The sequence below is a fragment of the Aquipseudomonas alcaligenes NBRC 14159 genome (genome assembly GCF_000467105.1).
Taxonomy (GTDB): Bacteria; Pseudomonadota; Gammaproteobacteria; order Pseudomonadales; family Pseudomonadaceae; genus Aquipseudomonas; species Aquipseudomonas alcaligenes.
Genome location: NZ_BATI01000002.1, coordinates 1 through 54,629 on the forward strand (window position 1 = coordinate 1; position 54,629 = coordinate 54,629).

The 54,629-nt window shown below is 67.0% G+C and carries 59 protein-coding genes (1 of these 59 running past the window's edge); 27 read left to right on the forward strand and 32 right to left on the reverse strand.

Annotated elements, in window-relative coordinates; translation table 11 throughout:
- On the reverse strand, positions 1-233 hold a 233-nt coding region (locus tag PA6_RS00310; protein WP_021698852.1), incomplete at its 3' end, for a phasin family protein.
- Between the two features lie 97 nt (positions 234-330).
- Entirely contained in the window at positions 331-609 is a 279-nt protein-coding gene (locus PA6_RS00315; protein ID WP_021698853.1) for a polyhydroxyalkanoic acid system family protein, read from the reverse strand.
- 114 nt (positions 610-723) lie between these two features.
- Here PA6_RS00315 and ubiE point away from each other — a divergent pair, with 114 nt between their 5' ends.
- The 10 genes from ubiE (at position 724) to PA6_RS00365 (ending at position 7,145) form a co-directional block, all read left to right on the forward strand.
- Positions 724-1,494, forward strand: coding sequence for a bifunctional demethylmenaquinone methyltransferase/2-methoxy-6-polyprenyl-1,4-benzoquinol methylase UbiE (gene ubiE / locus PA6_RS00320; RefSeq protein WP_021698854.1), 771 nt, complete (start codon positions 724-726; stop codon positions 1,492-1,494).
- Positions 1,494-2,108: a ubiquinone biosynthesis accessory factor UbiJ gene (locus tag PA6_RS00325; protein ID WP_021698855.1), complete on the forward strand. Its 615-nt coding sequence runs from the start codon at positions 1,494-1,496 to the stop codon at positions 2,106-2,108. Before ubiE ends, PA6_RS00325 begins: the two co-directional genes overlap by 1 nt.
- Positions 2,105-3,694, forward strand: a complete 1,590-nt coding sequence (gene ubiB, locus PA6_RS00330; RefSeq protein WP_021698856.1) for a ubiquinone biosynthesis regulatory protein kinase UbiB — start codon at positions 2,105-2,107, stop codon at positions 3,692-3,694. Before PA6_RS00325 ends, ubiB begins: the two co-directional genes overlap by 4 nt.
- 106 nt (positions 3,695-3,800) lie before the next feature.
- On the forward strand, positions 3,801-4,199 hold the full coding sequence (hisI, locus tag PA6_RS00335) for a phosphoribosyl-AMP cyclohydrolase (RefSeq protein WP_021698857.1): 399 nt from the start codon (positions 3,801-3,803) through the stop codon (positions 4,197-4,199).
- A complete protein-coding gene (locus tag PA6_RS00340) occupies positions 4,192-4,524 on the forward strand; it encodes a phosphoribosyl-ATP diphosphatase (RefSeq protein WP_021698858.1) in 333 nt (110 codons plus the stop codon). Before hisI ends, PA6_RS00340 begins: the two co-directional genes overlap by 8 nt.
- A gap of 23 nt (positions 4,525-4,547) precedes the next feature.
- Complete coding sequence (locus tag PA6_RS00345; protein ID WP_021698859.1) at positions 4,548-4,820, forward strand: twin-arginine translocase TatA/TatE family subunit; 273 nt, start codon at positions 4,548-4,550, stop codon at positions 4,818-4,820.
- Between the two features lie 9 nt (positions 4,821-4,829).
- The gene (gene tatB / locus PA6_RS00350; RefSeq protein ID WP_021698860.1) at positions 4,830-5,177 is read left to right on the forward strand and encodes a Sec-independent protein translocase protein TatB; all 348 of its coding nucleotides are present in this window, start codon (positions 4,830-4,832) and stop codon (positions 5,175-5,177) included.
- Positions 5,174-5,953, forward strand: coding sequence for a twin-arginine translocase subunit TatC (tatC, locus tag PA6_RS00355; RefSeq protein ID WP_021698861.1), 780 nt, complete (start codon positions 5,174-5,176; stop codon positions 5,951-5,953). Before tatB ends, tatC begins: the two co-directional genes overlap by 4 nt.
- Positions 5,950-6,657: a 16S rRNA (uracil(1498)-N(3))-methyltransferase gene (locus PA6_RS00360; protein WP_021698862.1), complete on the forward strand. Its 708-nt coding sequence runs from the start codon at positions 5,950-5,952 to the stop codon at positions 6,655-6,657. Before tatC ends, PA6_RS00360 begins: the two co-directional genes overlap by 4 nt.
- 65 nt (positions 6,658-6,722) lie before the next feature.
- Positions 6,723-7,145: a UPF0158 family protein gene (locus PA6_RS00365; RefSeq protein ID WP_021698863.1), complete on the forward strand. Its 423-nt coding sequence runs from the start codon at positions 6,723-6,725 to the stop codon at positions 7,143-7,145.
- Between the two features lie 12 nt (positions 7,146-7,157).
- On the opposite strand, the gene dtd is transcribed toward PA6_RS00365, so the two are convergent.
- The gene (dtd, locus tag PA6_RS00370; protein ID WP_021698864.1) at positions 7,158-7,595 is read right to left on the reverse strand and encodes a D-aminoacyl-tRNA deacylase; all 438 of its coding nucleotides are present in this window, start codon (positions 7,593-7,595) and stop codon (positions 7,158-7,160) included.
- Positions 7,592-8,563: a prolyl aminopeptidase gene (gene pip, locus PA6_RS00375; RefSeq protein ID WP_021698865.1), complete on the reverse strand. Its 972-nt coding sequence runs from the start codon at positions 8,561-8,563 to the stop codon at positions 7,592-7,594. Before pip ends, dtd begins: the two co-directional genes overlap by 4 nt.
- Positions 8,564-8,655: 92 nt before the next feature.
- Between pip and PA6_RS00380 the strand changes: the two genes are divergently transcribed.
- A complete protein-coding gene (locus PA6_RS00380; RefSeq protein WP_021698866.1) occupies positions 8,656-9,087 on the forward strand; it encodes a hypothetical protein in 432 nt (143 codons plus the stop codon).
- A 66-nt stretch (positions 9,088-9,153) separates the two neighbouring features.
- Here PA6_RS00380 and PA6_RS00385 read toward each other — a convergent pair whose 3' ends face one another.
- The gene (locus PA6_RS00385; RefSeq protein WP_021698867.1) at positions 9,154-9,708 is read right to left on the reverse strand and encodes a methyltransferase family protein; all 555 of its coding nucleotides are present in this window, start codon (positions 9,706-9,708) and stop codon (positions 9,154-9,156) included.
- 81 nt (positions 9,709-9,789) lie between these two features.
- Here PA6_RS00385 and PA6_RS00390 point away from each other — a divergent pair, with 81 nt between their 5' ends.
- From PA6_RS00390 to PA6_RS00420, 7 genes are read left to right on the forward strand one after another with little or no spacing between them, the layout of a single operon-like run.
- Complete coding sequence (locus PA6_RS00390; protein WP_021698868.1) at positions 9,790-10,197, forward strand: hotdog family protein; 408 nt, start codon at positions 9,790-9,792, stop codon at positions 10,195-10,197.
- Positions 10,190-11,074, forward strand: coding sequence for an ABC transporter ATP-binding protein (locus tag PA6_RS00395; protein WP_021698869.1), 885 nt, complete (start codon positions 10,190-10,192; stop codon positions 11,072-11,074). The genes PA6_RS00390 and PA6_RS00395 overlap by 8 nt, the downstream gene beginning before the upstream one ends.
- Entirely contained in the window at positions 11,071-12,255 is a 1,185-nt protein-coding gene (locus PA6_RS00400) for an ABC transporter permease (RefSeq protein WP_021698870.1), read from the forward strand. Before PA6_RS00395 ends, PA6_RS00400 begins: the two co-directional genes overlap by 4 nt.
- Positions 12,240-12,503 (forward strand): acyl carrier protein, encoded by a 264-nt coding sequence (locus PA6_RS00405; RefSeq protein WP_021698871.1) that lies wholly within the window; start codon positions 12,240-12,242, stop codon positions 12,501-12,503. Before PA6_RS00400 ends, PA6_RS00405 begins: the two co-directional genes overlap by 16 nt.
- Positions 12,500-13,609, forward strand: coding sequence for a beta-ketoacyl synthase N-terminal-like domain-containing protein (locus PA6_RS00410; RefSeq protein ID WP_021698872.1), 1,110 nt, complete (start codon positions 12,500-12,502; stop codon positions 13,607-13,609). The genes PA6_RS00405 and PA6_RS00410 overlap by 4 nt, the downstream gene beginning before the upstream one ends.
- Positions 13,606-14,163, forward strand: coding sequence for a hypothetical protein (locus PA6_RS00415; protein ID WP_021698873.1), 558 nt, complete (start codon positions 13,606-13,608; stop codon positions 14,161-14,163). Before PA6_RS00410 ends, PA6_RS00415 begins: the two co-directional genes overlap by 4 nt.
- A 43-nt stretch (positions 14,164-14,206) precedes the next feature.
- A complete protein-coding gene (locus PA6_RS00420) occupies positions 14,207-14,692 on the forward strand; it encodes a hypothetical protein (protein WP_021698874.1) in 486 nt (161 codons plus the stop codon).
- A gap of 95 nt (positions 14,693-14,787) precedes the next feature.
- On the opposite strand, the gene PA6_RS00425 is transcribed toward PA6_RS00420, so the two are convergent.
- From PA6_RS00425 to PA6_RS00440, 4 genes are read right to left on the reverse strand one after another with little or no spacing between them, the layout of a single operon-like run.
- Positions 14,788-15,801 carry a BtrH N-terminal domain-containing protein gene (locus tag PA6_RS00425; protein WP_021698875.1) on the reverse strand — a complete coding sequence of 338 codons (1,014 nt, stop codon included), beginning with the start codon at positions 15,799-15,801 and terminating at the stop codon, positions 14,788-14,790.
- Entirely contained in the window at positions 15,798-16,205 is a 408-nt protein-coding gene (locus tag PA6_RS00430; protein ID WP_021698876.1) for a hypothetical protein, read from the reverse strand. Before PA6_RS00430 ends, PA6_RS00425 begins: the two co-directional genes overlap by 4 nt.
- Complete coding sequence (locus PA6_RS00435) at positions 16,195-17,352, reverse strand: beta-ketoacyl-ACP synthase III (protein ID WP_021698877.1); 1,158 nt, start codon at positions 17,350-17,352, stop codon at positions 16,195-16,197. The genes PA6_RS00430 and PA6_RS00435 overlap by 11 nt, the downstream gene beginning before the upstream one ends.
- 19 nt (positions 17,353-17,371) lie before the next feature.
- On the reverse strand, positions 17,372-18,289 hold the full coding sequence (locus PA6_RS00440) for a hypothetical protein (protein WP_021698878.1): 918 nt from the start codon (positions 18,287-18,289) through the stop codon (positions 17,372-17,374).
- Between the two features lie 32 nt (positions 18,290-18,321).
- On the opposite strand from PA6_RS00440, the gene PA6_RS00445 reads away from it, so the two are divergent.
- Positions 18,322-18,759 (forward strand): DUF2141 domain-containing protein, encoded by a 438-nt coding sequence (locus tag PA6_RS00445; RefSeq protein ID WP_021698879.1) that lies wholly within the window; start codon positions 18,322-18,324, stop codon positions 18,757-18,759.
- Here the strand turns inward: PA6_RS00445 and PA6_RS00450 are convergent.
- From PA6_RS00450 to bioB, 17 genes are all read right to left on the reverse strand, one after another.
- Positions 18,756-19,310: a lipocalin family protein gene (locus tag PA6_RS00450; protein WP_043216105.1), complete on the reverse strand. Its 555-nt coding sequence runs from the start codon at positions 19,308-19,310 to the stop codon at positions 18,756-18,758. The two genes, PA6_RS00445 and PA6_RS00450, sit on opposite strands and share 4 nt — an antisense overlap.
- Entirely contained in the window at positions 19,310-19,564 is a 255-nt protein-coding gene (bamE, locus tag PA6_RS00455) for an outer membrane protein assembly factor BamE domain-containing protein (RefSeq protein ID WP_021698881.1), read from the reverse strand. Before bamE ends, PA6_RS00450 begins: the two co-directional genes overlap by 1 nt.
- A 72-nt stretch (positions 19,565-19,636) precedes the next feature.
- Positions 19,637-20,236 carry a DUF924 family protein gene (locus PA6_RS00460; RefSeq protein WP_021698882.1) on the reverse strand — a complete coding sequence of 200 codons (600 nt, stop codon included), beginning with the start codon at positions 20,234-20,236 and terminating at the stop codon, positions 19,637-19,639.
- A 3-nt stretch (positions 20,237-20,239) separates the two neighbouring features.
- The gene (locus PA6_RS00465) at positions 20,240-21,247 is read right to left on the reverse strand and encodes a class 1 fructose-bisphosphatase (protein ID WP_021698883.1); all 1,008 of its coding nucleotides are present in this window, start codon (positions 21,245-21,247) and stop codon (positions 20,240-20,242) included.
- Positions 21,248-21,368: 121 nt separating this feature from the next.
- Positions 21,369-23,189: an esterase EstP gene (estP, locus tag PA6_RS00470; RefSeq protein WP_021698884.1), complete on the reverse strand. Its 1,821-nt coding sequence runs from the start codon at positions 23,187-23,189 to the stop codon at positions 21,369-21,371.
- 93 nt (positions 23,190-23,282) lie between these two features.
- The gene (locus PA6_RS00475; RefSeq protein ID WP_021698885.1) at positions 23,283-24,626 is read right to left on the reverse strand and encodes a DUF3999 domain-containing protein; all 1,344 of its coding nucleotides are present in this window, start codon (positions 24,624-24,626) and stop codon (positions 23,283-23,285) included.
- Positions 24,623-28,213: a DUF2339 domain-containing protein gene (locus PA6_RS00480; RefSeq protein WP_021698886.1), complete on the reverse strand. Its 3,591-nt coding sequence runs from the start codon at positions 28,211-28,213 to the stop codon at positions 24,623-24,625. Before PA6_RS00480 ends, PA6_RS00475 begins: the two co-directional genes overlap by 4 nt.
- A 202-nt stretch (positions 28,214-28,415) precedes the next feature.
- Positions 28,416-30,194: an acyl-CoA dehydrogenase C-terminal domain-containing protein gene (locus PA6_RS00485; protein ID WP_021698887.1), complete on the reverse strand. Its 1,779-nt coding sequence runs from the start codon at positions 30,192-30,194 to the stop codon at positions 28,416-28,418.
- A gap of 124 nt (positions 30,195-30,318) precedes the next feature.
- Entirely contained in the window at positions 30,319-31,611 is a 1,293-nt protein-coding gene (locus PA6_RS00490; protein ID WP_043216107.1) for a GGDEF domain-containing protein, read from the reverse strand.
- 156 nt (positions 31,612-31,767) lie between these two features.
- Entirely contained in the window at positions 31,768-33,573 is a 1,806-nt protein-coding gene (locus tag PA6_RS00495; RefSeq protein ID WP_021698889.1) for a phenylacyl-CoA dehydrogenase, read from the reverse strand.
- Positions 33,574-33,741: 168 nt separating this feature from the next.
- Positions 33,742-34,500 (reverse strand): putative metalloprotease CJM1_0395 family protein, encoded by a 759-nt coding sequence (locus tag PA6_RS00500; protein ID WP_021698890.1) that lies wholly within the window; start codon positions 34,498-34,500, stop codon positions 33,742-33,744.
- Between the two features lie 56 nt (positions 34,501-34,556).
- Positions 34,557-34,853 carry a hypothetical protein gene (locus PA6_RS00505; RefSeq protein WP_021698891.1) on the reverse strand — a complete coding sequence of 99 codons (297 nt, stop codon included), beginning with the start codon at positions 34,851-34,853 and terminating at the stop codon, positions 34,557-34,559.
- Between the two features lie 95 nt (positions 34,854-34,948).
- Positions 34,949-35,626, reverse strand: coding sequence for a dethiobiotin synthase (gene bioD / locus PA6_RS00510; RefSeq protein ID WP_021698892.1), 678 nt, complete (start codon positions 35,624-35,626; stop codon positions 34,949-34,951).
- Positions 35,627-35,662: 36 nt separating this feature from the next.
- Complete coding sequence (gene bioC, locus PA6_RS00515; protein ID WP_021698893.1) at positions 35,663-36,451, reverse strand: malonyl-ACP O-methyltransferase BioC; 789 nt, start codon at positions 36,449-36,451, stop codon at positions 35,663-35,665.
- On the reverse strand, positions 36,444-37,175 hold the full coding sequence (locus tag PA6_RS00520) for an alpha/beta fold hydrolase (protein ID WP_021698894.1): 732 nt from the start codon (positions 37,173-37,175) through the stop codon (positions 36,444-36,446). The genes bioC and PA6_RS00520 overlap by 8 nt, the downstream gene beginning before the upstream one ends.
- Positions 37,168-38,337: an 8-amino-7-oxononanoate synthase gene (bioF, locus tag PA6_RS00525; RefSeq protein ID WP_021698895.1), complete on the reverse strand. Its 1,170-nt coding sequence runs from the start codon at positions 38,335-38,337 to the stop codon at positions 37,168-37,170. Before bioF ends, PA6_RS00520 begins: the two co-directional genes overlap by 8 nt.
- 131 nt (positions 38,338-38,468) lie before the next feature.
- Positions 38,469-39,527, reverse strand: a complete 1,059-nt coding sequence (gene bioB, locus PA6_RS00530) for a biotin synthase BioB (RefSeq protein ID WP_021698896.1) — start codon at positions 39,525-39,527, stop codon at positions 38,469-38,471.
- 59 nt (positions 39,528-39,586) lie between these two features.
- Here bioB and PA6_RS00535 point away from each other — a divergent pair, with 59 nt between their 5' ends.
- From PA6_RS00535 to rarD, 4 genes are all read left to right on the forward strand, one after another.
- The gene (locus tag PA6_RS00535) at positions 39,587-40,321 is read left to right on the forward strand and encodes a ComF family protein (RefSeq protein WP_021698897.1); all 735 of its coding nucleotides are present in this window, start codon (positions 39,587-39,589) and stop codon (positions 40,319-40,321) included.
- Between the two features lie 34 nt (positions 40,322-40,355).
- Complete coding sequence (locus tag PA6_RS00540) at positions 40,356-41,330, forward strand: serine/threonine protein kinase (RefSeq protein WP_021698898.1); 975 nt, start codon at positions 40,356-40,358, stop codon at positions 41,328-41,330.
- Positions 41,331-41,352: 22 nt separating this feature from the next.
- Positions 41,353-42,318 (forward strand): lysozyme inhibitor LprI family protein, encoded by a 966-nt coding sequence (locus PA6_RS00545; protein ID WP_021698899.1) that lies wholly within the window; start codon positions 41,353-41,355, stop codon positions 42,316-42,318.
- Positions 42,319-42,447: 129 nt separating this feature from the next.
- Positions 42,448-43,344, forward strand: a complete 897-nt coding sequence (rarD, locus tag PA6_RS00550) for an EamA family transporter RarD (RefSeq protein ID WP_021698900.1) — start codon at positions 42,448-42,450, stop codon at positions 43,342-43,344.
- A gap of 700 nt (positions 43,345-44,044) precedes the next feature.
- On the opposite strand, the gene PA6_RS00555 is transcribed toward rarD, so the two are convergent.
- A complete protein-coding gene (locus tag PA6_RS00555) occupies positions 44,045-44,563 on the reverse strand; it encodes a glycine cleavage system protein R (protein ID WP_021698901.1) in 519 nt (172 codons plus the stop codon).
- 14 nt (positions 44,564-44,577) lie between these two features.
- Positions 44,578-45,027, reverse strand: coding sequence for a GNAT family N-acetyltransferase (locus PA6_RS00560; RefSeq protein WP_021698902.1), 450 nt, complete (start codon positions 45,025-45,027; stop codon positions 44,578-44,580).
- A gap of 204 nt (positions 45,028-45,231) precedes the next feature.
- Here PA6_RS00560 and PA6_RS00565 point away from each other — a divergent pair, with 204 nt between their 5' ends.
- Entirely contained in the window at positions 45,232-47,409 is a 2,178-nt protein-coding gene (locus tag PA6_RS00565) for a malate synthase G (protein ID WP_021698903.1), read from the forward strand.
- Between the two features lie 42 nt (positions 47,410-47,451).
- Here PA6_RS00565 and PA6_RS00570 read toward each other — a convergent pair whose 3' ends face one another.
- The 3 genes from PA6_RS00570 to PA6_RS00580 form a co-directional block, all read right to left on the reverse strand.
- Positions 47,452-47,922, reverse strand: coding sequence for an OsmC family protein (locus PA6_RS00570; RefSeq protein WP_021698904.1), 471 nt, complete (start codon positions 47,920-47,922; stop codon positions 47,452-47,454).
- A 99-nt stretch (positions 47,923-48,021) separates the two neighbouring features.
- Positions 48,022-48,732: a substrate-binding periplasmic protein gene (locus tag PA6_RS22355; protein WP_052520091.1), complete on the reverse strand. Its 711-nt coding sequence runs from the start codon at positions 48,730-48,732 to the stop codon at positions 48,022-48,024.
- Entirely contained in the window at positions 48,719-50,398 is a 1,680-nt protein-coding gene (locus PA6_RS00580; protein ID WP_021698906.1) for an ABC transporter substrate-binding protein, read from the reverse strand. The genes PA6_RS22355 and PA6_RS00580 overlap by 14 nt, the downstream gene beginning before the upstream one ends.
- A 236-nt stretch (positions 50,399-50,634) precedes the next feature.
- On the opposite strand from PA6_RS00580, the gene PA6_RS24710 reads away from it, so the two are divergent.
- Genes PA6_RS24710 through PA6_RS00595 form a run of 3 tightly spaced genes read left to right on the forward strand, consistent with a single transcriptional unit; the run spans position 50,635 to position 53,852 of the window.
- Positions 50,635-52,257 carry a methyl-accepting chemotaxis protein gene (locus tag PA6_RS24710; protein ID WP_021698907.1) on the forward strand — a complete coding sequence of 541 codons (1,623 nt, stop codon included), beginning with the start codon at positions 50,635-50,637 and terminating at the stop codon, positions 52,255-52,257.
- A gap of 21 nt (positions 52,258-52,278) precedes the next feature.
- Positions 52,279-53,436 (forward strand): hypothetical protein, encoded by a 1,158-nt coding sequence (locus tag PA6_RS00590; protein ID WP_021698908.1) that lies wholly within the window; start codon positions 52,279-52,281, stop codon positions 53,434-53,436.
- A gap of 11 nt (positions 53,437-53,447) precedes the next feature.
- Positions 53,448-53,852 carry a hypothetical protein gene (locus PA6_RS00595; protein ID WP_021698909.1) on the forward strand — a complete coding sequence of 135 codons (405 nt, stop codon included), beginning with the start codon at positions 53,448-53,450 and terminating at the stop codon, positions 53,850-53,852.
- Between the two features lie 52 nt (positions 53,853-53,904).
- Here PA6_RS00595 and PA6_RS00600 read toward each other — a convergent pair whose 3' ends face one another.
- Positions 53,905-54,629, reverse strand: partial view of an NAD(P)H-dependent flavin oxidoreductase gene (locus PA6_RS00600; RefSeq protein WP_021698910.1) — the 3' portion only. It continues 319 nt past the right edge of the window; only the last 725 of its 1,044 coding nucleotides appear in the window; its start codon lies beyond the right edge, outside the window — the gene reads right to left on this strand; its stop codon occupies positions 53,905-53,907.

Here is a 54,629-nt window from a genome sequence, read left to right on the forward strand (position 1 = left end):
TTGGCGGCATCGACCTGCTCGCTCACCAGCTTCTTGCCCTGCTTCTCCACGCCTTCGCCGGCCTTGACCAGCTCCTTGAAGTACTCGGCGCCTTCGGCACCGGCCTTGGCGTAGGCGCCCAGACCGGCCAGCCAGACCTTGCGGGCATAGGCTTTGACGTCGGTCAGAACGGTGAGTTTGTCTTCGACTTTCTCGACTGCGACTTTCTTCTTGGCGGCAACTTTAGTGGCCATGATGCACCTCGCGTTCAAAGTGATGGACTGGTGGTCCTTTGCCAGGACTTGAACGCAAGGTAGAGGGAAAAATTAGAAATCACATACTAGGGGCGATTCAGGCCTGCAGGTGCTTGTCCAGCGTCTGCTCGATCTCGCGCTTGATCGTGCCGCCCAGCGCGGAGAGCAGCAGGCCCAGCTTGAGCTCGACCCGCACGCTGTCGTCACCGACGGCAATGGTGCCGTCCGCACCGCTGCGCTTGAACTCCAGGGTGTCGCCGCTCCAGCGGTACTTCACGTCGTACTCGCTGGCCAGGCGCTGGGCCAGCGCCTCGGCCTTCTCGCGGGCGACGGCGAGGCCGAGGGAATGGGAACGTTCGACGGTGATACGGGACATGCGCGACTCCTGCTGCGACCTGGTGTCACGCGACTATAACAGCTCCACCCGGCGCCAAGACAAAGGCCGGCAGGGGGTTTAGAATGGCCGCCACTTCGATTCAGGTGACGCGACATGAACGACCCGCGCAAGGCCCCAGAGCAGGAAAAGACCACCCACTTCGGCTTCCAGGATGTCCCGGAAAGCCAGAAGGCGGACAAGGTCGCCGAAGTCTTCCACTCGGTGGCGGCCAAGTACGACCTGATGAACGACGTGCTCTCCGGCGGCCTGCACCGCCTGTGGAAGCGCTTCACCATCGAGCTGTCCGGCGTGCGTCCAGGCAACCGCGTGCTGGACATCGCCGGCGGCACTGGTGACCTCACCCGCAAGTTCTCCAGCCTGGTCGGCCCGAGCGGCGAAGTGGTGCTCGCCGACATCAACGACTCCATGCTCAAGGTCGGTCGCGACCGCCTGCTGGACAAGGGTGTGGCCGGCAACGTGCAGTTCGTCCAGGCCGATGCAGAGGCGCTGCCCTTCCCGGACAACCACTTCGATGTGGTCACCATCGCCTTCGGCCTGCGCAACGTGACGCGCAAGGAGAACGCCCTGCGCTCCATGCTGCGCGTGCTCAAGCCGGGCGGCCGCCTGCTGGTGCTGGAGTTCTCCAAACCGGGCAACCCGCTGCTGGCCAAGGCCTATGACACCTACTCGTTCAGCTTCATGCCGCTGGCCGGCAAGCTGATCACCAACGACGCCGACAGCTACCGCTACCTGGCCGAGTCGATCCGCATGCACCCGGACCAGGAAACGCTCAAGGCGATGATGGTCGAGGCCGGCTTCGAGCGCGTCACCTACCACAACATGACCGGCGGCATCGTCGCCCTGCACCGCGGCATCAAGCCCTGATGCTGACCCAGGCGCTGCTGGCGGGCGTTGAGCTTGGCCTCAACCGCGTGCTGCAAATGGACAGCACCGCGCTGCCGCGCCTGGCCCGGCTGGAAGGCAAGCTGATCGAGGTCGACTGCCAGAGCCCCGTGCTCAAGCTGTTCATCCTCCCCGGTGCCGAGGGCCTGCAACTGGCCAGCCACTGGGAAGGTGCCGACTGCGTGCTCAGCGCGCCCGCCAGCAGCCTGCTCAAGCTGGCCCTGGCCAAGGACAAGACCGCCGTCCTGCACCGCCCGGAAGTCAGCCTGAGCGGCGACAGCGCCGTGCTGCTGGAACTGGCCGGCATCCTCCAGGACCTGGAGCTGGACTGGGAATACGAACTGTCGCGCTGGCTCGGCCCGGTCGGCAGCCAGCTGCTCGCCGGCCACCTGCGCAGCCGCGTGAACTGGGCCGGCGAGAGCCTCGACAGTCTGCGCCAGACCCTGGCCGACTACCTGGCCGAGGAGTCGCGCAGCCTGGTCGGCGAGCGCGAAGCCCAGGCCCGCTTCGATGAACTGGACGACCTCAAGCTGGCCCTCGATCGCCTCGACGCGCGCATCGACCGCCTCGCCCGGAATCTGCACAAGAACTCATGAGCCTGCTCGCCACCCGCCGCCTGCTGCGCATCCTGCGCGTGGTCATCCGCTACCGCCTGGACGACCTGCTGCTGACCCTGCCACTGCCCACCTGGATGCGCGCCCTGCGCTTCGCCCTGCCGTGGCGCTGGCTGCCGAGGGGGAAACTGGAGTTGAGCCGCGGCGAGGCGCTGCGCCTGGCCCTGGAAGACCTCGGCCCGATCTTCATCAAGTTCGGCCAGCTGCTGTCCACCCGCCGTGACCTGTTGCCGCCGGACGTCGCCGACGAGCTGGCGCGCCTGCAGGACCAGGTACCGCCGTTCGACCCCGAGCATGCCGTGGCGCGCATCGAGGAGCAGCTGGGCGCCAAGGTCGGCGATATTTTCGCCCGCTTCGACGTGCAGCCGCTGGCCTCGGCCTCCATCGCCCAGGTACATGCCGCGCAGCTAAAGAGCGGCGAGGACGTGGTGGTCAAGGTGATCCGCCCCAACCTGCGACCGATCATCCGCTCCGACCTGGCCTGGCTGTTCCTCGCCGCGCGCATCGCCGAGAAGGCCTCGGCCGACGCGCGCCGCCTGCGCCCGGTGGAAGTGGTGTCGGACTACGAGAAGACCATCTTCGACGAGCTCGACCTGATGCGCGAGGCGGCCAACGCCAGCCAGCTGCGGCGCAACTTCGCCGACTCGCCGCTGCTTTACGTGCCGCAGGTGTACTGGGACTTGTGCCGGCCCAAGGTACTGGTGATGGAACGCATCTACGGCGTGCCGGTGACCGACCTGGAGACCCTGGCGGACCAGCGCACCAACATGAAACTGCTGGCCGAGCGCGGCGTGGAGATCTTCTTCACCCAGGTGTTCCGCGACAGCTTCTTCCACGCCGACATGCACCCCGGCAACATCTTCGTCGCCACCCGCACGCCCTGGAGCCCGCAGTACATCGCCATCGACTGCGGCATCGTCGGCAGCCTCACCCCCGAGGACCAGGATTACCTGGCGCGTAACCTGATCGCCTTCTTCAAGCGCGACTACCGCAAGGTGGCGCAGCTGCACATCGACTCCGGCTGGGTGCCGGCGGAAACCAAGGTCAACGAATTCGAGGCAGCCATCCGCACCGTGTGCGAACCGATCTTCGAGAAGCCGCTGAAGGACATCTCCTTCGGCCAGCTGCTGCTGCGCCTGTTCCAGACCGCGCGGCGCTTCAACATGGAAGTGCAGCCGCAGCTGGTGCTGCTGCAGAAGACCCTGCTCAATATCGAAGGCCTGGGTCGCCAGCTCTATCCGGACCTGGACCTGTGGAGCACCGCCCAGCCCTTCCTCGAGCGCTGGATGCGCGAACGCATCAGCCCGCTGCACCTGCTGCGCAACCTGCAGCAGCAGGCCGAGCAGGTGCCGCATCTGTCGCAGATGGCCCGCGACACCCTGGAGCGCCTCAACCTGCCGCGTCCCGCGGCGCCCGTCGAGGCGGCGCAGGGCTCTGCCTGGCCGCTGCGCCTGCTCGGCGCGGCGCTGGTCGCCGGCGGGGTCAGCCAGGGCCTGGTGCTGGCACCGGCGGCATGGGCCGCCTGGCTCAGCCTGGGCGCCGGGCTGGCGCTGATCCTGCGCCGATAGCCAGTCACGCCCCCGGCTGGCACACTTGGACTTTCGGCACCTTCGCGGTGCAGCAACGGCGTAGCACCTGCGCCATGACAGTGCCCGGCAACGGGCGGATTGAGACATGACCGACTGGCTCGACGAAATTCACTGGAACGAGGATGGCCTGGTGCCGGCTATCGCCCAGGACCACAAGACCGGGCGCGTGCTGATGATGGCCTGGATGAACCGTGAGGCCCTGGCCCTCACCGCGGCCGAGCAGCGTGCCATCTACTGGTCACGTTCGCGTGGCAAGCTGTGGCGCAAGGGCGAGGAGTCCGGTCATGTGCAGAAGCTCCATGAGCTGCGCCTGGACTGCGACGCCGACGTGATCATCCTGCTGGTCGAGCAACTCGGCGGCATCGCCTGCCACACCGGGCGCGAAAGTTGCTTTTACCGGGTCTGGGAAAATGGCGCGTGGCACACCGTCGATCCGGTACTGAAAGACCCGCACGCCATCTACCAGGGACACAAGCATGAGTGACACCCTCACCCGCCTGGCCGAGGTGCTGGAGGCGCGCAAAGGCGCGGCGCCGGACAGCTCCTACGTGGCCAGCCTGTACCACAAGGGCCTGAACAAGATTCTGGAGAAGGTCGGCGAAGAGTCGGTCGAAACCATTCTTGCGGCCAAGGACGCAGCCATCAACGGCGATTGCAGCGACCTGATCTACGAAACCGCGGACCTCTGGTTCCACAGCCTGGTCATGCTCGCCGCCCTCGGCCAGCATCCGCAGGCCGTGCTGGACGAGCTGGACCGCCGTTTCGGACTTTCCGGGCACGACGAGAAAGCGGCGCGCTCCACTTCCTGAGTTCATTTTCGAGGACTGTTTGCATGGGCATTTTCGACTGGAAACACTGGCTGGTCATCCTCATCGTGGTAGTGCTGGTGTTCGGCACCAAGCGCCTGAAGAACCTCGGTTCCGACCTGGGCGAAACCATCAAGGGCTTCCGCAAGGCGATGAACAGCGACGAGGACAAACCGGCCGAAGCGCAGCCGCAGGCACCGGTGCAGCCGGCAGCCACCGCCAGTGCAGACGTGCCGCACAAGCCGCAGACCATCGACGCCCAGGCCCAGCGGGTCGAAGAACCGGCACGCAAGGACTGACCCCAGGCCATGTTCGATATCGGCTTCTCCGAGCTGCTGCTGGTCGGACTGGTGGCGCTGGTCGTGTTCGGCCCCGAGCGCCTGCCCGGCGCGGCACGCACGGCCGGTCTGTGGATAGGCCGCCTGAAACGCAGCTTCAGCGCGATCAAGGCCGAGGTCGAGCGTGAGATGGGCGCCGACGAAATCCGCCGCCAGCTGCATAACGAGCAGATCCTGCAGATGGAGCGCGAGTTGCAGCAGTCGATCCAGCCGGCGGCCACGCCGCCTGCCGACACCCCGGCAGCGCCGCCGCCTGCGCCCGAAGCCGGCCCGACCACTCCGCCCCCGGCCACCCCGGAACCGCACCGCCAGCCATGACCGAACCGAACGCCGAAATGCCCCTGGTGGCGCACCTGACCGAGCTGCGCACGCGCCTGCTGCGCTGCGTGATCGCGATCTTCATCGTGTTCGCCTGCCTGTTCTACTTCGCCCAGGACATCTACACCTTTGTCTCGGCGCCGCTGCGGGCCTACCTGCCGGAAGGCGCGACGATGATCGCCACCGGCGTCGCATCGCCTTTCCTCACCCCGTTCAAGCTGACGGCCTGGTGCTCGCTGTTCCTCGCCGTGCCGATCATCCTGTACCAGGTGTGGGGCTTCATAGCCCCAGGGCTGTACAAGCACGAGAAGCGCATCGCCCTGCCGCTGCTGGTCTCCAGCATCTTCCTGTTCTACGGCGGCATGGCCTTCGCCTACTTCCTGGTGTTCCCGCTGATCTTCCACTTCTTCGCCAGCGTGACCCCGGAAGGGGTGGCGATGATGACGGACATCAACGAATACCTGGACTTCGTCCTCACCCTGTTCTTCGCCTTCGGCGTGGCCTTCGAGATCCCAGTGGCGACCTTCCTGGTGCTGTGGGTCGGCATCGTCGATATCGAGACGCTGAAGAAGAGCCGCCCCTACGTGATAGTCGGCTGCTTCGTGGTCGGCATGATCCTCACCCCGCCCGATATCTTCTCGCAGACCCTGCTGGCGGTGCCGATGTGGATGCTGTTCGAGGTCGGTCTGCTGTTCGGCGGCCTGGTGCGCAAGCGCGGCGAGCCTGAGGCGGACGACGAGCAACCCGACGACCAGCCCCCCGCACCGCTGTCATGAATCTGCTGCTGCTGGAAGACGCCGACTTCGTCGCGGCGGATCGCGCCGTGCTCAGCGGCCGCAGGCTCAAGCACCTGCATGAGGTGCATGGCGCCGAGAGTGGCGACTCCCTGCGTGTCGGCCGCCTCGGCGGCCTGATGGGACGCGGCACCCTGCTGGCCCTGGATGAGCAGCACGCCGAACTGCGCGTCGAACTGGACCAACCGCCGCCGGCCAAGCTGCCCCTGACCCTGCTGCTGGCCCTGCCCAGACCGAAGATGCTCAAGCGCGTGCTGCAGACCGTGGCCGCCATGGGCGTGCCGCGCCTGGTGCTGCTCAACAGCTACCGGGTGGAAAAGAGCTTCTGGCAGACCCCCTTCCTCGAACCCGAGGCCATCCGCGAGCAGCTGCTGCTCGGCCTGGAACAGGCCCGCGACACCGTGCTGCCCGAGGTGAGCATCGAGAAGCGCTTCAAGCCCTTCGTCGAGGATCGCCTGCCCGCCATCAGTGCCGGCACCCTGGGCCTGGTCGGCCACCCGGGCGACTACCCCGCCTGCCCGCGCGCCGTGAGCGAGCCGGTTACCCTGGCCATCGGCCCGGAAGGCGGCTGGATTCCCTACGAGGTGGACAAGCTGCAAGAGGCCGGCCTGGCGCCGGTGCAGCTGGGCGAGCGCATCCTGCGCGTGGAGACGGCCGTACCGGCATTACTGGCCCGGCTGTTCTGAACGTCGTTGTCGTGCAACACGCGCGGGCTTAGGCTGGCGCATCGCCCGCGCTTCCGGAGCCCGCCATGCGCCCGCTGACCATCGACCTGGACGAACTGGCCTGCGCCCTCAACACCGAAGGCCTGGATCACTACCTGGACCTGTTCAGCGGCAAGCTGCTGCTGATTCCCGAGGAAGATGCCGATCCCGAACTGGAAGCCCTGTTGCGCGAGGAGCCGGAGCGCTTCCTGCTGGTCGAGCCACTGCAGGCCGAGGACAACCTAGCGCTGATGCGCGAATTCCTCGCCGAGGTGATCCACCCGCACGCCTATGGCGAACTGCAGCAGGCACTGGAGAGCCGGCGCCCGGTGCGCACCTTCAATCACGTCCTGATGCACTACCCGGCATTGCTACAGGCCTGGCAGACCTTCGAGGCCGAGCGCCTGCGCGAACTGGCGCAGGACTGGCTGGAACAGAACGAGCTGCAGCCTGCCCAGTCGCGGCACTGAGCAGGGAGCGGCTCAGATTTCCAGGAGAAAGGTCACCGGTCCATCATTGATCAGGTGTACCTGCATGTCGGCACCGAAACGTCCGGTGGCCACCTGCGGGTGCTGCTCGCGGGCCAGCTCGACCAGACGCTCGAACAGGGCCAGGCCCTGCGCCGGTGGCGCCGCGGTGGAGAAGCTCGGGCGCAGGCCGCTTCGGGTATCGGCGGCGAGGGTGAACTGCGAGACCAGCAGCAGGCCGCCGTTCACGTCCTGCAGTGACAGATTCATCTTGCCAGCTGCATCGCTGAAAACACGGTAGGCGAGCAGGCGCTGCAGACCCTTGGCCAGCGTCTGCGCATCATCCTGCGGCTCGATGCCAACCAGCGCCAGCAGGCCCTGGTCGATGGCGCCGACCACCTCGCCCGCGACCTCGACGCGGGCGGCGCGCACCCGCTGGATCAGCAGCTTCATGCCTCTTCCGGCGGCAGGTCGAGCAGGCGCCGCGCCATCTGGTCGGCGGCACGTACCAGGGCGTCGGTGATGCCCGGCTCGGCGGCGGCGTGACCGGCGTCGCGGATAATCTGCAGCTCGCTGTTGGGCCAGGCCTGGTGCAGCGCCCAGGCGTTGTCCAGCGGGCAGATTACGTCGTAGCGGCCATGCACGATCACACCCGGCAGGTGGGCAATCTTCGGCATGTCGCGCAGCAATTGGTCGTCAGCCAGGAAAGCGTTGTTGACGAAGTAGTGGCACTCGATGCGGGCGATCGACAGGGCGCGGTGCGGCTCGCTGAAACGGTCGACCACCTGCGAGTTGGGGCGCAGCGTGGCGGTACGCCCCTCCCAAGTCGACCAGGCCTTGGCCGCGTGCATCTGGGCGATCTGGTCCGGACCGGTCAGGCGCTTGTAGAAGGCCTGAACCAGGTCGCCGCGCTCCTCGGCCGGGATGGGTGCCAGGTAGTCTTCCCAGTAGTCGGGGAACAGTCGGCTGGCGCCTTCCTGATAGAACCAGCTGATTTCCTGCGGGCGGCACAGGAAGATGCCGCGCAGGATCAGGCCATGCACGCGCTCGGGATGGGCCTGGGCGTAGGCCAGCGCCAGGGTCGAACCCCAGGAGCCGCCGAACAGCAGCCACTTGTCTATCCCCAGGTGTTCGCGAATGCGCTCCAGGTCGGCCACCAGGGCCTGGGTAGTGTTGTTCTCCAGGCTGGCGTGCGGGGTGGAGCGGCCACAGCCACGCTGGTCGAAGGTGACGATGCGGTACAGGTTGGGGTCGAAGTAGCGGCGGCTGGCGGCATCGCAGCCGGCGCCGGGGCCGCCGTGGATGAACACCACCGGCAGGCCGTCCGGAGAGCCGCTCTCGTCCACATACAGAACGTGCGGTTCCTCCACCGCCAGCTCGTGGCGGGCGTAGGGTTTGATCTCCGGATACAAAGTCAGCATGGCGCACTCCCGAGTCTGTGCGTAAGGTCCCTGAGGCCGTCTGCCGACGGCCAGCCGTGCCGGGCATCATAACCATGAAAAGGACCTTGAACATGACTCCAGCGCGATTAATCCCCGCTTTTCTGCTGGCCTGCGCCCTGCTCAGCGGCTGCACTCCCAGCGATCCGCAAGCTGCCCTGGAAGCCGCCGTGCAGCAGCTGCAGGACAACATCGAAGCCAAGGACAACAGCGCGGTGCTCGAGCAGCTGCATCCGCAGTTCAGCGCCCAGCAACAGTACGACCGCACCTGGGCACAGCGCACCATGGCCCTGATGTTCCTGCGCCACAAGCAGGTACGGGTGATGGCCATCGGCACCCGCAGCGAGATCGATCCAACCTACAGCAACAAGGGCCATACCCGCGCCGAAGTGGCCCTGACCGGCGCCGAGGGCCTGATCCCGGACAGCGCCCGCCACTACAGCGTCAGGCTGGAATGGTGGCTGGAAGATGGCGAATGGAGACTGGCGCGGCTGAACTGGGAGTAGCCGCAGGGTGGGTGAAACCCGCGCCTCCATATAGGGCCAACGCGGGTTTCACCCGCCCTACGGCTGTTAGAACAGCCAGGGAATAAACATCCGGCTGCGCCCCATATACGCACGGTAATCCTCGCCAAAGTAGGCCAGGCACTCAGCCTCATCGCGCCGCGCCGCCAGGTACAGCAGCGCGCTGGCCAGCAGCGCCAGCACCAGGGTGCCGAGGTGCAGGTCCTTGCAGGCGATACCCCAGGTCAGCAGCAGCAACGAGCAGAACAGCGGGTGACGGATGAAGCGGTAGATGCCGCCGGTGACCAGCTGCGAAGTGCGCTCGAAGGCATAGAGCTCGTCGTCCTGCCGCTGCTCGCCGGGCTTGCCGTCGCGACGCAGCTGGTAGATGCCAAGCAGCAGCACGCCCAGCGAGGTGAACAGCAGCAGCCAGGAGATCTTCTGGTGCAGGGCGTAGCGGTCTTCGAACCAGACCGGCGCATTGAGCACCAGCAGGCCGAGCATCGCTTCCCAGGCGAAGAAGCGATAGAAACCGTGGGAACGGGTGTTCTTCAAAGCCCGCCAGGAAATCCCCAGCAGCGCCAACGAACCCAGCGCGAAGGCCGTCGCCTGTATCCACAGCATCCCGTCACTCCTTGCGTTGTACTCATCGACCTCGGGCGCCCTGCTGGTACACTGCCGGCAAGACAATAACGACTGCCTGCAATGGACCGCACCCAACTGCACAGCCTGCTGCCGCACCAGGGCCAAGCCCTGTGGCTGGACGCCCTGCTCGGCCACGATGCCGAGCGCATCGAAGGCCTGTCCGCCTGGCACCATCTGCAGGCCCTCGGCCACGACGCCTCGCCCTGTCTGCTGTTCGAGGCGGCCGCCCAGCTGTGCGCCGCGCATGGTGCCCTATATGGCGAGGATAACGCCATCGACATGGCCCTGGTGGGCAAGCTGTCGCAGCTGCAGCTGCACCATGAACCACAGCGCCGCGAGGGCGCGCTGCACGTCAGCGCCACCCAGGAGGCGCTAAGCCCGGCCGGCGCCCTCTACGCCTTCAGCATCCACGCCGAGCAGCGCCTGTTGCTGGACGGCAAGCTCCTGCTGGTGTTGGTCCGTGCTTGAGCTAACCAATATCACCCACCGCTATCCCGGCGCCGAAACCCCGGCCCTGCAGGGCATCGACCTGCAGCTGCAGGCCGGCCAGTGCCTGGGCCTGCTCGGCAGCAACGGCGCCGGCAAGACCACCCTGCTCTCGCTGCTGGCCGGCGTGCTGCCGCTGCAGCAGGGCGAGATTCGCTGGGACGGCGAGCGCAGCCTCGGCCTGGTGCCGCAGCAGCTGGCCTTCTACGCCGAGCTGAAGGTGCGCGAGAACCTCGAACTGTTCGCCGATCTCTACCGCCTGCGCGGCGCCGAGCGCGCCCGCCGCCTGGAGCTGTGCATCGCCAGCACCAGCCTGGAGAGCAAGCTGCAGCGCCGTGCCGGGCGTCTGTCCGGGGGTGAGCAGCGCCGCCTGAATTTCGCCATCGGCCTGCTGCAACCGGCGCGCCTGTACCTGTTCGACGAGGCCACGGTCGGCGTCGATGCCAGCAGCCGCCAGCGCCTGCTCGGCGCCGTGGAGCAGCTGACCGCCGAGGGCCACGCGGTGATCTACACCAGCCACTACCTCGACGAAGTCGAGCGCGTGGCACAGCGCATCCTGCTGCTGCACCAGGGCCATGTGCGCCTGGACCTGGACAGCCGCCAGCTGCTCGGCGACGACCACGGCCTGTTACTGGAATGGCAGAGTGAGGAGCCCGCCGGCCTGCGAGAGCTGCTGGGCAAGCTGCACCTGAACGCCGAGGCGCTGCCGGGCGGCCTGCGCATCGCCAGCCTGGACGGTCCGCAGCTGCTGGAGATCACCCGTTTTCTCGCCGAACGCCCCGAGCTGCCGCACCTGCTGCGCTTCGGCCGGCCTTCGCTGGAGCAGCTCTACCTGCGCCTCAACGGAGGCCGCCTATGAGGCTGCGGGCGCTGGTGCGCAAGGAATTCCTGCTGATGCTGCGCGACCCGCATGCGCTGGCCGTGCTGTTCATCATGCCGACCCTGTTCCTGGTGCTGATGGCCGGCGCCATGTCCAACTACCTGCAGGACAAGCCGCCGACCCTGCACCTGGTGCTGCAGGCCTCGCCGAATGGCGCCTACGAACAGGTGTTCCGCGCCGCCCTGGCCGCCCAGTTGCCAGGCAGCGAGTTGCTGGCGCAGGGCGACGCCCGCAGCGCCAGGATCAGCCTGCCTGCCGACTTCAGCGAAACCCTGCTGGACGATGAGCAGCAGGGCCTGGCCCTGAGCTTCCCGCCGCAACTGGACAAGCTGTCACGCCAGCACCTGCGCGGCGCCATGCGCATCGCCCTGGCGCAGACCCGCCTGCTCGCCTACCTGGAGGACAGCGGCGAGCTGGACGCCAGCCTGCCGCTGGCCGAGCGCCTGGCCCTGGTGCAGCAACGCACCCAGAGCAAGGTCGAGGAACAGGAGCTGCTGGCCAGCGGCGACCTCAGCGGGCGGGCCAACGCCAGCCAGTTGAGCGTGCCGGCCTGGCTGATCTTCGGCATGTTCTTCGTCGCCCTGCCGATGGCCGGCGGCTTCCAGCGCGAGCAGCAGAGCGGCGCGTTGCTGCGCTTCCGCGCTCTCGACCTCAACCTGGGCACCCTGGCCCTGAGCAAGCTGCTGCCCTACTTCGCCATCAACCTGGTGCAGTTCGCCCTGCTGCTGACCATCGGCGTGCACGGCCTGCCACTGCTCGGCCTGCAGGGCCTGGCGCTGCCCGGCAGCCCGACCGGCTATATGCTGCTGGCGATCAGCCTGAGCCTCGCCACCTGCGGCCTCGGCCTGCTGCTGGCGGCCCTGGCGCGCAGTGCCGAGCAGGCGTTGTTGCTCGGCGGCGGGATCAATATCATCCTCGCCGCCCTGGGCGGCATCATGGTGCCGAAGAGCGTGATGCCGGCGGCCATGGGCCAGCTGGCGGAGGTCTCGCCAATGAGCTGGGCACTGGACGCCTTCCTCACCCTGCTGGTGGGCGAGGGCTCCGCCGCCGACATTGCCCCCTACTGTTTCCGCCTGCTGCTGATGGCCGCCCTGCTGGGCGGTGGTGGCGGGCTTCTGTTCCGCCGACGAGTACAGCAAACGCAATGGACCAACCACTAGAACAACAACTCAAGCAACTGCTGATTCGCGAGTGCGACAAGGAAGACGACATCGACTGGCAGAGCATCGCCGACGATGAGCCGCTGTTCGGCGCCAAGAGCCGCGTGCAGATGGACAGCCTGGACGCCCTGCAGGTGTCGCTGGCACTGCAGCAGCACTACGGCGTGCGCATCGAGGGCGCCAAGGATGGCCGCAAGATCCTCGCCAGCATCGCCGATATCGCCGCCTTTATCCGCAGCCAGCAATGATCCCCGTCTACCTGCAGCGCGGCGCCCTGCACAGCACCCTGGGCGCAGACCTGAGCGACGCGGCGAGCAACCTGCTGGCCGACCGCCGGCCGCAGCCGACGCCCTTCCAGCTGCACGAACTGCAGCAGCCGCGCCCCTACTTCGCCGTCGCCACTGACGAGGCGCTGGACGCGCGCCTGGATCGCCTGCTCGGCGAAACCTTGGGTGATACGCCGACTGGCGACTGCCTGCTGATCGTCACCAGCACCGCGCTGGATATCACCGAACTGGAAACGCGAGTGGCCGACGAGGGCGGCTTCCGCTTCGAGCATTCCACGCCGCTGGACCTGATGGCCGAGCGACTGCGCCAGCGCCACGGCTTTGCCGATGCCTTCACCCTCAACACCGCCTGCACCAGCGCCGCCAATGGCCTGCTGTACGGTGCGCGCCTGCTCGCCAGCGGCGGATACAAACAGGTGCTGGTGCTGGCCTTCGAAACGCCCAGCGCCATCGCCCAGCAGGGCTTCGGCGCCCTCGACCTGACCAGCCCCAGCGGCGCCTACCGGCCCTTCCATCCGGAGCGCGACGGCCTGGTGCTGGGCGAGTGCTACTGCGCCACCCTGCTCGGCCTCGAGCCCGGCCCGGCGCCACTGGCGAAGCTGCTCGGCGGCTTCAGCGCCTGCGACACCAGTAGCCTGACCACCACCCGCGAGGACGGCAGCCATATCGACTGGGTGATGCGCCGCGCGCTGCAGGTCGCCGGAGTCGGGGCCGAGCAGATCGGTCTGGCCAAGCTGCACGGCACCGCCACCGGCGCCAATGACCAGGCGGAAAGCGCCGGCATGCGCCTGCTCTACCCCGAGGCGCTGCCGCCGCTGGCCGTGCTCAAGCCCTGGCTCGGCCATACCCTGGGCGCCTGCGGCCTGAGCGAGACGCTGCTGTTGCTCGCCGCCCTGCGCCAAGGCGCGCTGCCGGCGCTGGACTATGCCGGCGAGGCGCTACTGCCGCTGCCCAGCGAGCCGACGGCCATTGCGCCCGACGCCCTGCTGCTGGCCAATTTCTTCGGCTTCGGCGGCAACAACGCCAGCCTGGTACTGCAGGGCTGCGTTGCAGGAGAACAGCCATGAAGGTTATCGCCGCCAGCGAGATCCACGGCAGCGCCGAGCTCGACGACAAGGCGCTGAAGGCCGCACTCGGCCAGTACCTGGCCAGCCCGCCACGGCGCATCGACCGCCTGATCTTCCAGGCCCTGCTCGGCGCCGCCCTGTTCAAGGACCATGTGCGCAGCGACTGCGGCCTGTACCTGGCCTCGCGCCACCCGGCGCGGCCGACCATGGGCGCACTGCTCGACGCCGTGTGCGTGCAGCAGCGCCAGCCCAAGCCCTTCGAGTTCGTCAACAGCGTGAGCAATGCCGCCGGTTTCCATGTCGCCCAGCAGCTGGGGCTGGAAGGGCCGAACCTATTCGTCGGCGCCGGGCCACGGGTGTGGCCGCAGCTGCAGCGGCTGGCCGCCCTGGACCTGGCCGATGGGCTGGTCAGTCAGGCGCTGCTGGTAGTGGTCGAGGACCTAGGCGATTTCCGCGTGCAGGCAGTGCTGCTGGAGCGCGGTGCAGAGGCCACGGCTGCGGTGAACTTCACCGCTCTGACAGTAGGGACTGAGGTACAGCAACTTACCCTGTAGCACCGATCTCGATCAGAAATGCATCAATGGCAGGAGCCAATCAATGAAGAAAACTCTACTGATCATGCTTCTAGGCACTCTGCTACTCGGCTGCCATCGCTTCTTGGACTACTCCGCTAACCCAACAAACTTCAATTCTCCTGCCGGGGCTATTGAGCTTCTTGAGCGAATATTTCACGAGGACTACGGCAAGCAGAAAGTCGAATCGGTCGCCGTTTACCCGAAATACATCCTCCTGGGTGACGGAATAGTCTCAAGCAGCAGCGGTACCGCTGTTGCTGCCCCAATTGGCAGCGGTGCAATTGCATCGGGAACTACGACAACAGTTACCCAGCATGCAGGACAGCGGCTTTACTTCAGCTCGCTTGGGAAAAGCACCATCCATCAGCGACGTCTACGCTCGGGCCGCTATGTAGTGATCGTGAGAGCGCATGATGGAGCCGAACTCAGGAAGGTCAGCATGCGCACTCTGACCGATGCAGAACGCTTTGTAGACGCCATCGAATATCTAAAGCAAAACGCGCAATAGAGCTGTAGGGCGGGTTAGCCGCATCGCGGCTTAACCCGCCAAGCGTTATTTCGTCCGGCCCCCATGGCGGGTTACGGCCTGCGGCCTAACCCGCCCTACGCCTTGCGCTTGCTCCAGGCGCCCAGCTCCTTCATCAGCGCCCGCTCCTGGCCGGCGATACCGCGCAGCATCTCGGCGATGGGGCGGAAATCCGGCGCCTCGCCCTTGCTGCGGCTGGCGCGCACGCAGGCCGAGGCGAACTGGCGCCAGTCGTCGCCGATGGCGGTCAGACGTGCAGAGGCCTCGCCCAGCTCGGCCGCGCCGATCTTCTCGCCGGCCTCCTGCAGGAAGCTGGCGTACATGAAGCGGAAGCCGGCGCCGCCGGTGCCGATTTCTTCCTGCATGCGCACGATGTGGGTCAGGTACAGGCGGTTGTACTTGGCCTGCGTCGGATCAAGCAGTTCGACCTGTTTGGCCAGGTGCTGGATGCCACGGATGCCGATCCACGGCAGCGGCATGCCGTCGAGGATGCGCGTGGTGCCGAGCACGGCCTGGCGGACCAGCTTCCCCCAGTCCTGCTCCCGGGGCACGTCGTCGAGCCAGTACATCAGGCCCTTGGCCGCCAGCGCGCCCTTGGCGAAACGCGCCTTCTGCAGGTCGGCGGCGGCGCAGCGCACCGGCTCTTCGAACACCGGGTCGCTGATCAGGTACTCGTCGCCGTCGCGGCCGTAGGCCAGCAGGTTGTGCGCGTTGAAGTGGAAGCGCATCTCCGGCGGGAAGTACGGCAGCCAGAACACCGAGCTCTGCAGGCCGGCCAGGCGGCCCTGGTCGAGCAACGCATCCAGCTCGCGGCGGCCCTGCTCGGGGTTGCCGAAGGTACGGCTGTTGAGGCGCGCGCCGAGGCGCTTGCTCAGGGTCTTGATCAGGTGTTTGGGCGGCATGCGGTAGGCAATCAGCGGCATGCCGCTGAGCTTGACGATCGGCAGATAGGCGAAGGCCAGGCCCGAGGCCAGGCCGAAGGCCATCGGCTCGCTCATCGGCAGGCCGGCGTGACTCAGCAGGCTGGCCATCACCCCGCTCTCGCAGTGGGCGCTCTGGCGGTGCTGGAAGTGCGGTTCGAAGCTGCTCATGCCGGGGCCTTCTGGTAGCAGATCAGTTGTTCCACCGGCAGGCCGAAGGCTTCGGCGTAACGGGCGAGGATGGATGCGCTCAGGCGCCGGTAGATGGCCGGGCGAAAGTGCCGGCGGATGCGCCACTGGAACAGCCCGGTGATCTGCGCCAGCGCCGGTTCGTCCAGGCGGTAGCGGTACATCAGGCACTTCAGCGGCGACAGCTCGCCGCGCTGCCAGGCCGCCTCGGCCTCGGCTTCCTGGGCCTCCAGTTCGGCCACGGCCAGCTGGGTGGCGTAGGCCTCGGTGTCCCAGCCGTCGCTCTGCGCGCGCTGGTAGTGGCCCTCGGCGTCCACGGCGTAGACCAGCTTGCTGTGGCCGCCGTAGGTGGAGCTGTGATCCTGGGGAACCTCGTCAAGCTTCATCGCCGACCACCGTCAGATGCATGAATGCGCTGGAGAAGCGCCCGCTCTCGGGCACGTAGCAGAGCAGGCGCTCGCCACGGCGCAGGCGGCCGCCGTTGAACAGTTCCTCGAGGATGATGAAGATCGAGGCGGCACCGGTATTGCCCTTGCTGGTCAGGTTGGTGAACCAGCGCTCTTGGGGGATCGGCAGGTCGGCCTCGGCCAGGCCCTCGGCCAGGCGCTCGCGGAAGAACTCGGAGGAGTAGTGCGGCAGGAAGTGGTCGATGTCCGCCGCGCGCAGCGCGCGCTTGTGCAGGATGCGCCTGAGCGCCTCGACCACGGTGACACGGACGATGTTGTCGTTGAGCAGTTTGACGTCCTGCTTGATCGCCATCACCGAGCGGCGGTTGCGCTCGTCGGCGTCGAAACGACTCCAGCCGGTCAGGCCACCCTCCTCCATCTCGGCGCCGGCGTACATGCACGGCGGCATCTGGTCGGCGAAGGAGAGGATGTCGATCCAGTCGATGCGCAGGCTCAGCCCGCCGGCATTGGGGCGGTCCTGCAGCCACACGGCGCCAGCGCCGTCGGAGAGCATCCAGCGCAGGAAGTCCTTCTCGAAGGCGATCTCCGGATGGCTCTCCAGCTCCTCGCTGCGGCGCTCGTACTCGGCGTCGAAGTTGCGTGCCTGCATCAGCGTGGAGGCCACCTCCGAGCCGCAGGCCACGGCGTTGCGGCTCTCGCCGCTGGCCACGCTGAGGTAGGCGTACTTCAGCGCAGTAACGCCGCACAGGCAGATGCCGGCGGTGGTCACCACCTCGCTCGGCGGGTTGCCCAGCTCGCCATGCACCATCACCGCGTGGCCGGGCATGGTCTGGTCCGGCGAGGAGGTGCTGGCCACCAGGCAGTCCAGCTCGCCCAGGTCGAAGCCGGGGCCCGCAAGGCCACGGATGGCAGCGGCGCTGATTTGCGCGTTGTTCATCGCCGGCTCGCCGCTGAGCGGATCGATCACGTAGTGGCGGCTCTGGATGCCGTTGCGCTTGAGCACCAGGCGCCGCGCCCGCGACGGCTGGCCGCCGACCAGGCCGAGGCGCTCCTCCATCTGTTCGTTGTCGACCGGGTCGAACGGCAGGTAGGCGCTGATGCGATTGATGAAGACAGGGTTGGCCACGTTGAATCCTCGGGTCACTTCACTCGCCGGACGGACCGGCGAAGTAGGCCTTTTCACGCAGAGTCCGATCCCTGGACAGCGGAGCCAGCAGTTTCTTGAGCAGGGCGCCAAGCGGCACCACGGTGATGATCAAGCAGATCAGAAAGACGATATAGACCACCAGGCCGGCACCGCGGCGACGACTCTGCTGCGGGCCGAGGGCGGAGAGCAGACGGCTCCACAGCTGGAAGCTGCGGTTGCCGACCTTCTCGCTGCCGATCAGCTTCTCGTCGACGCGCACGGCGCCCAGGCCCTTGAGCATCGGCTCGCTGACCGGCAGCGCGTCGCGGGTCAGGCGCTGCGCCATGGCCTCGCCAAAGCGGCTGGCGGCGGCAATCTCGCGCTCTTCGATGCCGGCGCGCGGCACCCAGGCATAGGGCTTCTGCCGGCCGGTGAACATCCACAACGGCGTGGCCAGGAAGCTGGCGGCGGTGCCGCAGGCATCGGTCAGGGCGATGTTGTCGACCAGCCGCGCGCCCAGCTCGGTGAGCTTGGCTTTGACCTTCTCCTGGGCCATCAGCCACATATTGCGGCAGCCGATCAGGGTCACCACCGGGGTGTCCTTGAACAGCCTGGCCGCTTCCGGCGAGGCGAGGAAGCTGGTCACCGGCAGCGATGGCGAAAGGAACCACACCTGGTAGGCGAGGATGATCAGGTCGTAGCGCTTGTCCGCATCCACCTGCAGCGGCAGCAGCGGCTGCGGACGCATCAGCACCGTCTCGGGGAAGATGCGGAAGAAGCCGAGGAACGGCCAGGGAAAGGGAAACGGCTGGGCCGGCTGCAGCGGCAGGTAGTCGACCTGCACGCCGGAGGCTTTTTCCAGGGGAGCGCATACCGACCGGACCAGACGGTCCAGCTGGCCGGTTTGGGAAAAATGAACCACTAAAACCTGACGCATCCCTTGGCAAATCCCTGCAGAATGGCCGGATTATGCCACAGCGATTTCTTCAAACCGTAACCTGGCCATGCCTGGCAACGCTGCTGTTCGTCAGCTCGCCGGCGTGCGCGGGGGATATTCTGGTCAGGGTCGAGGGCATACAGGCCAGCGGCAACCTGTATCTGGCGCTGGCGCCCGCCGACCGCGACGACTGGGGCGACCGCCCGCTGCAGCAGCTGCACGCCGAGACCGGCGAGCTGCGCCTGCGCGACGTGCCGCCGGGGCGCTATGCCGTGCAGCTGTACCAAGACAGCAACGGCAATGGCCGGCTCGACCTCAGCCCGCGCGGCGTGCCGCAGGAGCCGGTGGGTTTCTCGGGCAACCCGTCGCTGGTCAAGGGCAAGCCCTCGCCGCGGGCCTGCCTGTTCATCCACGGCGAGGCGGACAGCCTGGTCACGCTACGCCTGCAGAACCCGCGCAAGCGCCGCTAGGGCGCGATCTGCGCATCCGCTACGCGCCAGATCAGCGCATCGGTGTCGTAGCCGCGCGCGCGCGCCTCGGTCAGCAGCTGCTCGCGGATCTCGGCCGAGACCTGCGGGGTGCGCGACAACAGCCAGAGGTACTCGCGATTGGGGTTGCCGACCAGCACGTGCTGATAGTCCTGATCCAGGTAGAGCACCCAGTAGTCGCCCTTGGCCACGCCGGGGAAAAGCGCGCTGAACCAGTTGTCGAAGCTCACCCACAGCTTGTCGGTGCGCCCGGCCTGCTGGGCCACGGCACGCCCGCGTGCCTCGATCCACTCGCCCTCCAGGGTGCGGCAGCGGTTGGTCACACCGATGCTGCCATCGTCCTGCAGCAGGTAGTGCGCCTCGGACTGGGCACAGTTGCGCTGGAAGAACATCGGCAGGCGCGCTAGTTCGTACCAGGTGCCCTGGTAGCGCTGCAGATCAACCTGGCCGGCGCTGGCCGGCGGCGCTTCCGCGGACGAACTGGCGCAGCCGGCCAGCAGGGCAAGTGCCAGGGTGCAGAACAGGGCACGCATCATTTCAGCCCCTGGCCGGAAAACAGCATCACCTTGTCCGCGGCGAACTGCACGCTGATGAAGGCCTTTTCATCGCCCCAGGTGCAGCTGGTCAGGCCGATGGCGCCGGAGCATTCGGTCGGACTGCCGAGCAGGCTCTCCACTTCGCTCTTGGCCATGCCGGCCTTGAGCTTGGAATAGTTTTCCTGGTTGATCTTGCTGCAGGCGGCCAGCAGGACACAGGCGACGAGTACAGCGACAGAGCGCAGCGACATGACGAACTCCTGAGGGAAAGAAACTGCGACAGAGCTTGGCACAGGACCGACTCGATTGCGCCCCTTGAGACTTCAGAAACGCGAACCCGGTTCCTCGAGAAAGGCCAGTTCCTGCGGAGAGGAAACACGACCGAGCAGAGCGTTGCGGTGGGGGAAGCGGCCGAAGCGACGAATCACCTGGCGGTGACGTTCGGCGTAATCCAGGTAGCCGTCGAACAGCGCACGCTCGGCAGCCGGAGCCTGGTCGCGCAACGCGCCGAAGCGCGCGACCGCCTCGTCCTGCAAAGCCAGGTCCTCGGCATGTTCCAGGACTAGGTAGGCGAACACCCGACGGATCGCCGGCAGATCGTGGTCGAAACCTTGCGCCAGGCCCTCCCGCAGCACCTGCCTGGCGCGCGAGTCGCCGGCGAAGGCCTGCGCTGTGCCGCGATGAATCATGCGCGGCAGCTGGTCGAGCAGCAGGAGCAGCGCCAGGCGCCCTTCGGCACACCCACACCAGTCTTGCAGGCCACCGGCCAGTGCCTGCTCGCAGAGGTCGCCGAAACGGCGACGAGCATCGTCATCCTGCTCGGCGCGGTAGCCGAACCACAGGCCACTGCGCTGCGCCGCTACCTCGCCGGCGGTTACGGCAGCGCCGAACCACCAGTCCAGCAACGGCTGCCAGGCGGGCATGGTTCAGGCCTGGTGATAGCCGGTGACGCGCTCGACTTCTTCCTTCGAGCCGAGGAACACCGCCACGCGCTGGTGCAGGGATTCCGGCCGGATGTCGAGGATGCGCTGGGTGCCGTTGGTGGCGGCGCCGCCGGCCTGCTCGATGAGCATGGACATCGGGTTGGCCTCGTACATCAGGCGCAGCTTGCCCGGTTTCTCAGGCTCACGGGCGTCGCGCGGGTACATGAACAGGCCGCCGCGGGTGAGGATGCGGTGCACGTCGGCCACCATCGAGGCGATCCAACGCATGTTGTAGTTCTTGCCCAGCGGGCCTTCCTTGCCGGCCAGCAGCTCGGAGACATAGCGCTGCACCGGGGCTTCCCAGTGACGCTGGTTGGACATGTTGATGGCGAATTCGGCGGTGCTTTCCGGGACGCGGATGTTTTCGTGGGTGAGCACGAAGCTGCCCATTTCGCGATCCAGGGTAAAGCCCATCACGCCGTCGCCGAGGGTCAGCATCAGCATGGTCTGCGGGCCGTAAATGGCGTAGCCGGCCGCAACTTGCTGGGTACCTGGCTGGAGAAACGCCTCTTCGCCGAGATCGCCGCTTTCGCCATTGCGATCCGGGCAGCGCAGCACGGAGAAGATGGTGCCGACCGAAACGTTGACGTCGATGTTGCTGGAGCCGTCGAGCGGGTCGAAGACTAACAGGTAGGCGCCTTTCGGGTACTTGCCGGGGATCTGGTAGGCGTTGTCCATTTCTTCGGACGCCATGCCGGCCAGGTGGCCGCCCCATTCGTTGGCTTCGAGGAGGATCTCGTTGGAGATCACGTCGAGTTTCTTCTGCACCTCACCCTGCACGTTCTCGGTGCCCATGCTGCCGAGTACGCCGCCCAGCGCGCCCTTGGACACGGCGTGGCTGATTTCCTTGCACGCGCGCGCGACGACTTCGATGAGGAAACGCAGATCGGCCGGGGTATTGTGGCTGCGGGTCTGTTCGATCAGATAGCGGCTCAGGGTGACGCGCGACATGAGGGGCTCCGGAGGAGGAAGTGAAAATCGCGCGCAGTTTACCCGTCTGTGACCGCCGCGTCTCGACCCGCTCGGCGCCCACCGCAAAGAAGTGGGGCCTCGAACGAGGCCCCGGTGTGACTCAGATATCCCAGGACAGGGACAGGTTGATGCCGTGCGAGTCGCTGTCGTCGGCGTCGCGGAAGGTGTACGCACCCCGCACGGCCATGCCCGGAGCGAGCTGGTGGCTGACGCCGAAGCTGGCGCGCCAGGTCTTGTCGTCCGGGGTGTAGCCTTCGAGGGTGTAACCGATGGTCGGCAGGCTACGCAGCGACATGTCGACTTCGCTGGCGTCGTCCTCGTACTCGCGTTCCATCGCCACTTCACCGAACAGACGGGTCTGCTGGCTCAGGTCATACAGGCCCTGCAGGCCGATGCCCAGGCGCTTGGAGTTGCGCTTCTGGTCGCCATACTCCAGCGCGGTCGATCTGACGCTGTCCTCGGCGTAGCCGTCCACTTCGACCCGCGCATAGTCGGCGCTGACGAAGGGGCTAAGGTGCCACGGGCTGGAGGCGCTCTGGGCGATGTCGTAGCCGATACGGCCGCTCAGGCTCCACAGGTCGCCATCGGTGTCGCCCTTCTCGCTGCGGGTGGTCTGGCCGAGGTCGAACTGACGTTCGAGATCCTTGTAGTCCAGGTAGCCGACGCTGGCCGCCAGCTCACCCCACCAGCGATTCTGCTGGTACTGGGCGAAGGCGGTGGCCAGGTAGCTGCGCAGGTCGTAGTCGGAGTTGGCTTCCCCGGCCTCCAGGCCCTGCTCGTAGAAACCGGCAGCCAGGCCGACGCGCCAGGCTTCGTCGAGGCGATAGCTGCCGCCGACGTTCAGGCTGTAGCCATTGCCATCGGCGTCGCTCTCGTAGACGTCATAGGACAGGCGCTGACCGCCGCCATTGACGAAGGAGCGCCACTGGCCCACTGCCTGCCAGGCCTCCCAGTCCGCCTGCCACTGCGCGCGCAGCTGGTCCTGGTGCGAACGCAGGGTGCCGTGCGCCATCTCCGGCAGCAGGCTGATCTCCCAGGGCGCGGCCAGCAGCGAGTAGGCATAGTCGGCGATCAGCATCTGGCCGGCGATGGTCGGATGCACGCCGTCGTTGAACAGCAGCTTGGTCGGGTCGGGATTGGTGCCGTTGACACCGTAGATCGGGTTCTCCGTGCAACCGTCACTGTCGAAGCAGGTACCGATCAGGTCCTGATCGGCAGCCAGGCCAAAGGATGCCGGGCTGGCCAGTACCTCGGAGAGCATCAGCGGTACGTTCAGCGGGATGATTTCGGCATCTACGGCGGCCAGCTGGCGCACCAGCTCGTTGTTGAAGTCGACACCCAGTCGCGAAGCCGTGGCCCCCAGCCCGCTGCCGGAAAGCGCAGGTGTCTTGCCCACGTCAGGCAGCAGCCAGACCACGATGTACCGCGCGCCAGCACGCTGCAGAGACTCTACGCTGTCGACCAGACGGCCGGCGGCAGCCTGCGCGGTGGCTGTACTGACGATACGCCCCTGGAGAAAGTCGTTGCCGCCACCGGTGATGTAGTAGAGCGCGTCAGGATCGGCACGCAGGCCGTTGCCAGCCAGGTACTGATCGTTGACCGTATCGAGAATCTGGTCGGTACGGTACCCACCTACCGCCCAGTTGTTGCCTCCCGCATTGGCGGAGGCAAGACCGGCATCACCAAGCCCCAGCTGACCGCCGAGCAGCATCGGCGCTACCGGCCCGTAGGCTTCGCCAGCCCGATAGGTTGGGCCGACCCTGTTGGTGAAACGCACCGAACCATCGGCGTCGGTGAACCAACCCGCATCGCTCAGGCTGTCGCCGAACACGATCAGGTTCGAATAGGGAGAGGCGTGCAGCGGAAGGGATGCACTGGCCAACAGGCAGGCCGCCGCAAGGGGGGTCAGTAAGCGCTTCATCGGAATGTCCTTGTCGTTGTTATTGGACCGGTGGAACTGCGCGACTTTAGCGTGATTTTCCTCTCAATTCACTATGCGCTTGGCCTCGGAGAACTAGTGTTCACCGGGCTTCGCTTGGCGCAACAGACTGAAGGCCATGCCCCCGAGAAGCGCGACACCTGCCAGCAGAACTCCCCACAAGCCCACGCGTTTCCAGTCAGCCGCGAACTGTGCTGCGTCGGCCGCCTGCTGCACCGCAGCCGGCACTTGCTCGGGCGCCGTGGCGCGTCCCAGGCTGGCCAGGCGCTTGGGTTCATAGCCGGGAATAAGAGTCCCCAGCGGCAGCGCCGCGGAGTGCGCCGCGGCATCGCCCAGAGCCAGGCGGTAGGGCGCGGAGCCGCGGGCAAGGAACACCACCTGGGTGCCGCGCACCGCCACGCGGATGGTCGGCGCCTGGCTGCCCAGGCCCCCGCCGCGCGCGTCGACGCGCAGGCGTAGCTGCTGCACCGGCGTGCCCCACAGCTCGATCTCGTTCTGCAGCACCTCCTGGCCATCCTGCGGCAGGCGATACAGCAGGCCACGCGTCAGCGACTGCCATTCGAGCTTGCCGGCGCCGCGCGAGGCCAGGCTGACCGGCGCCAGCACATTGCCCGCCGGCAGCTCGACGCGAATCTTCTGCAAGGGCAGCGACAGCGGCAGCTCCCAGGTATATTCGCCAGACTTGCTGGAACTGGCCGGCAGAGGGGCAGACCAGGCCAGCGGCGGGGCCTGCTCCTGGCTAGCCAGGCTGACCACGCGCGCGGCCAGGAGTGCCGGCGCCTGCTGCGGCGCCTGCCACAGCAGGCGCAGATAGCGCGCCCTGGCGCCGGGCAGGCGTACCTCGCGCTGCTCGACACGCTCGTCGGCAAAACTCAGGCGGGCGATCTGCCCGTCCTCCCAGCGCTGCCAGTGCTGCAGGTCGTCGCTGGCCTCGATGGTAAAGCGCTGGAAGCCCTCCTGCTCGGAACTCCAGTCCAGCTGCAGGCGGTGCAGCGGTTGGTCGAAGGCACTGGCATCCAGCAGCCAGCCACGCAGGATCTGCTCACCCGAGGCGACCTGCTCCGGCGCCACCTCCACCAGGGTGCCGCTGGTACTGCGCTGCACGCGGATGGCCGGTACCGCCTGGGCGTCAGCGGGGCCACTCAGCGGGAACCACTTCACCGCCGCCTCCTGGCGCTGCTCCGCCGGCTGTGAGGTGCCCAGGGTCAGGGCATAGGCCAGCTCCTCGCCCTCGGCATTGAGCACCCGCAGGTCACGCAGGTCGGTATGACGGGCAGCCATCTGCAGCGACAGCGGCAGCTCCAGGCGATACCAGGGCCCCTCGCCTTCCAGCGTCAGCGGTACCTGGGTCGCGTAGTCGGCTTGCGCCAGCGGCGCCATGAGCAGCGTCACCAGGGCCGGTAAGAGGTATTTGTTCATGCGTTCACCTGCTCAGGCTCGGCTTTGCGCGGCGGCAGCGGGGCGAAGTAGCCCACCACCAGCAGCAATACGCCGACGCCGATAAAGGAAATGATGCGTTCCAGGCCGCCACGGTTGCCGAGTTCGACGAAGAACAGCTTGGCCACCACCACGGCGATCAGTACCGCGCCCAGCAGCCACAGCTCGCGGCGTCCGCGCAGGTGGCCGAGGATCATCAGCGGCAGAGCGATCAGGGTCCAGACAATGGATAGCCCGGCCTGCACCAGCATCGAGTCGAGCAGCGCATCCAGCTCGTAGGGCACGCCGCCCCAATGATGGGCCGCGCGGAATACGCTGGCGGTCAGCACCACGAACAGCGAGGCACCGGCGACGGTCTGCGCGATGCGCTCGCCATACGCCGCCAGCCCCAGCTGCGGCAGGCCGCCACGCAGCCAGGTGTAGATCGCCAGCAGTACCAGCAGCATGCCCAGCTCCAGCGGGTTGAGCAGCGGCAGGTAGGGCAACGGATCTGCGCTGCCATCGCTGGCGATGTTGGCCAGCCACAACCAGCCGAGCATCAGCAGCGCCAGTGGCGCGGCCGCCAGCACGCGGTATTCGCGCGGGTAGGCCGCCACCGGCCAGGGCCAGGCGCGCGGTGCGGCCATGGCCAGGAGGAAGGCACTCGGCAGCACGGCCCAGCCCAGCCAGCGCCAGGCGTTGTAGTGCTCGGCCAACAGCATCAGGCCATAACGCAACTCCAGGGCCAGCACGCCGAGCATCAGCCAGCAGCCCAGCACATGGGCGGCGCTGCGCACGCCCGCCGGCAGCAGTTCCGCCAGGCGCTTGAGCGACCACAGGTGCACGGCAAAGACCAGGCCCCAGCCGAGCCAGCCGAACCCCGCGGCCGGATGGTAAAAACGATGCCCCAGATGCAGCAGGATGACCACTGCAGCCGGCACCAGCAAGGTGCCCAGCAGCGCCAACGCACGCCAGCGCAGACGCCCGGCCAGCCAGGCCCACAGCGCCACGCTGAGCGCCGCCAGGGCCAGCAGCACCGCGCCCTGCAGGTCAGCGGCGACGAAGCGCAACACCTCGCTGGCCAGCGCCAGCACCCACCAGCCGGCACCCCAGGCCAGCAACAGCTGCGCCAGACGCTGCAGGCTGAGGCTACCCAGCGTACCGGCCTGCTGACGCAACAGGACATGACGCAGACGCCAGGCGCCGATCTGCGCCGCCAGGGCCAGCACCAGCGGTGCCCAGAAGCCGGCATGCGCCAGCGGGCGCAGACCTTCGCTCGGCAGCGAGCCGAGCAACAGCGGGCTGGCGGCGAGGAAGGCAATACCGCCGACCACCTGCAGCAGCAGGCCGAACAGGAAGCTGGCGCGCAGCTGCAGGTGCAGGCTGAGCCAGAGGATCAGCAGGCCCGTGCCGGCCCATACCGCCGCAGCGCTCTGCCAGGGCAACACGAACAGTACCGCCAGGTTGACGAAAACCAGGCCGACCAGCATCACCAGCGACAGGCCGCGCATCAGCCGGCGATCCTCGCTGACCAGCTTGTCGCGCACCGCGATCAGCATGCCGGCGACCAATGCCAGACCGATCAGCGAGCAGACCATGAGACCGCGCCAGCCGGAGTAGAACACCCCGGATTCGCCCAGCCCGCTGCCCTGCATCTGCGTGAGGAATACCGCGCCACCGAGCAACTGCACGGCGAAGGCCGTGAACAGGAAACTGCGCGCCTGCAGGCGCAGGCCGACGAACAGGGTGGCCAGCCCCGCCAGCGCCCAGGCGATGGCCGTACCCTCGGCGCCGAAACACAGCGGCGCAATCAGGTAGAGGAACAGCAGGCCCGCCACCGCCAGCCAGGGCAAGCCACGACGTTCACAGTCGCGAATCGCCTCGAGCGGCGCCCGGCGCAGCTGCCTGTAGCTGAACAGCAGCGCCACGCCGAGCATCAGCGCACCCAGCGGCGCACCGTCGAGCAGGTTGTCGTAGCCGATATCGACCTGGCCGAGGAAAGCCAGCGCCGCGCCCACCTGCAGCAGCAGGGCGAAGATACGCGCCAGCGGCCGCCCCTGGCGCAGCCCCAGCCAGTAGATGCCGGCACCCTCCACCGCCCAGGCGGCGGAGGTCCAGCGCGCATCTAGGCCCAGCGGGATGGCCAGGGTGGCGAACACCACGCCCAGGGCCAGGCAGGTTTCCATCAACAGCAGCACGTTGCGTCCGCGCAGCAGGCGCGCCAGCACCAGGTAGAACAGGCCGAGGCCCAGGGCGCTGAAGGCGGCGGCGAGCTCGATGTGCTGGACGATGGCGTACTGCAGGCCGAAGCCCACCAGCGGCGGACCGAACAGCACGGTGGCGTCGACATAGTCGGCGCGCCCGCGCGACCAGCGCAGCAACTCGTCGCGCCCCTCCGGCGCGTCCGCCGCCTCGCGCAGCCGGCGCCGGGCGAACAGCAGACCGATGGCCACGTACATCAGGAAAAACACAATCAGGAACGGCTCGCTGCTCCACAGCAGCTCCGGGGTATAGGAACGCAGGCCCCAAGCGAAGCCAATGCCGAAGGTGCCCAAGAAGCCGACCAGGTTGAGCAGACGCCAGGCCTTGAACCAGGCGATGGCGAGGATGCCGGCATTGAGCAGGATGAAGTAGCTGAACAGCGCTACATGGTTGCCACTGCCGGTGGAGGTGAGGATCGGCGCGGCGAAGCCGCCGAGTGCCGCCGCCACCGCCAGGCCCAGGGCGTTCTGCGCCACGGCGAGGATGGCCGAGAAGGCGGTGACCAGCACCAGCAGGCCGAGCGCCAGCTTGGGGTCGAGCAGCGGGTGCAGGCGCATGGCGGCGAACACCGTCAGGTACAGCACGGCAATGCCGGTGCCCTGCAACATCAGGCCGTAGTTCGGGTTGCGCCGGCGCAACCACCAGCCGAGGCCCAGCAGGGCGATGGCGCTGGCCGCCACGCCGGCATAGCGCAGTTCCACCGGCACCACCATGCCTTCGGTGGCGTAACGCAGGAGGAAGGCCAGGCCGAGGAACAGCAGCACCACACCGACGCGCAGCACGGTATTGCCGCCCAGCAGCCAGGCCTGGGCGATGTCGATGGCACGTTCGATGGGCGAAGGCTCACGCGGCGGCGCCGGCGGGCGCGGGATGGCCGGCCGCGGCGACTGGGGTTGCGCAGGCGCCGCGGCGGGCTGCATGGCCACCGCAGCGGCGGGCAGCTCCGGCAGCTCCCAGACCAGCTCGTCGGCCGGGTTCTCGGGCAGCGGCTGCGGCGCGACCGGCAGCGGAATCGGGACCGCGGCCGCTTCGGCCTCGGGTTTGGGCGGGACATCAGCGACGGCAGCAGGCGCCGCGGGCTCGGCAGTCGCCGACTGGCCACTCTCCAGCCTTGTCAGCCGCTCGACCATGGCCATGGTGCCGCGCTCGAAGCGCTCGGCGAAGCCTTTCAGCTCCTCGCGCAAGCGCGCATTGTCGGCGCCGAGCTGCTGCAGGCGCAGCGCCTGGCCCAGGCCCAGGCCGATCAGGCCGCCGAGCAGGGCGGAGATCACCGATTCACCGGCCAGTGCGCCCAGCACCAGGCCGACCAGCATGAAGATCCATTGCATGCGTTGTATCCCTGCGAGACCCGCGAACGACGTGGGGCGCACCGAGTATATCGGCGCGCCCTGCCTCCCACACAGAGACGTAGGTCAACTGGCGCACAGACACAACGCTTCGCAGGCTTACGTTCTTCCGGACAACGCAATCCCACGCCCACAGAAACGCAAAAGCCCCGCCGAGGCGGGGCTTTGCATCACCGAAACGCGCTTAGAACTGCGCGGCGTCCAGCAGGTACAGCGACTCGCTACCGGCCTTGACCGAGGCGGTCAGCGAGTGGATGCGCGGCAGCAGGCGGGCGAAGAAGAAGCGCGCGGTGCCCAGCTTGCTGGCGTAGAAGTCGTCCTGACCTTCCTTGCCCAGCGCGGCGCGGGCCATCAGGGCCCACATGTAGGCGTAGGCGGTGTAGCCGAACACGTGCAGGTACTCCACCGAAGCAGCGCCGATTTCGTTCGGGTTGGCCTTGGCCTGGTCGATGACCCAGGCGGTCAGCGCATCGAGGTTTTCCACGGCGGCCTTCAGCGGGCCGGTGAACTCGGCCAGCGAGGCGTCGGCGGAAGCGACGAAGCCCTTGATCTCGTCGGACAGGTGCTTGTAGAAGCTGCCACCGCTGCCGACGATCTTGCGACCCATCAGGTCCAGCGACTGGATGCCGTTGGTGCCTTCGTAGATCTGGGTGATGCGGCAGTCACGGATCAGCTGCTCCTGGCCCCACTCGCGGATGAAGCCGTGGCCGCCGAAGATCTGCTGGCCGTGCACGGTAGTTTCCAGGCCCATATCGGTGAGGAAGGCCTTGGCCACCGGGGTCAGCAGGGCGACCAGCTCCTCGGCACGCTTGGCGGTTTCCTTGTCTTCGCTGTACTTGGCGGTGTCCAGCTGCATGGCGACATAGCTGGAGAAGGCACGACCGCCCTCGTTCAGCGCCTTCATGGTCAGCAGCATGCGGCGCACGTCCGGATGCACGATGATCGGGTCGGCGGCTTTTTCCTTCGCCACCGGGCCGGTCGGCGCGCGGCTCTGGATACGCTCGCGGGCGTACTCGACGGCGCTCTGGTAGGAACGCTCGCCCAGGGCCAGGCCCTGGATGCCGACGCCCAGACGCTCGTAGTTCATCATGGTGAACATGGCGTTGAGGCCCTTGTTCACTTCACCGACCAGGTAGCCGGTGGCGCCGTCGAAGTTCATCACGCAGGTGGCCGAAGCCTTGATGCCCATCTTGTGCTCGATCGAGCCGCAGCCCAGCGAGTTCTTCGCACCCAGCGAACCATCGGCATTGACCATCACCTTCGGCACCAGGAACAGCGAGATGCCCTTCGGGCCGGCCGGGGCGTCCGGCAGCTTGGCCAGCACCAGGTGGATGATGTTCTCGGTCAGGTCATGCTCACCGCCGGTGATGAAGATCTTGGTGCCGGAAATCTTGTAGCTGCCATCGGCCTGCGGTTCGGCCTTGGTGCGGATGATGCCCAGGTCGGTACCGGCGTGCGGCTCGGTCAGGCACATGGAACCGGCCCAAACACCGGCGTACATGTTCGGCAGGTACTGCTGCTTCAGCTCTTCGCTGGCGTGGTTGAGGATCGACAGGCAGGCGCCGGCGGTCAGCATCGGGTACAGGCCGAACGACAGGTTGGCCGAGTTGACCATTTCCTCGACCTGGGCACCGATCACTTTCGGCATGCCCATGCCGCCGAACTCCGGCGAACCACCAACGCCGACCCAGCCGCCTTCGGCGTAGGTCTGGTAGGCCTCGGGGAAGCCGGCCGGGGTTTTCACCGCGCCGTCGACCCAGGAGCAGCCTTCTTCATCGCCACTGCGGTTCAACGGAGCGATGGTGCCGCCACTGACCTTGCCGGCCTCTTCGAGAATGGCAGCCGCAGTATCGGCATCGACCACCTCGGCCAGGCCAGGGAGCTCGGCCCACAGCTTGGAAACGTCGAAGACTTCATTGAGAACGAAGCGCATGTCGCGCAGGGGAGCTTTGTAGTCGGCCATGGAACGATCCTCGGGAGCAACGGAACGGCCGACGATCCGGCCGTTTCAACATGGCCCGGAGTCTATCCGAACACAAAAACAGGACATAGGTTCAGGTTGTGGACTATCGGTCACGCCGCAGGCGCTACTCGGCGACAGCCGCGACCCGCACCGCACCACGACGGCTTTCACCCTGCGCCACCACGCAGTTGCGCCCGGCTTTCTTGGCCGCGTAAAGGGCCTTGTCGGCACAGCGAATCACCTCGTCGACGGAACGCTGCTGCAGCTCACGCTCGGCCACGCCGATACTGATGGTCACCGATACACTGCCGGCCCCGCCGGGCCTGCGCCGCTGGCGCCCCTCCTTGTCGCTCTTCGGGCGCTGCTGGCGATCACGCAGCTGCAGCGGATACTTCTCGACCGCCTCGCGCACCGCCTCCAGATGCGGCCGACACTCGTCCAGCGACTTGCCGGGAAACACCAGGGTGAACTCCTCACCCCCGTAGCGGTAGGCCTTGCCGCCGCCACCGACCTTGCGCAGCTGGCTGGCGACCAGCTTGAGCACTTCGTCGCCAACGTCGTGGCCGTGGGTGTCGTTGAATTTCTTGAAGTGATCGACGTCGGCCATGGCGATCACGTAATTGCGCCCCAGGCGCTCCAGGCGATCGTTCAGCGCGCGGCGCCCGGGCAGCCCGGTGAGTTCGTCGCGATAGGCCATCTGATAGGCCTCGTGCACCACCGCCGCCACGATCATCAGCATCACCAGGCTGCTCATCACCTGCAACGCATGCGGCAAGATGAAGGTGTTGGGCAGCATCCACAGCAGCCCGAGCAGGCCTAGCAACAGCGCCGCATGTAGCGGCCGCGGCTGGCGCAGGTACTGCACCGCGAGCAGCACACCGGCGATCAGGAACAGCGGGTAGGCGAGCTGGATCAGGCTCATCCACTGCCCATGCCAGAGCGGCCAATGTATCTCCGTCAACCAGCCCTGCAGCCCAGCGGGGAAGCGCCGCGCCAGGGCCAGCGCAGTGCCGCCGATAGCCAGCAGCACGGCGGCTCGCGCCACCATGTCCTGCAGCAGGTGGCTACGCTCGCGCCAGGCGCCGAACAGGCCGTACAGCAACGGCAGCAGCAAACTGCACAGATGGAACACCAGCGCGGCATCCTGGCGCACCTGGCCCTGCTCGCGGAAGTGATCGGTCTGGATGTCCAGCAGGAAGTAGGCGAGGTAGACCACCACCAGCAGGGAGAACTCGCGCTGGCGGCCATAGACCACGCAGAAGGCGCCGCCCAGCAGCAGGAGCAGGGTCGGCAGCACGTTGAACAGCGACAGGAAAAACTCGCTCAGCTCCCCCAGGCGCGCCACGGCCAGGCCGGCCAGCAGCAGTGGCAGGGCGGTCAGCAGATGGTCGGGGCGGTAGGCGCTTAGACGAGGCACGGGCAACGGAGCATTGGCTGGGATGATGCGGCATTCTGCCTGCATCGCACGCAAAGGGCAGCGGAAATCCTTCGCATTCCGTCGTGCATTTTCCTCGACCCATAAAAAAACCGCAGCCCGAAGGCTGCGGTTTTCTGACCTGAGGTCGGACCGGACTTAGTAGCCCAGAGCGAAGTGCTCTTCGTCCATTTCCATCAGGTTGTTGGCGCCGGACAGCATGGCTTCGACGTGGGCACGAGTACGCGGCAGGATGCGCTGGAAGTAGAAGCGCGCGGTCTGCAGCTTGGCCTTATAGAAAGCTTCGTCGTCGGTACCAGCAGCCAGCTTCTCGGCGGCCAGGCGCGCCATGTCGGCCCAGAAGTAGGCCAGGCAGGCGTAGCCGGAGTACATCAGGTAGTCCACGGAAGCGGCACCGACTTCTTCGCGATCTTTCATCGCAGCCATGCCGATCTTCATGGTGATGTCGCCCCACTCCTTGTTCAGCTGAGCCAGCGGAGCAACGAGGCCCTTGATGGCTTCGTTGCCTTCGTTGGCCTGGCAGAACTTGTGCACGATCTTGGTGAAGTTCTTCAGCGCGCCGCCCTGGGTCATCAGGACCTTACGACCCAGCAGGTCGAGGGCCTGAACGCCGGTGGTGCCTTCGTACATCATCGAGATACGGCAGTCGCGCATGTTCTGCTCCATGCCCCACTCGGCGATGAAGCCGTGGCCGCCATAGATCTGCATGCCGTGGGAGGACGCTTCGAAGCCGACTTCGGTCATGAAGGCCTTGGCGATCGGAGTCAGGAAAGCCAGCAGCTCGTCGGCGGCCTTCTTCTCTTCTTCGTCCTGGCTGTACTTGACCAGGTCAACCTGCTTGGCAGCGAAGTAGACCATGGCGCGGTTGCCTTCGGCGAAGGCCTTCATGGTCAGCAGCATGCGACGCACGTCCGGGTGGACGATGATCGGGTCGGCCGCTTTGTCCGGCGCTTTCGGACCGGTCAGGGAACGCATCTGCAGACGCTCGCGAGCGTACTTCAGGCCGCCCTGGAAGCCGATTTCGGCGTGGGCCAGACCCTGCAGGGCGGTACCCAGACGAGCAGTGTTCATGAAGGTGAACATGCAGTTCAGGCCTTTGTTGGCCGGGCCGATCAGGTAGCCAGTGGCACCGTCGAAGTTCATCACGCAGGTGGCGTTGCCGTGGATGCCCATCTTGTGCTCGATCGAGCCGCAGGAAACGCTGTTGCGCTGACCGGCGGAGCCATCGGCGTTCGGCAGGAACTTCGGCACGATGAACAGGGAGATACCCTTGGTGCCCTGCGGGGCGTCGGGCAGGCGGGCCAGCACGATGTGGACGATGTTGCCCGACATGTCGTGCTCACCGGCGGAGATGAAGATCTTGGTGCCGGAAACCTTGTAAGAACCGTCGGCCTGGGGCTCAGCCTTGGTGCGCAGCATGCCCAGGTCGGTACCGCAGTGCGGCTCGGTCAGGCACATGGTGCCGGTCCACTCGCCGGAAACCAGCTTGGTCAGGTAGACGTGCTTCTGCTCGTCGGTACCGTGCTCGGAGATGGTGTTCATGGCGCCGTGCGACAGGCCCGGGTACATGCCCCAGGACCAGTTGGCTTCGCCAACCATTTCGCTGATGGCCAGACCCAGGGATTCCGGCAGGCCTTGGCCGCCGTGCTCGACGTCATGGGCCAGGCTCGGCCAGCCGCCTTCGACGAACTGCTGGTAGGCTTCCTTGAAGCCGGTCGGGGTCTTCACGCCTTCCGGAGTCCAGGTGCAGCCCTCGATGTCACCCACACGATTCAGCGGAGCGATTACCTGCTCGCAGAACTTGGCGCCTTCTTCGAGGATGGCGTTGACCATGTCCGGGGTAGCATCTTGGCAAGCCGGCAGGCTCTGATAGTGCGCTTCGTAGCCGAGCAGTTCGTCGCGAACGAAGCGGATATCACGCAAGGGGGCCTTGTACTCAGGCATAGCGGTAAACCTCTACGGTGGATTCCTTAGTGTTAGGGTGACCGAGCGAATCGGTCATGTGCGGGATGACTCCCGACGCCCGGCAGGCACGAACCGGCCCAGCAATCAAACAGGCGTTTGAAACATACGTTTACGCCCTACCCTTGTCAAGCACCCGCCAGGAGCCGTTCAGGCCAGCAGATCGACCGTTGGCACCGGGGCCTGCAGCTGGGCCAGACGCAGGTACAGGTCCAGTCTAGGCGGTGGCGCGCTGGGTTGCCGCTGCTGATCCGCCGTATCTTCCTCGCGAGCCTTGCGCTCCTCCTCCGCGGCGAGGCGCTCCTCGCGCAGCGCGGCACGCTCCTCGGCGGCGCTGGTCGCTTCTTCGCGACGCAACTGCGCCAGCTCGGCGCGTGCCTGAGTCGCCTGGGCTGCGGCCTGTGCTGCGACGCGGCGGTCCTGGGCGGAGGGCTCGGCGGGCGCCAGGGCGGCGCGCTGCACCAGCTCCATCTTGCGCAGGGTCGCCTCGGGATCATTGGGAATGGGGCTGCTGTCGATGCTGACTTCGCCACCAATGGCGTAGCGCTTGCCATCTGGGCCGCGAGTGAAGGTGTAGGTGGGGGCTCCGGCATAGGCGCCGCCGACCGCCGCATGAGCCTGCTCGTGAGCACGCACCTCGCGATCACGACTGGCCAGCTCGGCAATCTCCAGCTGCTCCTGGCGTTGCTGCTGGGCTTCGCGGGGGGATGCCTTTTCCTCTTCCGCCTCGCCGCGTGCCGGGCTGGCCGCCTCGTCGCGCAGAACCGTATCGTCGGTAGAGGTGACTGACTGGCCGGAGGGCAGCGACTCTGCGCTGGGTGCAGGCTGGGAAAGACTGGACGAAACGGGGCGGGCCGCCTGGGACAACGGCAGAGGCGCGACATAGAGCGTAGCGCTGCCGATCTGCATCAGACCCTCCTCGCCGCGGGGCGAGCCCTCTATTTACTGCGGCGCTGACGCTCCGGTCAGGCGCGGGTGTCGATCAGCGTGCCCAGCACTTCGTCGGCGGTTTCCACCACCCGCGCGCTGGCCTGCACTTCGTTACGCCCCTGCATCAGGCCGACCAGGCTCTCGGCCATGTCGGCCTGGGTGTTGGCCTGGCTCTGCGGGCTCGGTTCGACCTGCTGGGCCGGTGGTGTCTCGGCCGGCGCCTGCGTGGGCAGGGTATTGCTGGCGATCTCGCTGGCCGCCTGCTCGACACGGCGCTGCCCGGCCTGAATGCCGCTGAGACCCGAACTGAAAGCGTTACCAGAGATTTCCATGCTTACGACTCCCTCACGGGACAGACTCATGCTTGCAATTGAAGCAGAAAATGCTCAAAAAACGTACAAGCAAAGTGCGATGGCCGATCAGCGGCTTATAACGCCGACAAACTCAGGTGCGCTGCCACCGCCGCGGGGGTCGCCACGGCCAGACGCGGCACCCGCCCCAGGCAGGACGCTGGCAGGCGCTCGGCCAGGGTCGCCAGGTTCTCCTCCAGGCGCGAGGTCTGTGGATCGACGATATTGGCCACCCAGCCCGCCAGATGCAGGCCGTCGCGAGCGATGGCCTCGGCGGTCAACACCGCGTGATTGATGCAGCCCAGGCGCACGCCGACCACCAGGATCACCGGCAACTCCAGCGCCACGGCCAGGTCGGCCAGGGTCTCGCGCCCGGCCAGCGGCACACGCCAGCCACCAGCGCCCTCGACCAGGGTGAAATCGGCGCCACGCGCCAGCACCTGCTGTACCGCCGGGCGCAAGCGCGCCACGCTCAACTCGACAGCCGCCTCGCGCGCAGCCAGGTGCGGCGCGATGGCGGGTGCGAAGGCGAAGGGATTGACCTCGGCATAGTCCAGCGCCAGCGAGCACTGCCCGAGCAGGGCCAGCGCGTCGTCGTTGCGCAGCCCCGCGGCCGTCTGCTCGCAGCCGGAGGCCACCGGCTTGGCCGCCGCCGTGCTAAGCCCGGCCAGGCGGGCGGCGTGCAGCAGGCCCGCGGCGATGGTGGTCTTGCCGATCTCGGTGTCCGTGCCGGTGACGAAGAAGGCTTTGGCCATGGATGTCACTCCTGGAAATCGTGGGGCGCTGGGCCCTTAATCAGGCCGCCGCAGCACGCCGTAGACCACCTGATAGGTGGCCGGCAGGCCAGCCGCCTGACGGAAATGTTCGTAGGCCTCGACCAGGGCGCGAATGCGCGCACGCCCGGTGAGGCCGTCGGGACGCCCCGGATTGAGGTTGTGCGCGCCCAGGGCCTTGAGTTCATGGGTCAGCGCGCGCAGGTCAGGAAAATGCAGGACCCGGGCCTGGCGCTCCAGCGTCAGCACCTGCAGCCCACTGGCGGCACACAGTGCCTGGTAGCCCTCGAAGCGGCGGAAGCGATTGACGTGGACGAACCCATCCACCGCCTGCCAACTGTCGCGCAGCTCCTGCAGGGTACCAACGCACAGGCTGCTGAACGCCAGCACGCCACCTGGCCGCAGCACGCGGCGCGCTTCGCCGAGCACGGCGGCGAAATCGCCACACCATTGCACGGCCAGGCTGGAGAACATCAGGTCGAGGCTGCCATCACGCAGCGGCAGACGCTCGGCATCGCCAGCGATGAAATGGCCCGCCCCACCCTGCGGCCGGGCGTGGCGCAGCATGCCCTCGGCCAGGTCCAGGGCCACACCTTCGGCCTGTGGGTAACGCTCGGCCAGGCGCCGGGTGAAATGCCCGGTGCCACTGCCCAGGTCCAGCCAGCGGGTCGGCAGCAATGGCGGCAGGCGTTGCAGCAGTTCACCGCCGACCGCGCGCTGCAATTCGGCAACGCTGTCGTAACTCGCCGCCGCCCGGGAAAAGGATTCGGCCACCCGGCGCTTGTCCGGCAGTGCAGCATCAGACATCGCCGGCCTCGGTGATAAAGGCATGAATGGCGGCGGCCACCTCGTGCGGGCGCTCCAGCGGGAAGGCGTGGCTGACCTCCTCGATCAGCCCCACCTCGATATCCGGCTGCAGTGACAGCAGCTCGCCGGCCACCTCGGCCGGCACCAGCGCGTCGGCACCAGCCAGCAGGTGCAGCTGTGGCCCGGCGAAGCGCTGCAGGGCGCTGCGCCCGTCGAAGTTGCCGAGCACTTCCAGGCCGGCCAGCAGCACCTCGGGGGCCAGGTGCGGCGCTGCGGCCTGCAGCTGACGGGCCAGGCCGCGCGCCTCGCTCGAACCCTGGGTGCAGAGCAGGCTGAAGCGCTTGAGCGTGGCCGCCGGATGGTCACGGCAGCCGGCGACGAAGGCGTCGAAAGTGGCCTCGTCCATGCCATACGGCCAGTCTGCCCCGGCGACGAAACAGGGGTTGCTGGCCAGGGTCAGCAGGCCGCGGCAGCGCTCGCCGCGCAGAGCTGCCAGCTCACTGGCGAGCATGCCGCCGAGCGACCAGCCGCCCAGCCAGGTGTGTGGCGGCAAGCGCTCGTCCAGCTCCAGCAGCCAGTCGCGCGGCTCGCCAGAACTCAGCTCGGGCAGCGGCTCGATATCCACCCTGAGTGCCGGGTCGAGCCCGCGCAGAGCCTCGGCCAGCACTTCCAGCGGCAGGCTACCCAGGCCCCAGCCCGGTAGCAGGATCAGATGATCACGCATCCTGGTTCACCAATGGCCAGCACTCGGCCAATGCGCCCAGCAAGCGCTCCAGCTGCGCCTCGCTGTGGGCGGCGGACAAGGTCACGCGCAGGCGTGCGCTGCCGGCCGGCACGGTCGGCGGGCGGATGGCGCCGACCAGCAGGCCACGCGCCTTGAGCAACGCGGAGAGTTTGAGCGCCCGCTCGCTGTCGCCGACCAGGATCGGCTGGATCGGCGTCGGGCTGGCCATCAGGCTCAGGCCGATCTCGGAGGCGCCGGCGCGGAAGCGGGCAATCAGCCGGTTGAGATGTTCGCGGCGCCAGCCTTCCGTGCGCAGCAGTTCGAGGCTCTTCAGCGTGGCGCAGGCCACGGCCGGAGGCTGGCTGGTGGTGTAGATGTAGGGGCGGGCGAACTGGATCAGCGTCTCGACCAGCTCCTCGCTGCCGGCGACGAAGGCGCCGGCGGTGCCGAAGCCCTTGCCCAGGGTGCCGACCAGCACCGGCACGTCCTCGATCCGCAGGCCGAAATGCTCGACGATGCCGCCGCCGGTGGCGCCCAGCGGGCCGAAGCCATGAGCGTCATCGACCATCACCCAGGCACCCTTGCTGCGGGCTTCGGCGCACAGCGCCGGCAGGTCGGCCAGGTCGCCGTCCATGCTGAACACGCCATCGGTGACCACCAGGGTGTTGCCTTGCGTACGCTCCAGGCGCTTGCTCAGGCTGACCGCATCGTTGTGCAGGTAGCGCGAAAAGCGCGCGCCGGATAGAAGGCCGGCATCCAGCAGCGAGGCGTGGTTGAGGCGGTCCTCCAGCACCGTATCGCCCTGCCCGACCAGCGCGGTGACGGCAGCCAGATTGGCCATATAGCCGGTGGAGAACAGCAGCACGCGCGGGCGGCCGGTAAACGCGGCCAGGGCTTCTTCCAGTTCGTGGTGAGGCGAGCTGTGGCCGATCACCAGGTGCGACGCTCCGCCGCCCACACCCCATTGTTCCGCGCCAGCGCGCAGCGCCGCAATCACCTCGGGGTGACTGGCCAGGCCCAGGTAGTCGTTGGAACAGAAGGCCAGCAGCGGGCGGCCGTCGACCACCACCTCGGGCCCCTGCGGACTCTCCAGCAGCGGACGCTGGCGGTAGAGGTGGGCGGCGTGGCGCTCGGCTAAACGGGCGGCGAGATCGAATGTCATGGCGAAGTTCGCGAGCTGGGCTACGGACACCCCTCTCCCGCCGGGAGAGGGGGAGGTGCGGGCCGCGCAGGCTGAGGGACAGCCCCTCATCCGGCGCTGCGCGCCACCTTCTCCCGGAGGGAGAAGGGTATTCAGGCCGACGCGGCGTCGTAGAACAGCTTGGAGTCGCGCTGCTCGGCCAGAGCCTGCTCGATGGCGGCCTGATGCACTTCGTCGGCATGCTCCTCGCGCTCCTCGGGCTTGATGCCGAGACGCGCGAACAGTTGCATGTCCTTGTCGGCCTGCGGGTTGGCCGTGGTCAGCAGCTTCTCGCCGTAGAAGATCGAATTAGCGCCGGCCATAAAGGCCAGGGCCTGCATCTGCTCGTTCATCGCCTCGCGACCGGCAGAGAGGCGTACGTGCGACTTCGGCATCATGATCCGCGCCACGGCGAGCATGCGAATGAAGTCGAACGGATCGACGTCCTTCTCGCCAGCCAGCGGCGTGCCCTCGACCTTGACCAGCATATTGATCGGCACCGACTCCGGATGCTCGGGCAGATTGGCCAGCTGAATCAGCAGGCCGGCGCGGTCGTCCAGCGACTCGCCCATGCCGAGGATGCCGCCGGAGCAGATCTTCATCCCCGCCTCGCGCACGTAGGCCAGGGTCTGCAGGCGCTCGGAGTAGGTGCGGGTAGTGATGATGTTGCCGTAGAACTCCGGCGAGGTGTCCAGGTTGTGGTTGTAGTAGTCGAGGCCGGCGGCGGCCAGCGCGCGGGTCTGCTCCTGGTCGAGCTTGCCCAGGGTCATGCAGGTCTCCAGGCCCAGTGCCTTGACGCCTTCGACCATTTTCAGCACGTAGGGCATGTCCTTGGCCGACGGGTGCTTCCACGCCGCGCCCATGCAGAAGCGGGTGGAGCCGATGGCCTTGGCCTCGGCGGCCGCCTCCAGCACCTTCTGAACCTCCATCAGCTTTTGCTTGTCCAGGCCGGTGTTGTAGTGGCCGGACTGCGGGCAGTACTTGCAGTCCTCGGGACAGGCGCCGGTCTTGATCGACAGCAGGGTGGAAACCTGCACGCGGTTCGGATCGAAGTGCATGCGGTGCACGGTCTGCGCCTGGAACAGCAGGTCGTTGAACGGCTGCTCGAACAGCGCCTTGACCTCGGCGAGGGACCAATCGTGACGGGTGGCGGTGGCGACGCTGGCGCTCATGGGGTGATTCCTTGTTCTAGGCTGTGCAACACGGCCGAGGCATCGTCAAGGGAAGGACCATGCGCTGTCAACCATTCGCGGACGACCAGGTTTACATCTGGACAAAAAACAAACAAACCTGCCTGCTGTGCAATGACCCGGCAGACACCGCGCAACCGCTGTGCAGCGCCTGCGAGGCCGAACTGCCTTGGCTCGGCGGGCACTGCGCGATCTGTGCGCTGCCACTGCCCGGCACGGGGCTGACCTGCGGCGCCTGCCTCAAACGACCGCCGGCCTTCGCCCGGGTCGAAGTGCCGTGGTGCTACGATTTCCCGGTCGACAGCCTGATCACCCGCTTCAAGCATCAGGCGCAGTGGCCTTTGGGACGTCTGCTGGGCGACCTGCTGTCACATCATCTGCAGCACGCCTTCGCCGAAGGGCTGCCGCGCCCCGACTGCCTTCTGGCGGTGCCGCTAGGGCGCAGGCGCCTGCGCCAGCGCGGCTTCAATCAGAGCGAAATGCTCGCCCGCTGGCTGGGCACCGATCTGCAGCTGCCGGTGCACAGCGACTGGCTACTGCGCCCGCGGGAGGGCGCGCACCAGCAGGAACTGGACGCCGCCGCGCGCAAACGCAATCTGCGCCAGGCCTTTGCCCTGTCGGAGCGGGCCGCCGTAACCGGGCTGCATCTGGCGCTGGTCGATGATGTGCTGACCACCGGCGCTACCGCCGAAGCCCTGGCCCGCCTGCTGCTCAGGGCTGGCGCCCGGCGCATCGATGTCTATTGCCTGGCGCGCACGCCCAAACCAGGCGATTGAATGGCTACACTGGTCGCCCTGACTGGAGCCCGCCATGAGCCACCCCTTCGCCACCCTCACCCCCGACCTGGTCCTCGACGCCGTGGAGAGCCTCGGCTACCTCAGCGACGCCCGGGTGCTGGCGCTGAACAGCTACGAGAACCGCGTCTACCAGGTGGGCATCGAGGACGACCAGCCGCTGATCGCCAAGTTCTACCGCCCGGACCGCTGGAGCGATGCGGCGATCCGCGAGGAGCACGCCTTCAGCCATGAGCTGGCCGGATGCGAGGTGCCGGTGGTGGCGCCCCTGCAGCGCGACGGCGAAAGCCTATTCGAACACGCCGGCTTCCGCTTTGCCCTGTTCCCCCGGCGCGGCGGCCGCGCCCCGGAGCCGGGCAACCTGGACCAGCTTTACAGCCTCGGCCAACTGCTCGGCCGCCTGCACGCGGTGGGTGCCAGCCGCCCGTTCGAGCACCGCGAGACACTCACGGTGGCGGGTTTCGGCCATGCCTCCCTCGATACCCTGCTGGCAGGCGGCTTCGTGCCGCGCAGCCTGCTGCCGGCCTACGAATCGGTGGCGCGCGACCTGCTCAAGCGCCTGGACGAACTGTTCGCCCGCGTGCGCTACACGCCGATTCGTCTGCACGGCGACTGCCACCCCGGCAACCTGCTGCACCGCGACGACGCCTTCCATGTCGTCGACCTCGACGACTGCCGCATGGGCCCGGCCGTGCAGGACCTGTGGATGATGCTCGCCGGCGACCGCCAGGAGCGCCTGGGCCAGCTGTCCGAACTGGTCGACGGCTACAACGAGTTCCACGACTTCGAGGCCCGCGAGCTGCCGCTGATCGAGGGCCTGCGTGCCCTGCGCCTGATGCACCACAGCGCCTGGATCGCCCGGCGCTGGGACGACCCGGCCTTCCCCCTGGCGTTTCCCTGGTTCGCCAACGAGCGCTACTGGGGCGACCAGATCCTGGCGCTGCGCGAGCAGCTGGCGGCGCTGGACGAGGAACCGTTGCGCCTGTTCTGAAACACCTGACAAGGATCTGTCCATGCGTCTTGTACTGCTCCCCCTGTGTCTGCTGCCGAGCCTGCTGCAGGCCGCCAGTTTCGACTGCAGCCGCGCCGAACACCCCGTCGAGCTGGCCATCTGCGGCAACGCCGCGCTGTCCGAACTCGATGAGCGTCTGGCTGCGACCTTCCAGCGCGCACGCAGCTTCAGCGCCGAGGGCGACGACAGCCTGCTGCATGAGCAGCGCGACTGGTTGCGCCAGACGCGCCAGGCCTGCGCCGCCCAAGACGCCACCGAACGCTGCACCGAGCAGCGCTACGGCGGGCGCCTGGACGACCTGGCGAGCCTGCCCTACCCGCTGACCACAGCCCCCACTGCCGAGCCCCTGCGCCTCGACCGGGCCTCGCTGCGCTATGACTTTCTCCTCACGCTGGACGAGCCCTGCCGCGAGCAGACCTGCGAGGGCAGCGGCAGTCTCACGGTTCTGCACAAGGCAGCAGGCAAGCCATTGCAGATCATCGGCCTGCCGGGCGTGTTTCTCTCGCGCAGCGACAGCGGCGAACCGTTGGTGAACTCGGCGCAGCTGTACGAGTACCAGGGCGTGATCAACGTCGGCGACTTCAATTTCGACGGCGCCGAGGACTTTGCAGTACAGAACGGCAACCGCGGCTCCTACGGCGGGCCCAGCTACGACGTGTTTGTCTACGATCAGCACCAGCAGGCCTTCCGCTACGCACGCGCCATGAGCGAAATGATCGCCTCCACCCTCGGTTTCTTCAGCGTCGACACGTCGGCACAGCGGCTGGAAACCTTCGCCAAGAGCGGCTGCTGCTGGCACCGCACCAGCCGCTATCGGGTGGAGGGTAATGTGCCACGGGAAGTCTGGCGCATGACCGAAGACGCGACCATCGAAGCCGGCGAGGGCGGCATGCAGGTGGACATCGAGGAGTGGCGCGAGGGCGCCTGGCAGATACTGAGCAGCAAGCAGGTACCCGTTCCGCAGTAGGCGTAAAGCTCGCGTTACGCCGGGTTGCTTCGCCGTGCCTGTGGAGAAAGCTGATCACCCAGACAACCCCTGGCCACCCGCACTAGAATCAGCGGTCTTTAGTTAGCCACCTATTCATCAAGGACCCGCATGCCTTCCGCCAACCCCAGCCGCGGCTACGCCCTCGGCATCGCCGCCTATCTGATCTGGGGCCTGTTCCCGCTGTACTTCAAGGCCATCCAGGCCGTGCCGGCACTGGAGATCATCGCCCACCGGGCGATCTGGTCGGCGCTGTTCGGCGCCCTGCTGCTGGCGCTGTGGAAACACCCTGGCTGGTGGCGCGAACTGCGTGACAACCCCAGGCGCCTGGCGGTGCTCACCGCCAGTGGCCTGCTGATCGCCAGCAACTGGCTGGTGTATGTCTGGGCGGTGAACAACGGGCGCATGCTCGAGGCCAGCCTGGGCTACTACATCAACCCGCTGATCAACGTGCTGCTCGGCATGCTGCTGCTAGGCGAGCGCCTGCGCCGCCTGCAATGGGTGGCGGTGGGGCTGGCCACCCTCGGCGTGCTGCAGCAGCTATGGCAGGTCGGCAGCCTGCCCTGGGTGTCGCTGGTGCTGGCGCTGACCTTCGGCTTCTACGGCCTGATCCGCAAGCAGGCACCGGTGGCCGCCCTGCCCGGCCTGGTGGTGGAAACCTGGCTGCTGCTGCCGCTGGCGCTCGGCTGGCTGTGGCTGCACCCGGCCGCGGCCAGTACCCAGGCCGGCTTCTGGAGCAGCAGCGAGGCGCTCTGGCTGATCGCCGCCGGCCCCATCACCCTGGTGCCGCTGCTGTGCTTCAACGCCGCGGCGCGCCACCTGCCCTACACCACCCTGGGCTTCCTGCAGTACCTGGCGCCGACTCTGGTGCTGCTGCAGGCGGTGCTGCTGTTCGGCGAGACGCTGGAGTCCAGCAAGCTGCTGTCCTTCGTGTGCATCTGGGCGGCGCTGTTCATCTACAGCCTGGATATCTGGATGGGCCTGCGCCGCCGCGGACAGGTCGCCTAGAAAACGACCAGCCCGGGCGAAGTCACGCCGGCCGGGGGCTGGCGTGGTTGCTCCCGAGCTTTTCCACAGGACCATCCCCAGGCTCTGTGCACAAACCCGGCGCGCCTGTGCGATTCCTGAGCGAACCGCTGCAGCCCACGCCAGGCATGGGCTGCAGCAAGGAGTCCGCAGACTGTCCACAGCTCTTTCCCCGATTCCCGGGGATAAGCTTCCCAGCCTGCGACCCGACCTTATCCACCGCGACGCGCCGGCCGGCCGGCTGATCAGGAAACACCCAGATGGCGCAACGCCGCGCCCCGCCTGGCGCACAGCGATAAGTCCGCCGGCTATCCACAGCTTCATCCCCAGCCTTTGTGCACAAGCGCTTGATATTGCTGGTTTTCTGAGCGATTCGCGGAAGCCCGCGGCAGCCCTGGCGCGCAGCGGCCATCCCCCAGCCTGCCCACAACTTCATCCACAGCTTCCGGGGATATCCACCGGCAGGCGACACTGGTTGAAAATCGTGCAGCAGGCCGCAGGCCCCGTCATACGTGGGGCGAACGGACTTATCCCCACGCCGCCCACAGAGCCATCCCCGCTATTTGTGCACAAGCCCCTGAAGCTGCGGATTTTTTAACCAGGCATGAAAAAGCCCCGGGGCACTAGGCAGTGCGCCGGGGCTCCCCAGACTATCCACAGCTTCACCCACGCATTCTGGGGATCACTCGTCGCTGCGCAGGTTCAGCTCCACCATCAGGTCGTCGGCAAGGGTCTCCAGCTTGTCCTGCAGCTGGTCCAGCGACAGGTCCAGCGGCACGGCCAGCAGCGCCGTGGCATGGAACAGCGGCTCGCTGCTCATCGGCGCCGGCGCCACCTCGGTGGTCAGGCTCTCCAGGTTGACGCCGTGCTCGGCGAGCAGGCGGGTGATGTCGCGGACGATACCGGGGCGATCGTTACCCACCAGGTCGAGGTGGATCGGCTTCCAGGTGCAGACCGGCTCGATGCCGCTCTCCGCCACCAGCACGCGGATGCCCTGGCTGTTGAGGGCCTGCAGGCCTTCGACCAGCTCGTCGTAACCCTCGGCGGGCACCGCCACCTTGAGGATGCCGGCGAACTGTCCGGCCATGCGCGACATGCGGCTCTCCAGCCAGTTGCCGCCATGCGCGGCGATGCACTGGGCGATACGTTCGACCAGGCCAGGCTGGTCGGGGGCGATGACGGTGAGTACCAGATGATCCACGAGCAACTCCTTGTTCAGGGTCTGAGGCCGAGCCAGTAGGTATAAAACACCTCATCGCGCACATAGCCAAGCTTTTCGTAGAGCGCCTGGCCGGCGACATTGTCCTTCGCCGTCTCCAGCTGCAGGCCGCAGGCGCCGCTGGCCTCGGCATGGCCACGGGCGGCGTTCATCAGCTGCTCGGCCAGGCCCTGGCGACGTCCAGTCGGGCTGACATAGAGGTCGCTGAGGAGGAAAGCCGGCGCCATGTGCAGCGAGGCGAAAAAGGGATACAGCTGGACGAAGTCCAGCGCCTGACCGGCCTGGTCGCGGGCGATGAACAGCACCGAGTCGCCGCGCTCAAGGCGTGCGACGAGGAAGGCCGTGACCTCGGGCAGCGGGCGGGGCACCTGGTAGAAGTCCAGATAGCCGGCGAACAGCTCGGCCAGTTCTGGGAGATCGGCGGGTTGGGCACGGCTGATCGGCATACTGCCTCCGGGATCGGCAAAGCACGCAGTATAGGCACAGGCGTGGAGCCCCGTCCGGCAAGGCCCCGGCCGGGCTGCCGGTACGCCGCACGGAGCGACAGGCGAGCACAGTTTGTGACTGATTTTTCCCGACGAGTCATGTAGTATCCGCCGACTCTTACTACATGGCCTTCCGGCCCTGTTCTGCATCAAGTGAGGCAAGCAATGACTGAGCGCGTTCAAGTAGGTGGTCTGCAGGTCGCCAAGGCCCTTTACGACTTCATCAACAACGAAGCCATCCCCGGCACCGGCATCGCTGCCGACAAGTTCTGGGCCGGCGCCGAAGCCGTGATCAACGAGCTGGCTCCGAAGAACCGCGCCCTGCTGGCCAAACGCGACGAACTGCAAGCCCAGATCGACGCCTGGCACCAGGCCCGCAAAGGCCAGGCGCATGACGCCGCCGCGTACAAAGCCTTCCTCCAGGAAATCGGCTACCTGCTGCCGGAACCGGCCGACTTCCAGGCCACCACGCAGAACGTCGACGAGGAAATCGCCCGCCTGGCCGGCCCGCAGCTGGTAGTGCCGGTGATGAACGCGCGCTTCGCCCTGAACGCCTCCAACGCCCGCTGGGGCTCGCTGTACGATGCCCTCTACGGCACCGACGTGATCAGCGAAGAGAACGGCGCCGAGAAGGGCAAGGGCTACAACAAGGTCCGCGGTGACAAGGTAATCGCCTTCGCACGCGCCTTCCTCGACGAAGCCGCCCCGCTGGAAGGCGCGTCCCACGTCGACGCCACCGCCTACGTGGTGAAGAACGGCCAGCTGGCCGTAACCCTGAAGAACGGCAGCGAAGTCGGCCTGAAGAACGCCGCCCAGTTCGTCGCCTTCCAGGGCGATGCCGCCAAGCCGAAGGCCGTGCTGCTCAAGCACAACGGCCTGCACTTCGAAATCCAGATCGACCCGACCAGCCCGATCGGCCAGACCGATGCGGCCGGCGTGAAGGACGTACTGATGGAGTCCGCGCTGACCACCATCATGGACTGCGAAGACTCCGTGGCCGCCGTCGATGCCGACGACAAGGTCGTGGTCTACCGCAACTGGCTGGGCCTGATGAAAGGCGACCTGGCTGAAGAAGTCAGCAAGGGCGGCACCACCTTCACCCGCACCATGAACCCGGACCGCGTCTACACCAAGGCCGACGGTTCCGAGCTGACCCTGCACGGCCGCAGCCTGCTGTTCGTGCGCAACGTCGGCCACCTGATGACCAACCCGGCCATCCTCGACGCCGCCGGCAACGAGATTCCGGAAGGCATCCAGGACGGCCTGTTCACCAGCCTGATTGCCATCCACAACCTGAATGGCAACACCAGCCGCAAGAACAGCCGCACCGGCTCGGTGTACATCGTCAAGCCGAAGATGCACGGCCCGGAAGAAGTCGCCTTCGCTGCCGAGATCTTCTCCCGCGTAGAGGACGTCCTCGGCCTGCCGCGCAACACCCTGAAAGTCGGCATCATGGACGAAGAGCGCCGCACCACCGTCAACCTCAAGGCCTGCATCAAGGCCGCCAGCGAGCGCGTGGTATTCATCAACACCGGCTTCCTCGACCGTACCGGTGACGAAATCCACACCTCCATGGAGGCCGGCGCCATGGTGCGCAAGGCCGCCATGAAGAGCGAGAAGTGGATCGGTGCCTACGAGAACAACAACGTCGACATCGGCCTGGCCACCGGCCTGCAGGGCCGCGCCCAGATCGGCAAGGGCATGTGGGCCATGCCCGACCTGATGGCCGGCATGCTCGAGCAGAAGATCGTCCACCCGATGGCTGGCGCCAACACCGCCTGGGTGCCGTCGCCGACCGCCGCCACCCTGCACGCGATGCACTACCACAAGGTCGACGTGTTCGCCCGCCAGGCCGAGCTGGCCAAGCGCACTCCGGCGTCCATCGACGACATCCTGACCATCCCGCTGGCACCGAACACCAACTGGTCGGCCGAGGAAATCCAGAACGAACTGGACAACAACTCGCAGGGCATCCTCGGCTACGTGGTGCGCTGGATCGACCAGGGCGTCGGCTGCTCCAAGGTGCCGGACATCAACGATGTCGGCCTGATGGAAGACCGCGCCACCCTGCGCATCTCCAGCCAGCTGCTGGCCAACTGGCTGCGCCACGGTATCGTCACCGAAGCGCAGATCGTCGAGAGCCTCAAGCGCATGGCCCCGGTGGTTGACCGCCAGAACGCCAACGACCCGCTGTACCGCCCGCTGGCGCCGAACTTCGACAGCAACATCGCCTTCCAGGCCGCCCTGGAGCTGGTGGTCGAAGGCACCAAGCAGCCGAACGGCTACACCGAGCCGGTCCTGCACCGCCGCCGCCGCGAGTTCAAGGCCGCCAACGGTCTGTAATTCGCCGCAGCAGTGAAAGAACCGCCCTCCGGGGCGGTTTTTTTATGCCAGCAGCACGGGTTCGCAACGCACCTCGCTGTTCACCGAGTTGGCGATGAAGCAGGCGTCATGAGCCGCATGGTGCAGCTGGGCAAACTGCTCGGGGGTCGGGCAGCGCGCTCCGCCCATGCGTACCTCGGGGCGCAGGGTGACCAGGGTCATGGCCAGTTTCCCCTGACCATTGCGGGCCATCACCCCTTCGGCGCGGTCGAGGTAATCGTCCACCAGCCACCCAGCCTTGGCCGCCAGCGCCAGGAACCAGAGCATGTGGCAGCTGGATAACGAGGCGACAAAGGCCTCCTCCGGGTCGACTGCCGCCACCAGCGAGCAGGGCAACGGCACAACGTGCGGCGAGGAAGACGCCGGCACCTCGACACCACCGTCGAACCGCCAGACATGACCGCGACTGTACTGGTTGTCGAGGAAGGACTGAGCGCCCCTGCACCAATGAACCTGTGAGTGGTAAAGCGTCATCGATACCTCCATGAACGGCCCAGACACACTGTGCGGCCCCCAGCTGAGCGAGCCGAGCGCCTGCAATATGGCTAACAGAGTCGACCTGGGCCGGCAGTCTTACCGTAACTCCAGGCCATGCTTGCGATGCAGCGCCTGCACCCAGCCCTCGCGGTACATCTGCCGCAGGCTGTCCTGCAGGCGCCGCAGCTCGCCCGGGTCCATGCGCGGGTGGCAGGCGATGTCCTCCATCAGGGTGAGGAAGGGCAGCACCTCGCGCGGCGCCGGACTGGCCGAGAGCGAGGCAACCACCGCCGAGCTGGTAGCCCACAAGCGCGCGCGGCTGCGCTGCAACATGCTCAGGTTGAGCGACTCCTTGTTCGAGTAGATCACTTCGAGGCCCAGCGTCTGCAGGTATTCGCCGGCGCCGGAGCCCTGGTGGCTGAGGATGCGCAGCCCGCGCGCCTGTTCCAGGCTGCCCAGCTGCAGGTCATCGTCGGCCTTGGCATACAAGCCCAGGCGTGAGACCAGCAGCGGGCCGACCCAGGCGAACAGCGGTTCGCGCTCCTGCTGGCGCTCCACCAGCAGGACGCAGCTGCGCTCCTGCTGCTGCACCTGATGCAAGGCACGCTGCAGGGGCAGGAAGCTCAGACGGTAGGCGAGGCCGGCACGGCGAAACAGCTCGTCGGCCATCTCCGGCACCAGGCCGGCGGCGCCGCCATCCGGGCGCTGCTGCACCAGCGGCGCACGCTCCCAGGCGAACAGCTGCAGCTCGGCGGCGGCCAGCGGCCCGCTGAGCAGGACCAGCAACAGCAGGCTAATCCCACGCACGCAGGGCCTCCTCATAAGGCAGGGTGCGCCCGGCCGGGCGCTCGTTGTCCAGCCGCGGCCAGGGCGCTCCCGGCTGTTCCAGCCAGTGGCGGGCGTCCCGCACCGGGTTAAGGCGCGGCGCGCAGTCATGCTGCTGGCGCTGGCCGACATCCTGAAGATGGCGATCGAAAGTCCGCGCCAGGTTGCCCAGCGCCTCGGCGGCGCTGATCCGCCCGGCCACCGCCGGGTGCAGCTGACGCCACCACAGGCTGGCCATGCCGCTGTAGTCCGGCACATTGGACCCCGTGGGCGTCCAGCGCCGCGCCGCGCGGCTGCGGTAGAACTCGACCAGGCCACCGAGGCGCGGCGCCTCGGCCAGCAGGGCCGGCGAATCCAGATCGGAGCGGCGAATCGGCGTCAGCCCGACCAGGGTCTTGCGCAGCGACACGCTCTTGGCGGTGACGAACTGGGCATACAGCCACGCCGCCTGACGCTGGCGCAGCGGTGTGCTCTTAAGCAGGGTCCAGGCACCGACGTCCTGATAGCCGGACTTCATGCCGTCCTGCCAGTAGGCGCCGCGCGGTGAAGGTGCGACCCGCCACTTGGGCTTGCCGTCGGCATCTACCACGGGGCTGCCCGGCAGGGTGTAGTCGGCGGTAAAGGCGCTGTACCAGAAGATCTGCTGGGCGACGTGGCCCTGGGCGGCCACGTTACCCGCCTGGTTGAAGCTCATCGTCTGCGCCTCGGGCGGGGCGTAACGCTGCAGCCAGTCGATGTACTGCTGCAGTGCATAGATCGCTGCCGGGCTGTCCAAGGCGCCGCCACGGGCAACGCTGGCCCCCGCCGGCCGGCAGGATTCGACGCGGATGCCCCAGTCGTCCACCGGCAGGCCGTTGGGCAGCCCCGGGTCAGCGACCCCGGCCATGCCCAGCCAGGCATCCGACAGGCGCCAGCCGATCGACGGATCGAAGGCGCCGTAGTCCATGTGGCCGTAGACGCGCTGGCCATCGATTTCACCGACCTGCTCGGTGAAGAAGGCGGCGATGTCCTCGTAGGCGCTCCAGTTCTGCGGCACGTCCAGCTCGTAGCCATAACGCTGGCGGAAGGCCTTGCGCAGATCGGGGCGCTCGAACCAGTCGCGGCGGTACCAGTAAAGGTTGACGAACTGCTGGTCGGGCAACTGGTACAGCTTGTTGTCGGGCGCGGTGACGAAGGGCAGGCCGATGAAGTCGGCCAGATCGAGGGTCGGCGAAGTCACCGTGGCGCCTTCGCCGGCCATGAAGTCGGACAGCACCAGCACCTGACCATCGCGAAAGTGCTGGCCGATCAGGTCGCTGTCGCTGACATAGGCGTCATACAGCGGCAGGCCGGTCTCCTGCTGGGTGCGCAGCTTGTTGACCACGTCATCCTCGCCGCTCACCTCATGAATCACGCGGATGCCGGTGAGGCGGCTGAACAGCGGCGCCAGCACGTTGGCCTCGTACCAGTGGGTGGGAATGCGCTCGGAGATGACTCGGACTTGGGTGCCGGCAAACGGCTTACCGGCCTCGGCGAACCAGGCCAGCTCGGCGCGCTGTTCGGCAACGGCCAGGGAACTGGGCTGCAGCTCGGCCATGGCCTCCTGCAGCGGATCGGCAGCGTGCGTGGCCGCGCTCAGCATCAGACCGAGCAATATCGCAGCGCGCATCGGTGACTCCTTATTGTTGTGTCATGAGTCTAGGCGAGCGCACGGACCTACCGCCAGCGGCCCGCGACCTTTGGCTACAGGCGCGAACGACATTTTGCAGCTATAGAAAGTAGAGGGGCGGCCGAAAAGATGTTTGTGGACAAGTAAAAGACCCATGGTCACGGGATGACCGAAGAATAGCCTTTAGCCACTATCCGTCTTTCTGTACAATTCCCGCCCCCACTTGGGTACCTGCCATGCTGAAAAATCTGTCGTTGACACTGAAGTTGTCGCTACTGCCCGCCGTTGCCCTGCTCGGCCTGCTGCTGTTCGTGATCTATACCTCGGTGCAGCTGGCGGCCAACGATGCGCGCCTGGACACCCTGGAGAACAACAGCTTCCCCACGCTGGAGAAGGCCGACGCGGTGAACTTCCAGTTCTCCCGCCTGCCCGGCATGCTCAACAGCGCCGTAGCCGCCGGCGAGCTGGCGACTCTGGATGAGGCACGCAAGGTGCTGGCCGACATTGCCGACCTGCAACAGGCCCTGCAGCCACTGACCCGCGCCAATCAGGCGCGCGCCGGCGAACTGGACGATTGGCGCCAGGCCATCGCCCGCTATGCCGACAATGCGCTGTCCGCCTCCGAGCAACTGATCAAGGGCAGCGCCGGCTTCGACGACCTGCGCCCCAGCCTGGACCGTATGGCCAGCGACCTGGAAGCCGCGCAGAAGCTCGGCTCGACCTTCCGCGCCAACGCCTACGAGGACTTCCAGAGCACCCTCGGCCAGGCACGCACCGACAACGCCACCACCACCCGCACCGGCTACATCCTCAGCGCCGTGCTGGTGACCCTGGTCGGCCTCGGTGCCCTGCTGATCATCCGCGGCATCATGGGCAACGTGCATGGCGTGATCGAGTCGCTGCAGGCCATCGCCCGCGGCGACGGCGACCTGACCCGCCGGGTCAACGTCGACTCGCGCGACGAGACCGGCGAGATGATCCAGCTGTTCAACGGCTTCCTCGACAAGCTGCAGGGCACCATCCGCCAGATCATCGAAGCCGCTGGCCCGCTCGGCGGCATGTCGCAGGAGCTGTACCGACTGACCCAGGAATCGAAAGAGAACTCCCGCTCGCAGCAGGGCCACACCGACTCCATCGGCCGCGACATCCAGACCATGACCAGCAGCATCCAGGAAGTGGCGCAGCGCTCGCAGCAGGCCTCGGAAGGTGCCGGCGCCGCCTCGCGCCAGGCCGACACCGCACGCGCCAGCATCGGCAGCCTGTCGACCAGCATCAGCGACCTGGGCAGCAGCGTGCTCGGCGCCGTGCAGGCCATGCAGCAGCTGGAGGAAGAGACCCAGCAGGTCGGTTCGGTGCTCACGGTGATCCGCAGCATTGCCGAGCAGACCAATCTGCTCGCCCTCAACGCCGCCATCGAGGCCGCCCGCGCCGGTGAGCAGGGCCGCGGCTTCGCCGTGGTCGCCGACGAGGTGCGCAACCTGGCGCAGAAGACCGCCGCCTCCACCGCCGAGATTCAACAGATCATCCAGCGCCTGCAGAACAGCGCCAACGGCGTGCTCAACGTGATGACCGCCAACGGCGACAAGGCCCAGCACAGCATCGAGCGCTCGGTGGAAGCCACCCGCATGCTCGAGTCCATCGCCGTGGCGGTGGGCCAGATCGACCAACTGAACGCCGGTATCGCCCAGCTCACCCAGGAGCAGATCGGTCTTTCCAGTTCCATACAGCAAGACACCCAAGTGTTGCAGCAGGACGCCCAAGCAACCGCCCATGGGGCCGAAGCCACCGCACGCCTCGGCGAGCAGCTGGTCAGCACAGGAGACCACCTGCGCGCGGCGACGGCCCAATTCCGCGTTTAACCTTCTACGGAGCATCACTGCATGACTACAGCCCGCGTTCTCGGTTTGGCCATCTGCCTGGCCAGCACCTCTGCATTCGCGCTGGAACAAGGCGAAGCCCTGATCAATGGTTTCGGCACCGTTGGCGTCACCCACCTGGGTGGCGAAGACGATGGCCGCAGCTATGGCATCTCCGGCCAGACCAACGATTCCTGGCGTGGCGACCAGCTGAGCAAGTTCGGCGCCCAGCTGACCTACGGCGTCACCGACACCGTCGGCCTGACCCTGCAGACCACCGCCAAGGCCTATGGCGACGAGTGGAAGGCCAACCTGGAGTGGGCCTACCTGTCGTGGCAGAGCACCGACAACCTGATGATGCGCTTCGGCCGCCTGCGCACCCCGGTGTACATGTACTCCGAAAGCATCGACGTGGGCTTCAGCTACCCCTGGCTGCGCCTGCCGGACGAGGTCTACAGCCAGGTCCAGCTGTCCAACTACGAAGGTGCGGACATCGTCTACAACCTGCCGCTGTCCTTCGCCACCCTGTCCTTCCAGCTGGCCGGTGGTATCGCCAAGAACCGCGACTACTACATCTATGACGAAGAGTTCGACATCGACTACGACAACGTCTTCGGTTCCAGCGTAAGCCTGGCCACCAACGACTTCGGCACCTTCCGTGTCGGCTACGTCGAGGCGGACATCGACACCGAGATCGCCGGCAGCTTCACCGACATCTTCGGCAACCCGGGCACCGCCACCCTGCTGTCGCTGGATAAGGACAAGGGCAAGTTCACCTCGATCGGCTACCAGTACGACAACGGTACCTGGCTGACCGCCAACGAGTGGACCAGCCGCGTGATCGAGAACGACGGCAGCAACAGCACCGACTCCTTCTACCTGATGGGCGGCCGCCGCTTCGGCGACTTCCTGGCCCACGTCACCTACGCCCAACTGGACGAGGATGAAGGTCGCCAGAGCTCCTGGACCCTCGGCCTGAACTACAACATCCTGCCGACCGTAGTGCTCAAGGGCGAGTACAAGCGTGTCGACACCACCGGCGGTTACGACGGCGTGTTCGTGCGCAACGCTCAAGAGCTGTACGACAACACCGTGTACGACCGCACCAATGGCCTGGCCGGCGTTCCGGCTCGCAACTACGACGGCGACATCATCAGCGCCGGCGTCGACTTCGTATTCTGAGGAGCATGCATATGAAGCAGTCTCTCCGCATTCTCCTCGCCGCCGCGAGCATCGGCGCCGCCGCCCTGGCACAGGCCGAGGTCGCCGTGATCGTCAACGCCGGTGCCTCCGCCGCGCCTTCGCAGGCCGACGTCGCTAACATCTTCCTGGGCAAGAACAAGTCGCTGAAAGGCGTCGACCAGAAGGACTGGAACCCGACCAAGGAGAAGTTCTACGCCGCGGTCACCAGCAAGAACGAAGCGCAGCTGAAGTCCTACTGGTCCGGCCTGGTGTTCACCGGCAAGGGTCAGCCGCTGCCGAGCGTGGCCGGTGATGCCGAGGTCGTGGCCAAGGTCGCCGCCGAAGCCGATGCCATCGGCTATGTGGACAAGGCCGCCGTGACCGACCAGGTCAAGGTGCTGTTCACCCTGCCCTGATTCCGGGGTAGCGCTATGAACAAGGCCGGCGGGGCGACCCACCGGCCTTTTTTCATGCCTGCCGCATCTCCGCCACCAGCCGCACCAGCAACTCCGCCGCCGGCAGCTCACGTGCCAGCGGCGCACCCTGGCCGGCCCACTGGGCGGCGAAGTCGTGGCAACCCTGTGCACTGGCCGCCGCCTGCAGGGCCTTGGCCGCGTCATAGCAGATCGGATAATCCGGCAGCTGCGCGCCCAGGTCGCCGTACAGCCGATTGGGCAGGCCGCGCGCCGGGCGCCCGGAAAGATTCGCCGTGATCGCGGTATGCGCCGCCTTCTCGCCCTTCAACGCCTCGCGGTAGGCGGCGTTGGCGGCCGACTCGGGACACAGCACGAAGGCCGTGCCCAGCTGCACGCCAGCGGCGCCCAGGGCCAGGGCCGCGCGGATGCCGGCACCGTCCATGATGCCGCCGGCGGCAATGATCGGCAGACGCGACTGCTGCGCCAGCAGGCGCACCAGCGCCAGGGTGCCAAGCGCCGCATCGCCCTCTTCCGGCACGAACACCCCGCGGTGGCCACCGGCCTCGATGCCCTGGGCCACCAGCGCGTCCACGCCGGCGGCCTCGGCCATCCGCGCCTCGGCCGGCGTCGTCACGCAGGCCAGGGTGCGGATGGCGGCCTGGTGCAGGCGCTCGATCCATTCAGCCGGCGGCAGGCCGAAGTGAAAGCTGACCACCGCCGGGCGCAGCGCCAGCAACGTCTCCAGCATGGCCGGATCGGCCAGGAAGCTCGGGTAGA

Bases quoted from the DNA above. Each gene is read 5' to 3' on its own strand.
- PA6_RS00410 (WP_021698872.1), top strand. From the start codon at position 12,500: ATGATCCCCGTCTACCTGCAGCGCGGCGCCCTGCACAGCACCCTGGGC.
- ubiE (WP_021698854.1), top strand. From the start codon at position 724: ATGAACGACCCGCGCAAGGCCCCAGAGCAGGAAAAGACCACCCACTTC.
- bioC (WP_021698893.1), bottom strand. From the start codon at position 36,451: ATGTCTGATGCTGCACTGCCGGACAAGCGCCGGGTGGCCGAATCCTTT.
- PA6_RS00520 (WP_021698894.1), bottom strand. From the start codon at position 37,175: ATGCGTGATCATCTGATCCTGCTACCGGGCTGGGGCCTGGGTAGCCTG.
- PA6_RS00380 (WP_021698866.1), top strand. From the start codon at position 8,656: ATGACTCCAGCGCGATTAATCCCCGCTTTTCTGCTGGCCTGCGCCCTG.
- PA6_RS00560 (WP_021698902.1), bottom strand. From the start codon at position 45,027: ATGCCGATCAGCCGTGCCCAACCCGCCGATCTCCCAGAACTGGCCGAG.
- PA6_RS00590 (WP_021698908.1), top strand. From the start codon at position 52,279: ATGACTACAGCCCGCGTTCTCGGTTTGGCCATCTGCCTGGCCAGCACC.
- PA6_RS00345 (WP_021698859.1), top strand. From the start codon at position 4,548: ATGGGCATTTTCGACTGGAAACACTGGCTGGTCATCCTCATCGTGGTA.
- bamE (WP_021698881.1), bottom strand. From the start codon at position 19,564: ATGTCGCTGCGCTCTGTCGCTGTACTCGTCGCCTGTGTCCTGCTGGCC.
- PA6_RS00460 (WP_021698882.1), bottom strand. From the start codon at position 20,236: ATGCCCGCCTGGCAGCCGTTGCTGGACTGGTGGTTCGGCGCTGCCGTA.
- PA6_RS00505 (WP_021698891.1), bottom strand. From the start codon at position 34,853: ATGGAAATCTCTGGTAACGCTTTCAGTTCGGGTCTCAGCGGCATTCAG.
- PA6_RS00430 (WP_021698876.1), bottom strand. From the start codon at position 16,205: ATGAAGCTTGACGAGGTTCCCCAGGATCACAGCTCCACCTACGGCGGC.
- PA6_RS00495 (WP_021698889.1), bottom strand. From the start codon at position 33,573: ATGCCTGAGTACAAGGCCCCCTTGCGTGATATCCGCTTCGTTCGCGAC.
- PA6_RS00325 (WP_021698855.1), top strand. From the start codon at position 1,494: ATGCTGACCCAGGCGCTGCTGGCGGGCGTTGAGCTTGGCCTCAACCGC.
- PA6_RS00415 (WP_021698873.1), top strand. From the start codon at position 13,606: ATGAAGGTTATCGCCGCCAGCGAGATCCACGGCAGCGCCGAGCTCGAC.
- PA6_RS00540 (WP_021698898.1), top strand. From the start codon at position 40,356: ATGAGCCACCCCTTCGCCACCCTCACCCCCGACCTGGTCCTCGACGCC.
- PA6_RS00595 (WP_021698909.1), top strand. From the start codon at position 53,448: ATGAAGCAGTCTCTCCGCATTCTCCTCGCCGCCGCGAGCATCGGCGCC.
- rarD (WP_021698900.1), top strand. From the start codon at position 42,448: ATGCCTTCCGCCAACCCCAGCCGCGGCTACGCCCTCGGCATCGCCGCC.
- tatC (WP_021698861.1), top strand. From the start codon at position 5,174: ATGACCGAACCGAACGCCGAAATGCCCCTGGTGGCGCACCTGACCGAG.
- PA6_RS00570 (WP_021698904.1), bottom strand. From the start codon at position 47,922: ATGACGCTTTACCACTCACAGGTTCATTGGTGCAGGGGCGCTCAGTCC.
- hisI (WP_021698857.1), top strand. From the start codon at position 3,801: ATGACCGACTGGCTCGACGAAATTCACTGGAACGAGGATGGCCTGGTG.
- PA6_RS00400 (WP_021698870.1), top strand. From the start codon at position 11,071: ATGAGGCTGCGGGCGCTGGTGCGCAAGGAATTCCTGCTGATGCTGCGC.
- bioB (WP_021698896.1), bottom strand. From the start codon at position 39,527: ATGAGCGCCAGCGTCGCCACCGCCACCCGTCACGATTGGTCCCTCGCC.
- PA6_RS00440 (WP_021698878.1), bottom strand. From the start codon at position 18,289: ATGCGTCAGGTTTTAGTGGTTCATTTTTCCCAAACCGGCCAGCTGGAC.
- PA6_RS00580 (WP_021698906.1), bottom strand. From the start codon at position 50,398: ATGCGCGCTGCGATATTGCTCGGTCTGATGCTGAGCGCGGCCACGCAC.
- PA6_RS24710 (WP_021698907.1), top strand. From the start codon at position 50,635: ATGCTGAAAAATCTGTCGTTGACACTGAAGTTGTCGCTACTGCCCGCC.
- PA6_RS00480 (WP_021698886.1), bottom strand. From the start codon at position 28,213: ATGCAATGGATCTTCATGCTGGTCGGCCTGGTGCTGGGCGCACTGGCC.
- PA6_RS00420 (WP_021698874.1), top strand. From the start codon at position 14,207: ATGAAGAAAACTCTACTGATCATGCTTCTAGGCACTCTGCTACTCGGC.
- bioF (WP_021698895.1), bottom strand. From the start codon at position 38,337: ATGACATTCGATCTCGCCGCCCGTTTAGCCGAGCGCCACGCCGCCCAC.
- PA6_RS00340 (WP_021698858.1), top strand. From the start codon at position 4,192: ATGAGTGACACCCTCACCCGCCTGGCCGAGGTGCTGGAGGCGCGCAAA.
- estP (WP_021698884.1), bottom strand. From the start codon at position 23,189: ATGAAGCGCTTACTGACCCCCCTTGCGGCGGCCTGCCTGTTGGCCAGT.
- PA6_RS00405 (WP_021698871.1), top strand. From the start codon at position 12,240: ATGGACCAACCACTAGAACAACAACTCAAGCAACTGCTGATTCGCGAG.
- PA6_RS00365 (WP_021698863.1), top strand. From the start codon at position 6,723: ATGCGCCCGCTGACCATCGACCTGGACGAACTGGCCTGCGCCCTCAAC.
- ubiB (WP_021698856.1), top strand. From the start codon at position 2,105: ATGAGCCTGCTCGCCACCCGCCGCCTGCTGCGCATCCTGCGCGTGGTC.
- PA6_RS00465 (WP_021698883.1), bottom strand. From the start codon at position 21,247: ATGTCGCGCGTCACCCTGAGCCGCTATCTGATCGAACAGACCCGCAGC.
- PA6_RS00450 (WP_043216105.1), bottom strand. From the start codon at position 19,310: ATGCGTGCCCTGTTCTGCACCCTGGCACTTGCCCTGCTGGCCGGCTGC.
- PA6_RS00485 (WP_021698887.1), bottom strand. From the start codon at position 30,194: ATGGCCGACTACAAAGCTCCCCTGCGCGACATGCGCTTCGTTCTCAAT.
- PA6_RS00360 (WP_021698862.1), top strand. From the start codon at position 5,950: ATGAATCTGCTGCTGCTGGAAGACGCCGACTTCGTCGCGGCGGATCGC.
- tatB (WP_021698860.1), top strand. From the start codon at position 4,830: ATGTTCGATATCGGCTTCTCCGAGCTGCTGCTGGTCGGACTGGTGGCG.
- pip (WP_021698865.1), bottom strand. From the start codon at position 8,563: ATGCTGACTTTGTATCCGGAGATCAAACCCTACGCCCGCCACGAGCTG.
- PA6_RS00385 (WP_021698867.1), bottom strand. From the start codon at position 9,708: ATGCTGTGGATACAGGCGACGGCCTTCGCGCTGGGTTCGTTGGCGCTG.
- PA6_RS00445 (WP_021698879.1), top strand. From the start codon at position 18,322: ATGCCACAGCGATTTCTTCAAACCGTAACCTGGCCATGCCTGGCAACG.
- PA6_RS00565 (WP_021698903.1), top strand. From the start codon at position 45,232: ATGACTGAGCGCGTTCAAGTAGGTGGTCTGCAGGTCGCCAAGGCCCTT.
- PA6_RS00315 (WP_021698853.1), bottom strand. From the start codon at position 609: ATGTCCCGTATCACCGTCGAACGTTCCCATTCCCTCGGCCTCGCCGTC.
- PA6_RS00500 (WP_021698890.1), bottom strand. From the start codon at position 34,500: ATGCAGATCGGCAGCGCTACGCTCTATGTCGCGCCTCTGCCGTTGTCC.
- dtd (WP_021698864.1), bottom strand. From the start codon at position 7,595: ATGAAGCTGCTGATCCAGCGGGTGCGCGCCGCCCGCGTCGAGGTCGCG.
- PA6_RS00545 (WP_021698899.1), top strand. From the start codon at position 41,353: ATGCGTCTTGTACTGCTCCCCCTGTGTCTGCTGCCGAGCCTGCTGCAG.
- PA6_RS00390 (WP_021698868.1), top strand. From the start codon at position 9,790: ATGGACCGCACCCAACTGCACAGCCTGCTGCCGCACCAGGGCCAAGCC.
- PA6_RS00535 (WP_021698897.1), top strand. From the start codon at position 39,587: ATGCGCTGTCAACCATTCGCGGACGACCAGGTTTACATCTGGACAAAA.
- PA6_RS00425 (WP_021698875.1), bottom strand. From the start codon at position 15,801: ATGAGCAGCTTCGAACCGCACTTCCAGCACCGCCAGAGCGCCCACTGC.
- PA6_RS00475 (WP_021698885.1), bottom strand. From the start codon at position 24,626: ATGAACAAATACCTCTTACCGGCCCTGGTGACGCTGCTCATGGCGCCG.
- bioD (WP_021698892.1), bottom strand. From the start codon at position 35,626: ATGGCCAAAGCCTTCTTCGTCACCGGCACGGACACCGAGATCGGCAAG.